The organism is Stenotrophomonas sp. RS-48, from assembly GCF_030053245.1.
GTDB classification, from domain to species: Bacteria; Pseudomonadota; Gammaproteobacteria; order Xanthomonadales; family Xanthomonadaceae; genus Stenotrophomonas; species Stenotrophomonas maltophilia_P.
Genome location: NZ_JASGBV010000029.1, coordinates 1 through 57,671 on the forward strand (window position 1 = coordinate 1; position 57,671 = coordinate 57,671).

At 66.7% G+C, this 57,671-nt stretch carries 42 protein-coding genes (1 of these 42 running past the window's edge); 20 read left to right on the forward strand and 22 right to left on the reverse strand.

Going from position 1 to position 57,671, the window contains the following annotated elements; translation table 11 throughout:
• Nucleotides 1-63 precede the first annotated feature (63 nt).
• Nucleotides 64-915, reverse strand: a complete 852-nt coding sequence (locus QMZ25_RS06450) for a helix-turn-helix transcriptional regulator (protein WP_283219287.1) — start codon at nt 913-915, stop codon at nt 64-66.
• Nucleotides 916-1,113: 198 nt separating this feature from the next.
• On the opposite strand from QMZ25_RS06450, the gene QMZ25_RS06455 reads away from it, so the two are divergent.
• From QMZ25_RS06455 to QMZ25_RS06490, 8 genes are all read left to right on the forward strand, one after another.
• Nucleotides 1,114-2,310 (forward strand): GAF domain-containing sensor histidine kinase, encoded by a 1,197-nt coding sequence (locus tag QMZ25_RS06455; protein ID WP_193395782.1) that lies wholly within the window; start codon nt 1,114-1,116, stop codon nt 2,308-2,310.
• Nucleotides 2,311-2,768: 458 nt separating this feature from the next.
• Nucleotides 2,769-3,416, forward strand: coding sequence for an aldehyde dehydrogenase iron-sulfur subunit PaoA (paoA, locus tag QMZ25_RS06460; RefSeq protein ID WP_283219319.1), 648 nt, complete (start codon nt 2,769-2,771; stop codon nt 3,414-3,416).
• Nucleotides 3,413-4,363, forward strand: coding sequence for a xanthine dehydrogenase family protein subunit M (locus QMZ25_RS06465; protein ID WP_053515781.1), 951 nt, complete (start codon nt 3,413-3,415; stop codon nt 4,361-4,363). Before paoA ends, QMZ25_RS06465 begins: the two co-directional genes overlap by 4 nt.
• Complete coding sequence (paoC, locus tag QMZ25_RS06470; RefSeq protein ID WP_283219288.1) at nt 4,363-6,567, forward strand: aldehyde oxidoreductase molybdenum-binding subunit PaoC; 2,205 nt, start codon at nt 4,363-4,365, stop codon at nt 6,565-6,567. The genes QMZ25_RS06465 and paoC overlap by 1 nt, the downstream gene beginning before the upstream one ends.
• A gap of 8 nt (nt 6,568-6,575) precedes the next feature.
• Nucleotides 6,576-7,637 (forward strand): XdhC/CoxI family protein, encoded by a 1,062-nt coding sequence (locus tag QMZ25_RS06475; protein ID WP_283219289.1) that lies wholly within the window; start codon nt 6,576-6,578, stop codon nt 7,635-7,637.
• Nucleotides 7,613-8,236: a nucleotidyltransferase family protein gene (locus tag QMZ25_RS06480; protein ID WP_283219290.1), complete on the forward strand. Its 624-nt coding sequence runs from the start codon at nt 7,613-7,615 to the stop codon at nt 8,234-8,236. Before QMZ25_RS06475 ends, QMZ25_RS06480 begins: the two co-directional genes overlap by 25 nt.
• Nucleotides 8,237-8,412: 176 nt before the next feature.
• Nucleotides 8,413-8,544, forward strand: a complete 132-nt coding sequence (locus QMZ25_RS06485) for a hypothetical protein (protein ID WP_258012743.1) — start codon at nt 8,413-8,415, stop codon at nt 8,542-8,544.
• Between the two features lie 61 nt (nt 8,545-8,605).
• Nucleotides 8,606-9,337 (forward strand): hypothetical protein, encoded by a 732-nt coding sequence (locus tag QMZ25_RS06490; protein ID WP_283219291.1) that lies wholly within the window; start codon nt 8,606-8,608, stop codon nt 9,335-9,337.
• Between the two features lie 418 nt (nt 9,338-9,755).
• On the opposite strand, the gene QMZ25_RS06495 is transcribed toward QMZ25_RS06490, so the two are convergent.
• Nucleotides 9,756-10,160 carry a hypothetical protein gene (locus QMZ25_RS06495; protein ID WP_283219292.1) on the reverse strand — a complete coding sequence of 135 codons (405 nt, stop codon included), beginning with the start codon at nt 10,158-10,160 and terminating at the stop codon, nt 9,756-9,758.
• Between the two features lie 111 nt (nt 10,161-10,271).
• Nucleotides 10,272-11,255 carry a LacI family DNA-binding transcriptional regulator gene (locus QMZ25_RS06500; RefSeq protein ID WP_111186961.1) on the reverse strand — a complete coding sequence of 328 codons (984 nt, stop codon included), beginning with the start codon at nt 11,253-11,255 and terminating at the stop codon, nt 10,272-10,274.
• Nucleotides 11,256-11,414: 159 nt separating this feature from the next.
• Between QMZ25_RS06500 and ptsP the strand changes: the two genes are divergently transcribed.
• The 4 genes from ptsP (at nt 11,415) to QMZ25_RS06520 (ending at nt 17,994) form a co-directional block, all read left to right on the forward strand.
• The gene (gene ptsP / locus QMZ25_RS06505; protein WP_283219293.1) at nt 11,415-13,925 is read left to right on the forward strand and encodes a phosphoenolpyruvate--protein phosphotransferase; all 2,511 of its coding nucleotides are present in this window, start codon (nt 11,415-11,417) and stop codon (nt 13,923-13,925) included.
• Nucleotides 13,922-14,878 (forward strand): 1-phosphofructokinase family hexose kinase, encoded by a 957-nt coding sequence (locus QMZ25_RS06510; protein ID WP_262218107.1) that lies wholly within the window; start codon nt 13,922-13,924, stop codon nt 14,876-14,878. Before ptsP ends, QMZ25_RS06510 begins: the two co-directional genes overlap by 4 nt.
• Nucleotides 14,879-14,961: 83 nt before the next feature.
• Nucleotides 14,962-16,662: a fructose-specific PTS transporter subunit EIIC gene (locus QMZ25_RS06515; protein WP_262100660.1), complete on the forward strand. Its 1,701-nt coding sequence runs from the start codon at nt 14,962-14,964 to the stop codon at nt 16,660-16,662.
• 78 nt (nt 16,663-16,740) lie between these two features.
• Nucleotides 16,741-17,994 (forward strand): carbohydrate porin, encoded by a 1,254-nt coding sequence (locus QMZ25_RS06520; RefSeq protein ID WP_283219294.1) that lies wholly within the window; start codon nt 16,741-16,743, stop codon nt 17,992-17,994.
• A 48-nt stretch (nt 17,995-18,042) separates the two neighbouring features.
• Here the strand turns inward: QMZ25_RS06520 and QMZ25_RS06525 are convergent, their stop codons facing one another.
• The 7 genes from QMZ25_RS06525 to QMZ25_RS06555 all read right to left on the reverse strand — a co-directional run bounded on the left by QMZ25_RS06525 (nt 18,043) and on the right by QMZ25_RS06555 (nt 30,009).
• Nucleotides 18,043-18,894, reverse strand: a complete 852-nt coding sequence (locus tag QMZ25_RS06525; protein ID WP_283219295.1) for an aldose epimerase — start codon at nt 18,892-18,894, stop codon at nt 18,043-18,045.
• A complete protein-coding gene (locus QMZ25_RS06530; RefSeq protein ID WP_283219296.1) occupies nt 18,884-19,921 on the reverse strand; it encodes a glycoside hydrolase family 43 protein in 1,038 nt (345 codons plus the stop codon). The genes QMZ25_RS06525 and QMZ25_RS06530 overlap by 11 nt, the downstream gene beginning before the upstream one ends.
• 16 nt (nt 19,922-19,937) lie before the next feature.
• Complete coding sequence (locus QMZ25_RS06535; RefSeq protein WP_283219297.1) at nt 19,938-21,422, reverse strand: MFS transporter; 1,485 nt, start codon at nt 21,420-21,422, stop codon at nt 19,938-19,940.
• Nucleotides 21,409-24,114, reverse strand: coding sequence for a glycoside hydrolase family 3 protein (locus QMZ25_RS06540; protein WP_231108701.1), 2,706 nt, complete (start codon nt 24,112-24,114; stop codon nt 21,409-21,411). Before QMZ25_RS06540 ends, QMZ25_RS06535 begins: the two co-directional genes overlap by 14 nt.
• Nucleotides 24,114-25,784: a glycoside hydrolase family 43 protein gene (locus QMZ25_RS06545; protein ID WP_283219320.1), complete on the reverse strand. Its 1,671-nt coding sequence runs from the start codon at nt 25,782-25,784 to the stop codon at nt 24,114-24,116. The genes QMZ25_RS06540 and QMZ25_RS06545 overlap by 1 nt, the downstream gene beginning before the upstream one ends.
• Nucleotides 25,785-25,855: 71 nt before the next feature.
• Complete coding sequence (locus QMZ25_RS06550) at nt 25,856-27,838, reverse strand: sialate O-acetylesterase (RefSeq protein ID WP_283219298.1); 1,983 nt, start codon at nt 27,836-27,838, stop codon at nt 25,856-25,858.
• Nucleotides 27,835-30,009: an alpha-glucuronidase family glycosyl hydrolase gene (locus QMZ25_RS06555; RefSeq protein ID WP_283219299.1), complete on the reverse strand. Its 2,175-nt coding sequence runs from the start codon at nt 30,007-30,009 to the stop codon at nt 27,835-27,837. Before QMZ25_RS06555 ends, QMZ25_RS06550 begins: the two co-directional genes overlap by 4 nt.
• Nucleotides 30,010-30,101: 92 nt before the next feature.
• Here QMZ25_RS06555 and QMZ25_RS06560 point away from each other — a divergent pair, with 92 nt between their 5' ends.
• Nucleotides 30,102-31,160 carry a LacI family DNA-binding transcriptional regulator gene (locus QMZ25_RS06560; RefSeq protein WP_053516379.1) on the forward strand — a complete coding sequence of 353 codons (1,059 nt, stop codon included), beginning with the start codon at nt 30,102-30,104 and terminating at the stop codon, nt 31,158-31,160.
• A gap of 73 nt (nt 31,161-31,233) precedes the next feature.
• Here the strand turns inward: QMZ25_RS06560 and QMZ25_RS06565 are convergent, their stop codons facing one another.
• From QMZ25_RS06565 to QMZ25_RS06600, 8 genes are all read right to left on the reverse strand, one after another.
• Entirely contained in the window at nt 31,234-33,783 is a 2,550-nt protein-coding gene (locus tag QMZ25_RS06565; protein ID WP_283219321.1) for an exo 1,3/1,4-beta-D-glucan glucohydrolase, read from the reverse strand.
• 5 nt (nt 33,784-33,788) lie between these two features.
• Entirely contained in the window at nt 33,789-35,213 is a 1,425-nt protein-coding gene (locus tag QMZ25_RS06570; RefSeq protein ID WP_180875208.1) for a sugar porter family MFS transporter, read from the reverse strand.
• A gap of 30 nt (nt 35,214-35,243) precedes the next feature.
• Nucleotides 35,244-36,578 (reverse strand): xylose isomerase, encoded by a 1,335-nt coding sequence (xylA, locus tag QMZ25_RS06575; protein ID WP_283219300.1) that lies wholly within the window; start codon nt 36,576-36,578, stop codon nt 35,244-35,246.
• Nucleotides 36,579-36,624: 46 nt separating this feature from the next.
• Entirely contained in the window at nt 36,625-38,118 is a 1,494-nt protein-coding gene (gene xylB / locus QMZ25_RS06580; RefSeq protein WP_283219301.1) for a xylulokinase, read from the reverse strand.
• A gap of 197 nt (nt 38,119-38,315) precedes the next feature.
• Entirely contained in the window at nt 38,316-39,848 is a 1,533-nt protein-coding gene (locus QMZ25_RS06585) for a tryptophan halogenase family protein (RefSeq protein ID WP_283219302.1), read from the reverse strand.
• An 8-nt stretch (nt 39,849-39,856) separates the two neighbouring features.
• Nucleotides 39,857-40,873 carry a cupin-like domain-containing protein gene (locus tag QMZ25_RS06590; protein ID WP_283219303.1) on the reverse strand — a complete coding sequence of 339 codons (1,017 nt, stop codon included), beginning with the start codon at nt 40,871-40,873 and terminating at the stop codon, nt 39,857-39,859.
• Nucleotides 40,874-40,882: 9 nt separating this feature from the next.
• Nucleotides 40,883-41,641 (reverse strand): SapC family protein, encoded by a 759-nt coding sequence (locus QMZ25_RS06595; protein ID WP_283219304.1) that lies wholly within the window; start codon nt 41,639-41,641, stop codon nt 40,883-40,885.
• A gap of 137 nt (nt 41,642-41,778) precedes the next feature.
• A complete protein-coding gene (locus QMZ25_RS06600; protein ID WP_053518517.1) occupies nt 41,779-44,916 on the reverse strand; it encodes a TonB-dependent receptor in 3,138 nt (1,045 codons plus the stop codon).
• A 401-nt stretch (nt 44,917-45,317) separates the two neighbouring features.
• Between QMZ25_RS06600 and QMZ25_RS06605 the strand changes: the two genes are divergently transcribed.
• The 3 genes from QMZ25_RS06605 to QMZ25_RS06615 all read left to right on the forward strand — a co-directional run bounded on the left by QMZ25_RS06605 (nt 45,318) and on the right by QMZ25_RS06615 (nt 49,486).
• Nucleotides 45,318-46,565: an arsenic transporter gene (locus QMZ25_RS06605; protein ID WP_111186975.1), complete on the forward strand. Its 1,248-nt coding sequence runs from the start codon at nt 45,318-45,320 to the stop codon at nt 46,563-46,565.
• A 173-nt stretch (nt 46,566-46,738) separates the two neighbouring features.
• Nucleotides 46,739-48,934, forward strand: coding sequence for a hypothetical protein (locus QMZ25_RS06610; RefSeq protein ID WP_283219305.1), 2,196 nt, complete (start codon nt 46,739-46,741; stop codon nt 48,932-48,934).
• 66 nt (nt 48,935-49,000) lie between these two features.
• Entirely contained in the window at nt 49,001-49,486 is a 486-nt protein-coding gene (locus QMZ25_RS06615) for a TspO/MBR family protein (protein ID WP_111186977.1), read from the forward strand.
• 13 nt (nt 49,487-49,499) lie between these two features.
• Here the strand turns inward: QMZ25_RS06615 and QMZ25_RS06620 are convergent, their stop codons facing one another.
• On the reverse strand, nt 49,500-49,754 hold the full coding sequence (locus QMZ25_RS06620; RefSeq protein WP_181452142.1) for a hypothetical protein: 255 nt from the start codon (nt 49,752-49,754) through the stop codon (nt 49,500-49,502).
• A gap of 171 nt (nt 49,755-49,925) precedes the next feature.
• Between QMZ25_RS06620 and QMZ25_RS06625 the strand changes: the two genes are divergently transcribed.
• The 4 genes from QMZ25_RS06625 to QMZ25_RS06640 all read left to right on the forward strand — a co-directional run bounded on the left by QMZ25_RS06625 (nt 49,926) and on the right by QMZ25_RS06640 (nt 55,725).
• On the forward strand, nt 49,926-50,537 hold the full coding sequence (locus QMZ25_RS06625; protein ID WP_155761037.1) for a biliverdin-producing heme oxygenase: 612 nt from the start codon (nt 49,926-49,928) through the stop codon (nt 50,535-50,537).
• A gap of 97 nt (nt 50,538-50,634) precedes the next feature.
• Nucleotides 50,635-52,872 carry an ATP-binding protein gene (locus tag QMZ25_RS06630; protein WP_283219306.1) on the forward strand — a complete coding sequence of 746 codons (2,238 nt, stop codon included), beginning with the start codon at nt 50,635-50,637 and terminating at the stop codon, nt 52,870-52,872.
• Nucleotides 52,869-53,336 (forward strand): response regulator, encoded by a 468-nt coding sequence (locus QMZ25_RS06635; protein WP_053518529.1) that lies wholly within the window; start codon nt 52,869-52,871, stop codon nt 53,334-53,336. The genes QMZ25_RS06630 and QMZ25_RS06635 overlap by 4 nt, the downstream gene beginning before the upstream one ends.
• Nucleotides 53,329-55,725 (forward strand): hybrid sensor histidine kinase/response regulator, encoded by a 2,397-nt coding sequence (locus QMZ25_RS06640; RefSeq protein ID WP_283219307.1) that lies wholly within the window; start codon nt 53,329-53,331, stop codon nt 55,723-55,725. The genes QMZ25_RS06635 and QMZ25_RS06640 overlap by 8 nt, the downstream gene beginning before the upstream one ends.
• A gap of 21 nt (nt 55,726-55,746) precedes the next feature.
• On the opposite strand, the gene QMZ25_RS06645 is transcribed toward QMZ25_RS06640, so the two are convergent.
• The 3 genes in view from QMZ25_RS06645 to QMZ25_RS06655 are tightly spaced (at most 32 nt apart) and all read right to left on the reverse strand, a layout consistent with a single transcriptional unit that may run on beyond the window.
• Nucleotides 55,747-56,415 (reverse strand): NAD(P)H-binding protein, encoded by a 669-nt coding sequence (locus tag QMZ25_RS06645; RefSeq protein ID WP_283219308.1) that lies wholly within the window; start codon nt 56,413-56,415, stop codon nt 55,747-55,749.
• A 32-nt stretch (nt 56,416-56,447) separates the two neighbouring features.
• Entirely contained in the window at nt 56,448-57,128 is a 681-nt protein-coding gene (locus tag QMZ25_RS06650; RefSeq protein WP_277381768.1) for a ChrR family anti-sigma-E factor, read from the reverse strand.
• On the reverse strand, nt 57,125-57,671 hold the 3' portion of the coding sequence (locus tag QMZ25_RS06655) for a sigma-70 family RNA polymerase sigma factor (protein ID WP_283219309.1). Its footprint extends 77 nt past the window's final position; only the last 547 of its 624 coding nucleotides appear in the window; its start codon lies beyond the right edge, outside the window — the gene reads right to left on this strand; it ends in the stop codon at nt 57,125-57,127. Before QMZ25_RS06655 ends, QMZ25_RS06650 begins: the two co-directional genes overlap by 4 nt.

The following is a 57,671-nucleotide window of genomic DNA, read 5'->3' on the forward strand; positions in this document are numbered from 1 at the left end:
CGGGGTCGAACCGGGCCAGAGGTGGAGCAGGTCAGGGGGGGGGGCGGGAGTTGGCCAGTCCGTTCAGCCCAGTAGATGGCCGGGCAAGGTGATTGTGGGCGGCGCGATCTGCGGCGCCAGCATGGAACGTTCTGAAAGGTAGCGCCCAGGCGGCTTTCCCATCGCCTTGCGAAACATGGTTACAAAGCCGCTTGCACTGCCGTACCCCAGATCCAGTGCGATCGTTTGAACGCTTTCACCTTGGGCCAGACGTTGGAGCGCGAGGATGACGTGCAGCTGCCGGCGCCAACGACCAAAGCCCATACCGATCTCGTCCTGCAGGAGGCGGCTCATGCTGCGCTCGCTCATGCCGACGCGGCTCGCCCATACGCCCTTCGGGGTCTTGTCGGTCGGGTCGACCAGCAGGCACTCGGCCAGGCGACGGAGTCTTGCATCGCGCGGCATCGGCAGATGCAGATCTTCAACCGGGGCCTCTGCCAGCTGGTCGAGCAATGTGGCAATGAGGCGCTCCTCCTTGCCTCCAGCTGCATACTGCTCAGGAAAATCAGCCGCCTTCAACAGCAGTTCGCGCAGCAATGGCGAAACCGCAACGGTACAGCAGAACGTTGGGAGGTCCGGTGCGGCCTCCGGCTCGACAAACAGGCAGTAGCATTCCGTGTGTCCCGCTCCCCTTGCCGAGTGGGGAAGGTCGCCCGGTATCCAGACTGCGCACTGCGGAGGAACGATCCAGACGCCATCTTCCACCTCACAGGTCAAGACGCCGCGAACCGAATAGATCAGCTGTGCCTTGCGGTGCTGGTGGCGCTCATTTTCCCAGTCCCGCGCCACCGAAGCGGCAGTAACGGCTACAACTGCCTGGTGAAGGCTGTCGACGCTCGCGTGCGCTGCGAAATCAGTGGTGGATACTCTGGACATGATGAAGGGGTCGATAGGCGGACGGCGATCTGCCGCCCGATTAGGGATTGCGGCCATTCACTTGTCAATGAAGCAGGCGCATCCTCGCGGCTGCGCGCTCATCGCTCGATTGCCCGCTTTGGACGCCCCCTTCTGAACGGAGCCGGCTTGCGATGGCGGTTTCATGGGATGATGCATCACTGTGCCCGCCTGCCACATATGCATACGCTGACTGATCCCCACCTGCTCAATGACGTCGCTGAGATCGGTCGTATCGAGGCAGTGCCGCGCATCCTTGAAACCGTAGCCCATATCACGGGCTCGAGATTCACGGCGATTGCCAGGGTTACAGAGACGACCTGGACCGCCTGCGCCACCCTGGACACGCTCGGGTTCGGGCTTGTTCCAGGCGGGCAGCTGGTCCTGGAAACCACCATCTGTGACGAGATCAGGCAGTCATCAACCTCCGTGGTTTTCGCACGCGCCAGTACCCACCCGCTGTACTCCAAGCACCACACGCCTCGGATCTACGGGCTTGAGAGTTACGCGTCGGTTCCGATTCATCGGCCGGACGGCAGTTTCTTCGGCACCCTGTGCGCCATTGATTCTTCGCCGGGCAACTTCGATGAAGCCCATGTCCGACGGTCCATGGAGCTGCTTGCCGAGCTCGTCGGCAACTATCTGGACAAGGAGGACCGCCTACAGGAAGCGGAGACGGCGCTTTCGGACGCGCAGCGGGATTCCGACTTGCGCGATCAGTTCATCGCGGTACTGGGCCATGATCTTCGCAGCCCCCTCCAGGCAATCAGCGTAGCAGCAGATGCACTTGAGGATGAGGCGACGTCCGCGCGTCAGCAGCAGATGCTTGCGCACATCGCATCTGGCGTGACCCGGATGGATGGGCTCATAAACGATGTACTTGATTTTGCCAGGGGCCGATTGGGTGGAGGCATCCCGATCTCGCTCCGGGAAAGCGATACGCTGCAAGCTGACCTTGAACGAGTTGCAGCGGAAGTGGCGATCGCCACCGGTCGCGAGGACATCGATGTGCAGATGCGGATCGAGGGCAGCGTGGTCTGCGATCCCGGCAGGCTGTCGCAGCTGCTGGCCAACCTGCTGACGAACGCAGTGCAGCATGGCGAGCGGTCGCTTCCTGTCACGCTGAGGGTGCACGCTGCATCCAATCGCCTCACGCTGGATGTGCACAACGCAGGCTGCATTGCGCCCGACAGGCTCAGCACCATTTTCAACCCGTTCTCGCGTGAGAAGGGCGAGCTTCCCAGGCCAGGTCTTGGTCTGGGCATCTACATCGCATCGGAGATTGCCAAGTCTCATGGCGGGATACTCGATGTGGTGTCAAGTGAAAGTGCCGGAACAGTGTTCACGTTCCGGATGCCAAGCGCGGATGTTGCCTGAGCGCCGGGGCTGGCCCTGCTTGACGCCGCGGCATGCACTATCCAGGAGGTAGGCCGCGGTGGACTTTCGCTCAAGCAAGCTGTGGTAGCTCACGTCGAAGCACTTCGTGCGCTGCGCGAGGGCGAAGGCGGACCGTCAGGCCCCGTTGGCCGGACAATGCGCTGCCAACGGAAGCTCTCGCGCATTCAGCGTGGATCGTGCCTCCTTGCTGGGGTTGGTAGGAAAGTTCCTTCTCTCAGTGCCGCAGATCAGTGTCTGTGGCGCACGCTTGCCAGACACGGCATTGAAGATGACCGGCCAGTACGCTCGGCCGATGATGCCGGCATGCCTCCGACCGGCTTCACAAATCTGTACCCCGAAGACGGGCATAGTGCCCTCTGAGTAGTGTGAGCGCGTCCATCCAGCCACGGGGTTTCCCCGAACGCCAGGAGGTCACTGTGCCAAGTTGGGATGAAGGAATGAAGTTGACGCGTCGCCAGGTGATCGCCGGCGGCGCCACGACCGTGGCGATGTCCGCCGCACCAGGGGCGTCATCGCTCGCCTCCGAACTGGCGGCATCCCCGCCGCCCAGGCCGCCGGTCATCAGCACGGTGGCCTTGACCGTCAACGGCGCGCGCCGGGAGCTTGAGCTCGACACGCGAACCACGCTGCTCGATGCCCTACGCGAACATCTGGAGCTGACCGGGACCAAAAAGGGCTGCGACCACGGTCAATGCGGTGCCTGTACCGTGCTGGTCAACGGTGAGCGCATCAATGCCTGCCTCAGCCTGGCGGTGCAGCACCAGGGCGATGCCATCACCACCATCGAAGGCCTCGGAACCCCCGATGACCTGCATCCGATGCAGGCCGCCTTCATCAAGCATGACGGTTACCAGTGCGGGTATTGCACGCCGGGGCAGATCTGTTCGGCGGTAGCGGTACTGGACGAGATCAAGCGGGGTGTCCCCAGCCATGTGCAGGCGGACGTCAGCGCACTGCCCCAGGCCACCAGCATGGAAATGCGCGAACGCATGAGTGGCAACCTCTGCCGATGCGGCGCCTATTCCAACATTGCCGAGGCAATGCAAGAGGTCGTTGGCGTGACCTCTGCAGGGAGGCGCTCATGAGGGCCTTCAGTTACGAACGCGCGAAATCCCCAGCCGAGGCCGCCAAAGCCGTGGCCGGTACCGAGGGCGCGAAGTTCCTGGCCGGAGGGACCAACCTGCTCGACCTGATGAAGCTGGAGGTCGAGACGCCAACGCACCTGGTCGACGTGCAGGACATCGGCCTGGACAGGATCGAACCCACCGACGAGGGCGGCCTGCGCATCGGCACGCTGGTCACCAATACTGCACTGGCCTCGCATGAGCGCGTGCGCCGCGACTACGCGGTGTTGACCCGCGCGATCGTGGCAGGCGCCTCCGGGCAGCTGCGCAACAAAGCCACCACCGGCGGAAATCTGCTGCAGCGCACGCGCTGCCCGTATTTCTACGACCCCCATCTGCCCTGCAACAAGCGCCTGCCCGGATCAGGCTGCGGCGCGCTCGAAGGGTTCTCCCGGCAGATGGGCGTGATCGGCACCTCGGACAGCTGCATCGCGACCTATCCAGGCGACATGGCGGTGGCCCTGCGGGTGCTGGACGCCTCGATCCAGACCGTCAGGGGTGACGGTAGTACGCGCAGCATCCCGATCGCCGATTTCCATCGTTCCCCCGGCGACAGGCCGCAGCAGGACAACGTGCTGCAGCGCGGTGAGCTGATCACGCACGTCACGCTGCCGGAACCCCTGGGCGGTCGGCACGTTTACCACAAGGTACGTGACCGCGCGTCCTATGCGTTCGCACTGGTGTCGGTCGCCGCGGTCGTGCAGCAAGACGGCTCGGCGCGGTTCGCCTTCGGTGGAGTTGCGCCGAAGCCGTGGCGCATCGAGGCAGCCGAACCCCTGCTGCGCGACGGCGTAAAGGCCGCGGCCCGGCAGGTGTTCGCCGGCGCCCGTCCGACGCGGGAGAACGCGTTCAAGATCGCTCTCGCCGAGCGCACCCTCGCAGCCGTGCTGGTGGAAGGAGAGCACTGATGCCCCTTGAATTCAACACCCCCGCCGGTGACAACCTGTTCGACAAGGCTAAGGTCGTCGGCAAGTCGACGCCGCGCATCGACGGCCCACGCAAGACCACCGGCACCGCCCCCTATGCGTATGAGCGCCATGACGTGGCACCGAACCAGGCCTACGGCTATATCGTCGGCGCGGGCATCGGCAAGGGGCGCATCATTTCGATGGATGCCTCCCGCGCACGCGCCGCCCCGGGCGTGCTGGCGGTCATCACCGCACCGGAGACCAAGCCGGTCGGCAAATCGAACTGGAACAATGCACCGCTGTTCGGCGGCCCCGACGTGGCCCACTATCACCAGGCCATCGCCTGCGTGGTGGCAGAGACCTTCGAGCAGGCCCGCGCCGCAGCGGCATTGATCCGCACCCGCTATGAGCGCGGCAAGGGCCGCTTCGATTTTCCCGCACTGGCGCCGTCCGCGCCGCTGGCAAAGGGGCGCGATGGCAAGCCCGACCGGCAGGCGCTGGGCGATTTCGACACCGCCTACGCGAGCGCCGCGGTCAAACTCGATGAGACCTACCACACCTCCGACGAAAGTCATTCGATGATGGAGCCGCACGCCACCATCGCCGCCTGGGAGGGCGACACGCTCACGCTGTGGACGGCGAACCAGATGATCGACTGGGCCAGGCAGGGCATGGCGGCGATCCTCGGCATCGATCCTGCCAAGGTGCGCGTGGACTCGCCCTATATCGGCGGCGGCTTCGGCGGCAAGCTGTTCATCCGTGCCGACGCGGTGCTGGCCGCGTTGGCGGCCAAGCAGGTCGGGCGACCGGTGAAGATCGCGCTGCAACGGCCTTTGATGGCCAACAACACCACCCACCGGCACGCAACCATTCAACGCGTCCGGATCGGTTGCGCGAAAGACGGCAGGATCTCCGCCATCGCCCATGAGAACTGGTCGGGCAACATCAACGGCGAGGACGGCGAGAACGGCACCCTGCAGACGCCCAAGCTCTATGCGGGCGCCAACCGCTTGGTGGCCAACTACATCGCCACGCTCGACATGCCCGAAGGCAATGCAATGCGCGCGCCGGGCGAAGCACCAGGCCACATGGCGCTGGAAGTGGCGATGGACGAGATGGCCGAGAAGCTGGGCCTCGACCCGATTGCGTTCCGCATCCTCAACGAGCCGGAGGTCGTACCCGGCGACCCGTCCAAGAAGTTCTCCGACCGCAACCTGGTGCGCTGCCTGCGCGAAGGCGCCAAGCGCTTCAACTGGAACAAGCGCAATGCCAGGCCGGCGCAGGTAAGGGAAGGGCACTGGCTGGTCGGCATGGGCGTGTCCGCGGGGTATCGCGGCGCACCGACGATGAAGTCGGCGGCGCGGGTGCGGCTCGACGGCCAAGGCGGCGTGATCGTGGAAACCGACATGACCGACATCGGCACGGGCTCCTACACGATCATCGCGCAGACGGCAGCCGAGACCATGGGCGTGCCGCTGGACCGGGTCCAGGTGACCCTCGGCGACTCTCGTCATCCCGCCTCCGCCGGTTCCGGCGGCCAGTGGGGCGCGGCAAGCTCCACCGCAGGCGTGTACGCGGCGTGCGTCAGCCTGCGCCGCAAGGTGGGCGAGAAAATGGGCTTCGACGGCGACACCGCAAACTTCGCCGATGGCCGCATCCAGGCGGATGGGCGGACCATCAAGCTGGCGGAGGCGGGGACACTGTCAGCGGAGGATGGCATTGCCTTTGGCGACTTCAAACAAGGCTACGACGTCGGCACCTATGCAGGGCATTTCTGCGAGGTCGCCGTGCATGCCTACACTGGAGAGACGCGCATTCGCCGCATGCTTGCCGTATGCGATGGCGGCCGGATCCTCAATCCGCTGTCCGCACGCAGCCAGGTCATCGGCGGGATGGTGATGGGCGCGGGTGCGACCCTCATGGAGGAACTGGTGGTCGACAAGCGGCTTGGCTTGTTCATCAACCACGACCTGGCCGGCTACGAGGTTCCCGTGCACGCCGATATTCCGTACCAGGAAGTGGTCTTCCTCGATACGCTGGACCCGGTGATCTCGCCGATGAAGGCCAAGGGCGTGGGTGAACTGGGCATCTGTGGGGTCGGCGCCGCGATCGCCAATGCGGTCTACAACGCAACCGGTGTGCGCGTACGCAGCTATCCCATCACCCTGGACAAGCTGTTGCCCGGCTTGCCCGACGTAGGCTGAGGTTGCGCATGGACCGACCCGTAGCCTCACCCGCGCTGGAGGCTTCAGCGGTAGGCGGAGGGGAGCCCGGCGATCTTGCCGGGGACCTGTCCCCAGCGCCGGGCTTCCTCACCGAAGGAAACCCGCGGAGCGTGCTCGAGACGGCCTTGACGCGCGTGCGCGCGGGGCAGCACGCCGTGCTCGCGCTGGTGCTGGAAACCGATGGCTCCACCTACGCTGGTGCCGGCGACATGGTGCTGTTCTGCAACGGCAGCCAGGTCGGCTGGCTGAGCGGCGGATGCCTGGAGCCCGGGCTCGCGCGACGCGCAGAGCAGGTGAGCGCGGCAGGGCAGGTCGATTGGATCGAGATCGACACGCGCAGTGACGAGGACCTGCTGAGTGGGTCTGCGCTTGGGTGCCGTGGTCGGCTGCGGATTGCGCTTCTGCCATTGCGTGTCATGGCCGGCATCGACGTTGTCATCGAGGCATGGCTGCGCGAGGGTGTGCCACTACAGCGCGAGCTTCGCGCATCGGGGCAGATCCTTTTCCGCGCGGGCCATCGCGAGCGGACGTGGCAGCTGCACCCGATGGACGGTCCGCAGCCTTTTGGTGAGGGTGCGTGGCGTTTGACGCTGCCCCGGCTTCCGCGAGCCCTGATCCTGGGGGGCGGTCCCGAAACGCCCTTCCTGGTTCCGTTGCTGCGTGGCCTGGGGTGGCAGATCAGCGTGGCCGAACGGCGAGCGCGCTGGGCCTCAGCGGGGCAGGGCGCGGATGCACAGTTGCAGACCAGCCCGGCCGAGGCCCTCCAGGGCGACCCGTGCGACGCGGTACTGGTGATGCATCACGATTTCGAACTTGACCGGGAGGCGCTGGTGGCCCTGGCTGATACCAAAGTCGCGTTCATTGGACTGCTGGGTCCGCAGCGAAGGCGCGAGGACCTATTCAAACTGCTGACACCGGATCAGCGCCACCGCCTGTCCCCGCGACTTCGATCACCGGTCGGCCTGAAAATCGGCGGCCGAGGGCCAGAGGCGATTTCGCTCAGTATCGCCGCGCAGCTGCAGCAATGGCGAAGCGCGCACGGCAGGTGACCGACCCGCATGCGGTCGTCGTGCTTGCTGCCGGCGGGAGCACCCGACTTGGCCAGCCCAAGCAGCTTCTAACCCGGCAGGGCGAGACCCTGGTACATCGCGTGGTCCGATTGGCGCTGGAGCTCGCGCCAGTGCAGGTGCTGGTCGTAGTAGGCGCGAATGCACAGGCAGTGACATCCAGTATTGCCGGGCTGGATGCCACCCCGGTAACCAACCACCACTGGGAACGCGGCCTGGCGAGCAGTCTGCAGGTCGCCGGCGCACACTTGCTGCCGACGGTGAGCGCGGTGATGGTCGTGGCATGCGACCAGCCCGCAATCGAGCACGCCCATCTGCAGGCGCTGCTTTCGGGTGCCCGCGCCACGACGTCAGGGTGCGCTGGCACCCGTCACGGGAGTGCGCTTGGCGTTCCCGCGGTAGTGCCGCGCGCCTGGTTCACCCCTGTGGGTGCAGCCGGTGACCGCGGCTTCGGAGCGCGCCTGCGGCAACTTCCTGCCGATATGGTGCATGTCCTACAGGCACCGGAACTGGCCCTGGACATCGACACGCCAGAAGATCTTGCGCGTGCGCGCGATGCGGGCTGGATCGATACTGAGTGAGTCGCACGCGGGTTCGGCCCCGTTTGAAATCGCGGCCGATTGCTTTGGCCCGCGCGCCTGGCTGAACGACCTGACCTGCTACAACACCCTCGGCATGACCTTCCCGGTGGGGCACAGCAGCGGGGTGCGCGACTCCTGGCAGAACGTCACCGGCTGCAGCCTGCAGAAGGGGCGGGATGCTCACCCACGTCGCCTGCATTGCCGGCCGCAACATGTGGTTTGCCGGAGGTGATGGCATCGGCATCAACAATGGCGGCCCGTCGCGCTGGCATTCGCGGCTGAACCCCAACATCGGGTTCTATTTCTGAAAGGTGCTACGCGTCGGCTACGATGCTACGGTCGGCATCGTAGCCGGTGGCAGGGGACGCAATGGATATGCAGGCAGCGGGCGAACTCGATTTGCCGGCAAAGACCGATTCGCAGGAACTGACCTTCCACTGGCTCTACCAGCGGGTCCAGGGGCTGGCTGAGCACAGCATCTATCCGAAGGCGGGCAGGGTGGAAACGTGGGCGTTTCGCATTGGCTTGGCCGCCGCAATCGTTGGCATTCTCTGTGGCCAGCTGCCTGATCGGTGGCTACCTGTGAGTGTAGTGCTGCAAGTGGTTGTTGCGTGCCTGGCCATCGAGATCGGCGGCTTCATCGTTGGAGTTGCTCTGGCCGCCTGCAGAGGAATTCAACAGTTCAGCCAGCCACGGCTCTCGCACGCCAAGGAGATGGACGGCGACTTCGCGCACTGGCAAACGGTGGTTACCGAGCTTCGCAGCTTCCCCCGCATCGAGCGTGAGCGACGCCTTCGCTATGTCAGCACGCTGCGCACCAACATGATCGAGCGCATGGGCATGATGTATGGCGGCCTGCAGCGGCTCGGGCCGTTTCCACTGCTGATCGCGCTCTATCTGCAATTCCGCGAATGGAAATGGGGTGACTGGGCGAGCGCGTTCGACGTCAGCTTGGTCGGCGCATTGTTGATCTTCGCCATGGTGCTGCTGTACCTCCTGGGCTGGATGCTGATCAGCCTCCGCACCCGCCTGGATACTTACGTCGCCCTGCTCGAGGGCTCCACCCACGAGCCCGAGCCCCCGCAACCAGCGCCACAGTAGAGCCGAGCCATGCTCGGCTACGGCATGCCCGGCCGAAGGCCGGTCAGGTCAATACGGTGGTGCGGGTCGAACACGATCATGCCGGGATCTCATGCAAGGCTGGGCGGTCTCAGGGCGGAGGCAGGGGCCGAGCCAGAGGCCCAGCCATTGCCATGCGGAGCCAACAAAGGCCCAGATTCGACGGATACGACATTTCGCATAATGTATATTATGTTCATTCCGCTCCAGCAAGGGTGTCCCAGCACACCTCTTACCGCGTCCCGGCTTCTACTCTTACATCGAGCCAGATTGATGCGTGATCGGAATCTCACCGGTGCTTGGGCCGGCTTCTCGTTCAAGGGCGGCCGACTGGTCGCGCCTGAGGGTCGTCAACTGCTCCCTGAGGACTTGGCATGTGTCCGTGCAGGTTCAGCATCTGCTACTCACGACAGCGCAGCCACTCGCCCTTGGCGTTGCGCAGCTGCTCCCAGCCGTTGCTCAATCGCCGCATTGCGGTCCCGCCCATGCAGGCAGCGCCCAACTGCTTTGCCTCCGCGCTGCCGTAAGCCAGCATGCGCACAATCTCGCTCGACGGTGTTGGTATGCCTTGGCGACGCGCCTCACCTTGGATCAACGCCCGCTCGATGTCCGTGCAGTAGCGGCGCACGCGCGGATCGATGTGCTGCTGGCATCTGAGTGGTTCAGCGCCGAGATTGTTCGGCTTTGCCGGCGACGGCGTATGCCTGGGCAGCGGCTGCGGACCCGTCGCGGAGCGAATAGCCTGCGCGTGCGACGCCGTTGCCAGCAGCAAAAGCGCCACAACCAGGCCTGATCGAATGTCCATTTCGCCCTCCATGTCCGTCAGCAAGGCATCCCATTACACATTGTGCGTGACGCGTCACGATAATTGGGGGCGGACTGCAAGGCAGTTCCGCAGGCCCCGGGCGTCCGGAAACTATCGCGAGGCGGTTGATCCCCGTACCACGCAGCGACCAGTCATCACCAGCCGGCGCACCGGCATGTCAGGTGCACGCAGGCGCTCCAGCAGCAGCGACATCGCGGCTCGCCCCATCTCCTCCACCGGTTGCTCGACGACAGTGATGCCCGGTTCAACCAGTTCGGTCCAGCGCTCGTTGTCGAACCCCGCCAGCGCCAGCGCGCCTGGAATCGCCAGTCCTGCGCTGCGTGCCGCTTTCAGTGCTCCCATCAGCAGCAGGCTGTTGCTGGTAACCAGCGCCTCGGGCCTCGAAGGCCCAGCCAGCCACTGTCCGGCGGTGCTGATGGCGGCCTCGGCCGTGGGTTCGACTTCCCGGTAGTCCGGTTCCAGCCCATGCCTGCGCATGGCCGCAAGATAGCCATCACGACGTTCGGCCGCAGTGGTACTGGTACTGCCGAACAGGCCGCCGATGCGCCGATAGCCGCGTTCAACCAGATGCTCGACCAGGCCGGCCATGGCCGCCGGATTGTCCAGCACCACGCTGTCGATCGCCCCGCCCGGCGCGGCGCGGTCGACCAGTACCGTCGGATAGTCCAGCGCGAGCCGTTCCAGCCGCCCCACCGTGGTCCGGGTCGGCGCGAAGATCAGCCCGCTGATGCGCTCCTCGTGCATCAACTGCAGGTACAGTGCCTCGCGCTCGGGGTCCTCGTCGGTGTTGCACAGGGTGACGCGCAGGCCCTCGCGATAGGCGACCTCCTCCACCGCGCGGATCAGCGCGGTAAAGAAGGGGTTGCGGATATCCGCCACGACCAGCCCGATGATGCCGGTATGCCGGGAGCGCAGGCGCCTGGCCTGCAGGTTCGGGCGATAGCCGGTCTGGCGGATGGCGGCCTCGACCCGGCTGCGCACCTCTCCACTGACCGGGCCGCCACCCAGCACGCGCGACACCGTGGATTTGGAGACGCCCGCCACGCGCGCCACGTCGTTGATGCTGATGCTCATTGGATTGGAAACGTTCCCGGTCAACTGTGCTGGCCGCAGCGCGACGGCCGTTCAGGACAATGCTAACGCCAAAGTACTATTGGATTTTTGTGCAGTGCACATTGAAATGCGGACTGGGAACGTTCCCAATACGCCAGCACACCCTTCCCGGAGCCCGCCTTGTCTTCCCTCCCCGCCCCTGCTCCCGTCAGCCACGAACTGATCCGCCTCGGCGCACGGGCCCGTGACAAGGCAGATGCCATCGCCCAGGCCGCACAGATGCTGCTGGCCGCCGGCTGCGTTGCGCCGGGCTACGAAACCAGCATGGGCCGCCGCGAGCAGCTGGCGAACACCTTCCTCGGCCACGGTGTGGCGATCCCGCATGGGCTCGGCGAGGACCGCCATCTGGTGCGCCGCGATGGCATTGCCGTGCTGCAGTTGCCGGACGGTGTCGAATGGAATCCGGGCCAGGTGACGCGGCTGGTGGTCGGCATCGCCGCCCAGTCCGATACCCACATCACCCTGCTGCGCCGGCTCACCCGGCTCATCCAGGATGACGCCACGCTGCAGCGTCTGTTCACGACCGCCGAAGCGAGCGAGATCGTGACGGCGCTGGCCGGCGACGTCACCACCTTGGCCAACGACGCCCCAGCGCAGGATCTGGCCGAGCATTTCGGCTGGACCATCGCCTACCCCAATGGCCTGCATGCACGGCCTGCCACGCGCTGGGCCGAGACGGCCCGCAGTTTCAGCGCCCGTGCCCAGGTGCGCGCAGGCGACCAGGCGGCCGATGCCAAGAGCCTGGTCGCGCTGCTGCAGCTGGGTCTGCGTCATGGCGACCCGGTGAGTGTGTCTGCCGAAGGCGCGGATGCGCCCGCACTGCTGGCCGCACTGCGCAGGGTCATGGAGGGGTTGGTGGCTCAGGAAAAGGCCGATGCCGAACGCGCAGCACAGCGCAAGGCGGCGCCGGTCGCGGGCTGGAATCCACCGGAGGCACAGGCAGCGATCGTCGGCATTGGTGCCAGCCCCGGGTTGGCGATCGGCCGGATCCATGTGCTCGCCAGCAGGCAGACCAACGTCGCCGACCACCCCGCCCCGCTCGGGGAAGGCGGTGCACGCCTGCAGGACGCGCTCGGCCGCACCCGCCAGCAGCTGGCGGCGCTGCAGGACGACACCCAGCGCCGGCTCGGCGCATCCGACGCGGCGATCTTCGGGGCCCAGGCCGCGCTGCTCGACGACACAGACCTGATCACCCGTACCTGTCAGCTGATGGTGGAAGGTCATGGCGTCGCGTGGTCATGGCACCAGGCCATCGAACAGATTGCCTCCGGGCTGGCGGCGCTGGGCAATCCGGTGCTCGCCGGGCGCGCAGCCGACCTGCGTGATGTGGGTCGGCGTGTGCTGGCACAGCTTGATCCGTCTGCGGCCGGCGGTGGTCTCGCCGACCTGCCCGCCTACCCCTGCATCCTGCTCGCGGCCGACCTGTCACCGTCAGACACCGCCAACCTCGACACCCGTCGCGTGCTCGGTCTGGCCACCGCACAGGGCGGGCCAACCTCACATACCGCGATCCTCTCGCGCACGCTCGGGTTGCCGGCGCTGGTTGCCGGTGGCGCGGATCTGCTGACGATTGAAGCGGGTGTGGAGGCTATCATCGACGGCAGCAGCGGGCGGCTCTATCTGTCTCCGTCCGATGCCGATCTCGCTTCGGCCCGCGCCTGGATCGCCGAGCAGCAGCACATCCGCGAACGCGAGGCCGCGCAACGCGCGCAGCCGGCGCAGACGACCGACGGCCACCGCATCGACATCGGTGCCAACGTCAACCTGCCCGAACAGGTGCCGTTGGCACTGGAACAGGGCGCCGAAGGCGTTGGCCTGATGCGGACCGAGTTCCTGTTCCTCGAACGCGGCAGCACGCCCAGCGAGGATGAGCAGTACGCCACGTATCGGGCGATGGCCAGCGCCCTGGATGGCCGCCCGCTGATCGTGCGCGCGCTCGACATCGGCGGCGACAAGCAGGTTGCGCACCTGGAGCTGCCGCATGAGGACAACCCGTTCCTCGGCGTGCGCGGCGCGCGCCTGCTGCTGCGCCGTCCCGATCTTCTGGAGCCGCAGCTGCGGGCGCTGTATCGCGCGGCGAGGGACGGTGCGCGCCTGTCGATCATGTTCCCGATGATCACGTCCGTACCGGAACTGATCGCGCTGCGTGCCATCTGCGAACCGTTGCGCATCGGGCTGGAGGCGCCCGAAGTGCCGATCGGCATCATGATCGAAGTGCCCGCAGCCGCAGCCCAGAGCGATGTGCTGGCGCGCCATGCCGATTTCTTCTCGATCGGCACCAATGACCTGACCCAGTACGTGCTGGCGATCGATCGCCAGAATCCGGAACTTGCCGTCGAGGCCGACAGCCTGCATCCCGCCGTGCTGCGCGCGATCCGCGCCACGGTCGACGGTGCACGCACGCATGGGCGCTGGGTCGGCGTCTGCGGTGGCCTGGCGGGCGACCCGTTCGGCGCCATGCTGCTGGCCGGTCTCGGCGTGGACGAGCTGTCGATGACCCCGAACGATATTCCGGCGGTGAAGGCCCGCCTGCGCGGTACCCGGTTGGCCGATCTGCAGGCGCTGGCCGGCAAGGCACTGGACTGCGAAACCACCGAACAGGTGCGTGCCCTTGAGGGAGCGCGCGCATGAACCCCCGCGCCGTCACCGTCACCCTGAACCCGGCGATCGACCAGACCGTGCGCCTGGCGGGCCTGCAGCCGGGGCATGTGCATCGTGCCTTCAGCAGCCGCGACGACGCGGGGGGCAAGGGCATCAATGTTGCCGCCTGCCTGGCCGACTGGGGCGTGCCAACAGCCGCACTGGGTGTGATCGGCGAGGACAACCCGGGCGTGTTCAGTGCGCTGTTCTCGGCGCGCGGCATCACCGACGGCTGCCTGCGCGTGCCGGGCCGGACCCGCACCAACATCAAGCTTGTGGATGAGACCCACGGCGAGACCACTGATATCAACCTGCCCGGCCTGCCCTTGAACGGCGCCGATCTGGATGCGGTGTGCCGACGACTCGCCGCCGTGCTCCAGCCACAGCTGCCGGTGGTGTTGTCCGGCAGCCTGCCCTCCGGCCTGCCGGCCGATTCATGGACGCGACTGCAGGCGCAGGCGGGCGGCGCGGGCGCGCGGGTACTGCTCGACACCAGCGGCGATGCGCTCGCCGCCGCCCTGAGCAGCGCACACGCGTCAGTGCCCTATGCGGTCAAGCCCAACCGCCACGAACTGGAGTCGTGGGCCGGAACACCGCTGCCGGATCGGAGCGCCCTGCGCGCTGCCGGCCTGCGCCTGCTTGAACGCGGGGTTGCGCTGGTGGTGATTTCGATGGGCGTCGACGGCGCGCTGTTCATGGATCGCAACGGCGCCCTGATCGCGCGTCCCCCGCGTCTGTCGCAGGGCAGCACGGTCGGTGCGGGCGACGCCATGGTGGCCGGTATCGCCGCCGCACTGCTTGAGCCGGCCTTCGACCTGGCCAGCTGCGCGCGCCTGGCAACGGCCTTTTCGATGAGTCGCCTGCACAGCGGCGACGCGCGACGGCTGGATCCGGCGCAGGTCCGCGGGTGGACGGACGATGTACTGATCGAACGATTGGATTGAAACCCTGCAGGCGGCGCTGCAGGCCCCACGGCCCGCTCCAGCGCCTCACGCAGAACAGAACCCGAAGAATTCCAGGAGTTCCCATGCACCCTTTCCCCGTCATCATCGCCGCTGGCGCGCGCAGCATCGAGGCCGTTCTCGCTGCCGAAGCGCTGCGCCGCGCCGCCCGCCAGCGTGGCCTCGAACTGGTGATCGAGATCCGCAGCGAACAGGGCGTGACCGGCGCACTTGATGCCGCACACGCCACCGCGACGACGCTCCTGCTGGTGGGCGACGGCGAGGCCGATCTGACCCGCTTCGACACTGCGACGGTGGTGCGCGCCGGCCTCGGCGAAGTGCTGGACGATCCACTCGCTGCATTGGCATCACTGGAAACTGCTGTGCCCAAGGCCGATGCGGCGGACCCTCGCAAGCGCATCGTCGCTGTCACCTCCTGCCCGACCGGCATCGCCCACACGTTCATGGCGGCCGAAGGCCTGCAGCAGGCCGGCAAGGCGCTTGGTCACGCAATCCGGGTCGAAACGCAGGGCTCGGTCGGTGCGCAGGATGCGTTGAGCGACGAGGAAATCGCTGCCGCCGACCTGGTGCTGATCGCCGCAGACCGTGAAGTGGATCTGTCACGCTTCGCCGGCAAGCGCCTGTTCAAGAGTGGCACCAAGCCCGCGATCAACGATGGCCAGAACCTGCTCCGCAAGGCGCTGGCCGAGGCCAATGTCCACGCCGGCGCGTCTGCCCCGGGCCGCGCACCCGAGAAGAGCAAGGGCACCGGCCCCTACAAGCACCTGATGACCGGCGTATCGTTCATGCTGCCGTTCGTGACCGCAGGTGGCCTGCTGATCGCGTTGGCATTCGCCCTCGGCGGCATCTATGCCTTCGACGATGCACACAAGGGCACGCTGGCCTGGTCCCTGTTCCAGATCGGCGCCAAGGCCGGCTTCACTTTGATGGTGCCGGCACTTGCCGGCTACATCGCCTATTCCATCGCCGACCGCCCCGGCATCGCGCCCGGCATGATCGGCGGGCTGGTCGCGGTCAACATGGACGCGGGCTTCATCGGCGGCATCCTGGCCGGCTTCATTGCCGGCTATGGCGTGCACTGGATCAACCGAGCGCTGCGCCTGCCGCGCAGCCTGGAGGGCCTCAAGCCGGTATTGATCCTGCCGGTGCTGGGCACCCTGCTGGTGGGCCTGTTGATGATGTACGTGATCGGCACGCCGGTCGCAGGGCTGCTGGCCTGGCTGACCGAATGGCTGCGGGGCATGCAGGGCAGCAGCGCGATCCTGCTCGGTCTGCTGCTGGGCGGAATGATGGCGGTGGACATGGGCGGCCCGGTCAACAAGGCTTCCTACGCGTTCTCCACTGCATTGATCTCCAGCCAGGTCTACACGCCGATGGCAGCGACGATGATCGGCGGCATGACGCCGCCATTGGGCATCGCATTGGCGACGTGGTTGTTCAGCAACCGCTTCACGGCCGAGGAACGCGGCACTGCCAGCGCCGCCGGCGTGCTCGGTCTCAGTTTCGTCACTGAAGGTGCGATCCCCTACGCCGCGCGCGATCCGCTGCGCACCATTCCGGCGCTGATCCTTGGCTCGGCCGTGGCCGGCGCGATCTCGATGGCCGCGGGCGTCGAACTGAAGGTCCCCCATGGCGGCGTGTTCGTGCTGCCGATCCCGAACGCGGTCACCCATCTGGGCGTCTACCTGCTGGCGCTACTGGCCGGCGTCACCGTGACGGCGCTCGCGCTGCGTCTCCTCAAGAAGCCGGTCACCGCCGCGGCCTGACCGTTCTCCCTGCCTCGATCACTCGGCTGTCCCGGCTTTCCGGGGCCGCGTCGTTGCCCATCTACAGGACTTCCGCCCATGCCCCGCTCCTCCCGCCGCCTGCTGCTGGCCGCACTCCTGCTGACGCTGCCCTCGCTGGCCGCGGCCGCCGACCGGGGCGAGGTCGTTTCACCCAAGCTTTCCTACACCGGCGAAGCCGCGGCCACGCTCGACGGCGGCAAGAACAGCGGCACCGCCTACGCCGGCCAGTTGATGTTCGGCGCTGATGTGAACCTGGAAGCCGCGTTCGGGTGGCAGGGGGCAACGATCAAGGCCTACGGCATCAACCGCCATGGCACCAATCTGGCTGCCAGCAGCACCGGCAACAGCACCTCGGTGCAGGAAATCTACGGCGGCCAGGGGACGCGTCTGGCCAATCTGACCCTCGAACAGAAACTGCTCGACGACCGCTTGGTGCTCGAAGCCGGACGCAGCGTCGCCAACATCCACTTCCTCGGCTCCGAACTGTGCCAGTACTTCCAGGGCAATTCGGCCTGCGGCAACCCGACCTACGTGTTCCGCACCAGCAACTTCACCTGGTGGCCGGTGTCGAGCTGGATGGCCGATGCCACCACCTGGTTGACGCCGGATGTCTATCTGCGCGTCGGCGCCTACCAGGTCGATCCGAGTCAGGCCGAAGACGGCCAGCATGGCCTGAAATGGAGCACGCACCAGGCCACCGGCTGGATCGTGCCGTACACGATCGGCTGGCGCAGCCCGGCTTCGGCGCGGTTGCGGGCCCGGTATGAACTGGGTGGCTGGCAGGACAACTCGACCTACCGTGATCCGTTGCGCGACATCAACGGAATGCCCGCCGTGCTCAGTGGCCAGGACTACGCGAACCGCCACGGTCGCTCCGGTGCATTTGCCCGTTTCGAGCAGCAGCTGACCGGTGATGGCAGCGGTCGCGGCCTGACGGTCTTCGGCGCCATGCTCAAGGGCACCTCCGGCCAGTTGATCGAGGATCACTTTCTGCAGGCCGGCCTGGTGCAGAAAGGCACCTTCGCCCGCCGTCCACAGGACAGCATCGCCTTCGTCGTGACCCAGCAGAAGTACAGCGGCATTGCCCTGGAGAACCTGCGCCTGGCGCGTGCCGCAGCCGGTGGCAGCGGCACCCCGCATGGGAGCCAGGTGATGATGGAGCTGAGCTACGGCATCCAGCTCACCCCACAGCTGCGGATTGCGCCGAACCTGCACTACATCGTCCATCCCGACCAGTTCAACGAACCTGCGCGCCAGCGTGAACTGCCGGATGCGCTGATTGCAGGCCTGCGCATCGATTGGAGCCTGTGATGGCCCGTTCCTTCGCAGTTCCCGCCCTGCGCTGAACCGCGCCGCAGTTCAGGGGGCGTCCTGCTCCCAGACCAGCTCGAACGTCTGCGCCAGCTGCTGACCGGGCTGCAGCCGGCGCGGCGCAAGCGTGAAGCCATCAGGTGGCCCGCTCTGCGGTTCGACGCAGGTGGCGTGGGGGGCACCGTCGTAGACAACCCAGTGGTCGCCGTCCGATCGCAGCCGCAGGCGCTGCCCCCCGCGCACCAGCGCGATGTCACGATCACGGTCGGTGATGAAACAGTCATCCCATGGACCTCGCGTGGGCGGCACGCACGGCAGAACGGCAATACCCTCCTCGTCACGCGGGTACATCGCGCCAGGGTTGAACAGCAGCCGGTCCGGCTTGCGGAACCACGGGTGCCAGCCCAGTACTGCCGGCATGGCCTGCTGCGCAGCCTGCACCGAGAGGTGCAGCTGCAGGCAGTGTGCCTGCAGGCGTATGACCTGTCGGGCAACGCCACCGAAGGGCCAGTACCTGTCACGCGGCAGATCAAGCGTCAGCGTGGCACTCGTCGCGTCGAGGCTGTCGATCTGCCAGGGCCTGGAGAAGCCGACCCCGTGAATGGCGTGCCCGCCGAAGTTGACCGGCAATTCATGGGGTGCACCGTCGAAGCTGAAGTGTCCACGACGAATGCGCCCAGCCCACGGCACCATCGGATAGCAGCCCCAGGCGATCGTCGCCGCTCCGCCCTCCTCTGCGTCCACCAGCCAGTCCACGCCCCGGTAACGCATCTGTGCCAGGCGCCCCCCTGCCCCGGCCGCCAGCGCCACTTCGAGATCGCCTGCCTGAAGCCAGTGCAGCTCACCGGCCGGCAGCGGGGCGAGCGCGTCGTCCACCGGCAGCCTGCGCTCATGCACCATAGGGATCGATGGTCCGGATGCGGCCATCGGCCTCCATGTGCAGCGGCGTGCACTTGGCCGAGCGCAGATGTGTCACGCCGCCGGACATCAGCGCATCGTGGTAGAACAGATACCACTGTCCCTTGAAGCTGCAGATGGAGTGGTGCGTGGTCCAGCCCACCACGGGCGTCAGCAGTACGCCGGCATAGGTGAACGGGCCATAGGGGCTGTCGCCGATCGCGTAGCACAGCAGGTGCGTGTTGCCCGTGGAATAGGACAGGTAGTACCGGCCCTGATACTTGTGCACCCACGGCCCTTCAAAGAAGCGGCGCGCATGATCGTCCGCGCGCAGCGGCTGGCCGTGCTCGTCCAGGATCTGCACCTCGCGCGTGGGTTCGGCCAGTTCGGTCATGCCGGCATCGAGCCAGCCCACCCTCGGCCCCAGCGCCGGCGCACTGCCTGTCGGCTCTTCGTGCGCGGCGTCGTACCGATTGTCACGATAGTGCTGCAGCTGCCCGCCCCAGATCCCACCGAAGTACAGATAGTGGCTGCCGTCCTCGTCCTCGAATACGGCCGGGTCGATCGAGTACGCGCCCTGCATCGGTTCGGGCCGGGGAATGAATGGTCCCTCTGGCCGTTCGCCGACCGCCACGCCGATGCGGAACAGGCCCTGCGCATCCTTGGCCGGGAAATAGAAGTAGTAGCGCCCGTCGCGGCAGGCGGCGTCGGGCGCCCACATCTGCTTGTGCGCCCACGGCACGTCGTCAAGGTGCAGCGCCTGGCCGCAATCGATGGCGTCGCCGTCGGGCGTGTCCATCCGCAGTACGTGGTAGTCCTGCATGCCGAAGTGCCCACCCTCGTCGTCGAACGGCTGGCCGCCGTCGATGTCGTGCGAGGGATAGATGTAGAGCCGTCCCTCGAAGACATGGGCCGACGGATCGGCGGTGTAGATATGGGTCACCAGCGGCTGCGAGATGGCGTGCCGGGTGAGCTGCGCGAGGCGGGCGTCGTCGGCCCGGCCGTCGTCGCCTGGAGAGAGGTCGATCATGGTCGTCATCGTTGGGTTACGCGGACGCGTCGGCCGTGCGGCGACGCAGTTGGAGGTCCTGTTCGATGCGGGCTTCCGCGCGCTTGTCGATTTCGTACGCGAACAGCAGCGCCACGGCGAGCAGGAAAGGAAGGGAGCAGTAGACGCTCACGGTCAGGCGGATGCCCTCGACCACGCCCTCGGGCTGTGTCGCCACGCCCGCCTGGTAGCCGTAGTGGGCAAGAATGCCGGCGACCAGGGCGCCTCCCACGCTGAGGCCGATCTTCAGGCCGCACAGCATCGCCGAGAAGATGATCGCGGTGGCCCGGCGATGGTTCTTCCATTCCGAGTAGTCGGCAACGTCGGCGATCATCGCCCACAGCAGCGGGATGGTGATCCCGTAGCAGAATCCATGCAGCATGAAGGCAGCAAAGGCCACGCCGACCGCCGTCGGCGGAAACAGGTAGAAGGCCAGCAGGAACAGGGTTGAGATGAACAGTGCGCCGCCGAAGACGTCACGCTTGCCGAAGCGGTCTGCCAGCCGTCGCGATACGCCGATGCCCAGGATCATGCAGATGATTCCGCAGGCATTGAACAGGCTGAAGGCCGAGGTTGCCGCGTCCCTGGGCCAGCTGAAGCCGGCGAATCCGGCACTACCCAGACCTGCATTCAGGGCCCTGATCAGGCCGTTGAATCCTGAGTTTTCCAGAAAGTCGACCAGCGCAGCGTCGCTCATGTAGTACTGGAAGTAGTAGATGTACGTGCCACCCTTCAGCGCCAGGTTGATGAACACCAGGACGGTCAGGGCCAGCATCACCTGCCACGGCCGGTTGTGCAGCAGGTCAGACAGATCCTGCAGCACGCCTCCGGTCTGCTCGCGGGTGGGAACGATGCGCTCGCGCGTGGTGGCGAAGGTGATCAGGAAGAACACCGTCCCGACGATGGCGAACACGGTCATCACCTGTTCGAAGCCCCGCACGCGGTCACCGTCACCCAGGATCAGCACCAGCGGCATCAGCAGGACCTGGATGATGAACTGCGCGATCATCACGGCCACGAAACGGTAGGCCGACAGGCTGTTGCGCTGTGCCATGCTGCCGGTCAGCACACCACTCAGTGCGGAGTACGGCAGATTGTTCGCTGCATAGACGAAGACCAGCAGAGCGTAGGTGCCCAGCGCATAGATGACCTTGCCCCGCGCGCCCAGTTCTGGCGTGCTGAACGCCAGCAGCGACAGCACGCCGAACGGGATCGCCGTCCACAGGATCCACGGACGGAACCGCCCCCACCGCGTCGAGGTGCGGTCTGCGGCGATGCCGATCAGCGGGGTGAAAACGAACGCGCCGAGCATGCCGACCACGAAGATGATCGTAGCCGCCGTTGCCGGCGGCAGCCGGTAGACATCGGTGTAGAAGAACGCCAGATAGGTGATCAGGGTCTGGAAGATCAGGTTCGCCGCGAGATCGCCCAGGCTGTAGCCCAGCTTCTCGCGCACCGTGAGGGTGTGTTCAGTGCTTGCCATGCACGGCCTCCACCGAGAACCCGGCCCGCGCGCGGATATCGGCACTCGAGGCGCCGACCCGCACCTCGTAGGCCCCGGGTGGCACCGCATAGGCACCGCCCGCTTGGTCATAACGGCGCAGGTCCCGCGGTGCCTCAAGCGAGAACGTCACGGTGCGCCGTTCGCCGGCGGCGAGATGGACACGCTGGAAGCCACGCAGTTCCTGCACGGCCTCGTCGCTGCCGGCCTGCTGGCGTCGCACATAGAGCTGCACGACCTCGTCACCGCTGCGTGTGCCGGTGTTGGTCACGTCCACGTGCACACCCAGCCGGCCATCGGCATTGATCCTGTCCGCATCAATGCGCAGTGCTGCGTAATCGAAGCGGGTGTACGAGAGCCCGTGGCCAAACGGATACAGGGGGGTGCCGCGGAAGTACCGGTAGGTACGGCCCTCCATGCTGTAGTCGTCGAACGCTGGCAGCGCTTCACCGGCCTTGTAGAAGGTCACCGGCAGACGACCTGCGGGGTTGACGTCGCCGAACAGCGCCTGGCCCACGGCAGTGCCGCCGCGCTGCCCCGGGTACCAGCTCATCAGGATCGCCGGCAGATGGTCCTGGGCCCAGTCAACGGCCATTGCCGATCCGCCGGTCAGAACCATCACCACCGGCTTGCCGGTGGCATGCAGTGCCTCCAGCAGGGTGCGCTGGGGTGCCGGCAGCCGCAGATCGGTCCGGTCCCCGCCCGCGAAGCCCGGATAGTTGACGGTCATCTCCTCGCCCTCGACGTCGCCGGTCAGGCCGCCGACAAACACCACGACATCGGCGTCGCGGGCCGCATCAAGGGCTTCGTCGAAGGGTGCCTTGGCGCCCGGCATGCGCCAGCCCAGCCGCACGCCCGCATCGCGCTCGTCGTCGTAGTACTCCAGTTTCAGCTCATAGGCGCGGCCCGCCTGCAGATCGACGTCGATACCTTCGGCGTGCAGACGATCCGTGTTCACCCAGTGGTCCAGCACGCGCTTGCCGTCCAGATACAGGCGGAAGCCGTCGTCGCCGGCCACCTCCAGCCGATAGCGCCCGGATACCGGCGGGAGCAGCTGTCCGGTCCAGCGGATGCTGAAACCATCGCTCGGAATGCCCTGCCCCGGCGCCGCCTCGCCACGGGCAAGCAGATTGTCGGTTGGCGAGCCGCGGTCCCAGCGGAAGCCGATCTGCGCGTCGGTGCGGACCAGTGCCGGCGTGCCCGACAGGTCGGCCGTGCGGAAGTACTCGCCACGCAGGCCACGCTCGGTCGACGCCGCCGACGGCCGCAGGAAGGTCGGCTCGATCAGGGGCGTCGCGCTAGGATCATCACGCCCCTCGACCAGGTCCACGCCACGGGCGTAGCGCACGTCGATACCCTTCGCCGCATCGCGGATGCCCTGCAGTATCGTGACCGGCGCGGCCGGTGTGCCGAAGTAGTTGCCGAGCAGCGCCATGGTGTCGTCAGCCGTGGGACCGACCACGGCAATGCGCTTGAGGTCACGCGACAAGGGCAGTACCCCCTCGTTCTTCAGCAGGACCAGCGATTCCTGGGCGGCCTTCAGCGCCAGGGTGTCGTGCGCGGGCGCCTGGTTGACCGAGGCGGGAATCCGCGCCCAACGCACCCGCTCCGGTGGATCGAACATGCCCAGGCGCATCCGTGCGGCGAACAGGCGTGTCACCGCGTCGTCGATCTCCGCTTCGGTGATCAGGCCCTGGCGCACGGCTGCGGGCAGCGTGGCGTACTCCTGTCCGCACTCCAGCTCGGTGCCATTCCTGACCGCCAGCGCTGCGGCGGCTTCGCGGGTGGCAACGATCCGGTGATGTTTCCAGATATCGACGATCGCCCAGCAGTCCGAGACGACGTAGCCCTTGAAGCCCCAGTCACGCCGCAGCACGTCGCGCAGCAGGAACCGGCTGGCACTGGCTGACTCGCCGTACACCCGGTTGTATGCGCCCATCACCGCATCGACATCGCCCTCCTTCACCAGCGCCTCGAACGCCGGCAGGTAGGTGTCGTACAGGTCGCGCCGGCTGGGCCGCGCGTCGAAGTGGTGACGGTCGGCCTCCGGCCCGCTGTGCACGGCCAGATGCTTGGCCGTGGCATCGAGCTTGCGGTACACCGGGTCATCGCCCTGCAGGCCACGTACGAAGGCGACGCCCATGCGGGCAGTCAGGTAGGGATCCTCGCCGTAGGTTTCCTGGCCACGGCCCCAGCGCGGGTCACGGAAGATGTTGACGTTCGGGGACCAGAACGTGAGCCCCTGGTAACGCCCGTGCGATCCCTCGCGGAGAAACTGGTGATGCTTCGCACGGGCCTCGTCGCTGATGGTCGTCGCCACCTCGCCCATCAGCGGCACGTCGAACGTTGCCGCCAGTCCGATGGCCTGTGGAAAGACAGTGGCCTGACCTGCCCGCGCCACGCCATGCAGCCCCTCGTTCCACCAGTCGTAGGCCGGCACACCGAGGCGCTCGATCGCCGGCGCGGCATTCTGCATCTGCGCGGCTTTCTCCTCCAGCGTCATCTGGGCGACCAGCGATGCGGCCCGCTGCTCGAAGCTGGCCGAAGCATCCAGCCACGGCCGCGGCGCAGCGGCCGACGCGGCGGTCGCCACGCACAGCAGCGCAGCATAAAGCGCCCGCCGGCCATGCCGCGTGCCGCGGTGTACAGCGCCGTTGGACGAAGTCGATATCATCATTTGCTCCTCCCGGCGCGCTCATCGCGCGCGAATGGTCCCAGCAGTGCGCCTACGAAGCCGCCTGCGCGATCAGTACTCAGAACCGTGCCATCCACACCGCGTGCCAGCGTTTGCCAGCCCTGCCCGTCACCGGTATCGAACGAGAACGCGTAGTCGGCCTCATCCCCGGCGATCTTCAGGCGCAGGACCGCGGATGCGGGGACCTCGCGGCTGGCCAGCGTTCGCGTAGCGCCGCTGCCGTCACGGCCCTCGAGGAAGACCGACAGACGATCACCGCGCACGCTGCGGACCCCAAGGAAGTACCAGTAGGCCTCGCTCTGGAATGCAGCCAGGCCCGCCGCGACACCGATGGCCGGACGGGACATCTCGGTACTCGCCTCGAAGCGCAGATGCTGCTGGCGGCGACCGAGGAACGCCGGATTGCGCAGCGTGTCCAGATTCTCCGCAAGCGGGTGCACGGCCAGCATGCCCGGCCGGTCACCCAGGTCGGCCCAGGCCTGCTTGGGCACCCGAACGCGCAGCCAGTGGGCGGCAAGCGTCGGCCCATCAAAGGTGTCGCGGTCGACGAAGTTGCCGGTCAGCGGCGCCTGGGACGCCTGCCCCTGCATCCAGGACGGTGCCTTGACCACATAGGGAATGGCCTGGTCGGTCGGCAGGATCTGCGGCCAGCCATCCTGCCAACGGACCGGCAGCAGATAGGTTTCGCGCCCGGTGTTGTAGTGCCGCTTCTGGTAGTTGCGGCTGGCAAGGAACACTGCCCACCACGAGCCGTCCGGGCCCTCGATCAGATCGGCGTGCCCTGCATTGGTGATCGGCAGCGGCCGGTCGTCCGGCAGCTCGCGCTGGGTCAGGATGGGATTGCCCGGATAGGGGATGTACGGCCCCCACACATCACGGCTGCGCAGCACCACCTGCGAATGCTGCGGCCCTGTGCCGCCTTCGGCGTCGGACAGGTAGTACCACCCCTCACGCTTGTAGATGTGCGGCCCTTCGATCCAGATGGGGTTCTTCGAAGGCTCCACGCCACCATCGACCAGCACCCTGCGCGGGCCGACCGGCTTGAAGGCCGACAGATCGATCTGCTGCATCCAGATGGCGCGGTGGCCGTCGTAGCGCGCCGGACCAGGCGGCACATCGTTGTTGATCAGATAGACCTTGCCATCGTCGTCGAAGAACAGTGACGGATCGATGCCATCGATGCTGGGCAACCAGTGCGGATCGGACCACGGTCCCGCCGGATCCCGCGCGGTGGCGATGAAATTGCCACCACTGTCGGTCGCGGTGGTGACGACGTAGAAGGTTCCCTCGTGGAACTCGATGGTGGGCGCGAAGATGCCGCGGGAGACGCTCAGACCGTCGAAATCCAGCTGTGTCGGACGGTCGATCACGTTGCCGATCTGCTTCCAGTGGACCAGGTCGACGCTCTCGAACACCGGAATGCCCGGGTAGTAGGTGAAGCTGGAGTTGACCAGATAGAACTTCCCGTTCGCGCCCACGATGCTCGGATCGGCGTGGAAGCCGGCCAGGATCGGGTTGCGGTAGTGGCCCGCCGGCAGCGGCGCCTCAAACGCGGTGTCATGACCGCGGTACTCGAACCAGTCGAAGTACACCGGCGGCGTGGCGTCTGGCGAGGCGGCATGGGCGGTCGCCGCCGACAGCGCGAACATCGCTGCCAGCATCCGGCGCGCCAGTGACACCCGGGCGCGCCGGGCAGAAGGGTGCTGCAGGGACAACATCTTCATCGTCGGGCCTCGGCGTCGGCAATGGGAAGTTCGAACGGACCGGCCGGCGCCCCGCTGCTGTCACGCAGCGTGCACACCGGGCCATCGGCCCAGCAGTAGCGGACATGCGTCGGGCGCAGGGAAGGCAGGCTGCGCAACACCACCCGGCGTCCATCCAGTTCGGCGTCGCTGTACTCACAGCGCGGGGCAGCGGCATCGCAGAGTTCAAAGCCGACGGGGTGCTTCGAACCGATTGCTGCCAGGGCGCCGTCGACATCCTCGAATTCGACGGCCACGCCTGCCGGCACGCGCAGGGCCCTGGCCGCATCCGGCCCTGACGGGGCCACTGCGTGCTCGCCGTAGATGACGTGGCGCGCGACCCGGGCCAGACGGCGACCCAGTTCCTGCTTGTTCGGTGGGTGGATGTCGTAGGCATCGCCGATGTCGATGGCCACGGCGAGGCCACTGCGGGGATCTTCGGCCGCGACCCGGCGCTGTGCGTCGCGCACCTGCGCCCATCCGCTGTCCGCAGGGGCGACGGGCGGTTGGCCATAGCCAGCCAGTTGCACCAGCAGCAACGGCGTATCCGTACCGAACTGGCGTCGCCAGTCGTCCCGCAGCGAGCGCAGCAGTGCCGCATATCCGGCGCCGTCGCCGGTGTTCGACTCCCCCTGGTACCACAGCATGCCGCGCAGTCCGAAAGCGCCCAGCGGCGCGATCATGCCGTTGTACAACGTCGACAGACCCGTCGCCGCCTGCCAGGGAGCGAACGGGGGCGCTTGTCCGCCAGGTGCCATCCGGTACTGCCAGGACGCATCCAGCACCACCCGCTGACCGTCCTCCAGGATCACCGCATGTGCGGTGGCGGGGCCGGCCAGGCCACCTTCACCGTAGGTGTCCAGCACGTTGATCACGACACTGTTGGACCCGGCCTTCAACAGCCCCTTCGGCAGCGGATAGCGCCGCTCACCGGCGCCATACTGGCTGCCCACGGCGACACCGTTCACCCAGGTCATGTCCGTCTCGTCAACGGATGCCAGTTCGAGCGTCGCGCCCTGCGCCGCCTGTTCCGCACTCAGCGTGACCTGCGTGCGATACCACACCATGCCGTTGTAATCGGCAAGCGCCGGGACGTTCCAATGCTCCCATGCGCCCAGCGCTGCCGGCGCCGGTTGCCATCCGCTGTCGCTGGCCTCCGCGCGCCACGGCGCTTCACCGGGAACAGCGTCATTGCGCGTCGCCCACCACTGCTGCCAGTACCGCCCCCAGCGTGCGCGTGCCGCCAGGGGGTCACCGGCATACAGCGCGAGGATATCCAGGGGCTCTGCCATGCCCCGCTGCGCGCGCAGCGCCTCGACGCTGGTCCATGCCTCGATCCGCGAGCCGCCCCAGGCGGCCTGGATCAATCCCATCGGCACGGCGACCGTGCGCTGCAGCTCGCGTGCGAAGTAGAGGCAGGTCGCGGAGAAGTCGCGCACCGTGGCGGGCGATGCCGGCGTCCAGGCAACCGCGCTCTGGAATGTCGTCTGCGCCTGCACCGCCGCGCCCTGCGGCACGGTGAACAGGCGGATCGTCGGCAGCGTGGCGGAGGCGATCTCGCTGCCTGCATTGAGCGCGCGCCACACGGGCAGCTCCATGTTCGACTGTCCGGAGCACAGCCAGACATCGCCGACCAGGATGTCGCGGGCGATCTGGATGTCCTTGCCGGACGTTGCCTGCAGCATGTGGGGGCCACCTGCCGGAGTCGGCTGCAGCGTGGCGTGCCATCGGCCCGTGGCATCCGCCTGCGTGGTCACCGCCTGCCCGGCGAAGGTCACGGAAACCTCCTGCCCCGCAGGCGCCTGGCCCCAGACCGCGATCGGCCGATCACGCTGCAGGACGGCATGATCCTGGAACAGCGGATGCAGCAACGCCGCCGGCTCCCGTGCCGCGACGGACCCGGCCATTGCAGCCAGGGCCAGCAGCAAGGCCGCCCGCCCGGCCCGTCCGATCATGCTCATCGTCCATCCCCCGGTGCGAAAGGAAACTGCAATGCCTGGTAATACGACAGCGGGTGCGGCGGTGGCGGTTCGCCGGGCGGCAACGGCCGGCCGCTGAGCGACTGGAAGTACGCCACGCTGGCATCGCGCCACCATTGCGCCTCCTCCTGCTGGATCTGCAGGAACGCGGACACGTGCTGATAGCGTTGTGGATCGATCCGGCCCTGCAGGGTTGCCCAGGCAGCCTGCAGGGACAGCACCTGGCGCACGCCACGCGAGTAGCGTCCCACCAGTTCGTCCCACAGCACCTGCCCCGAACGCATGCGGTGATCCCACGGCACATGATGGAACCACAGCAGCAGCGACTCCGGCACCCGCGCCAGGTCGCCGTACTCCGCGGCGACCGCCGGGGCGTACTGGGACACCGCGTTGCTTCCGGCCGATGTGCGGTCGAAGCCCACGCCGTGCCGGTCCGCGCGGTGGTAGTACACGGACGTCCAGTCGGCGCGTGGCCCTCCATCCACCCAGGGACCGGGGCCGTAGTGATGCCCACGGGCCATGAGGTGATGCAGGCCCAGCGGGGTCATGTAGTCCACCGCCGCTTCGCGCGAGGCCATCATCATCCGCACGATCGGGCCGGTCACCTGCGGGTCCGGCGAGAACGTCAGCGCGGCCCAGTCTTCAGCGATGGCGCGGGCAGACTGCTGCGGATTCCAGGCCAGCCGCCCGAAGGCATACCAGTTGGCCTGATCGAAGTGCGAGCCGCTCCAGGTCCGGTCCACGCCGATGTTGGCGACGCCGGCGATGCCGGTCAGCGCGTGGCCGTGCAGCGAACCGTCGACCACGCGCGCGACCGTGGAGCCCGGTCCGCGTACCCGGGTGTCGGCCCGCAGCACTTCCTCGTACAGCGTGCCCAGGTACACCAGGTGCGTCGCAAAGCCCAGATACTCCTTGGTGATCTGGAACTCCATCATCAACGGCGTGCGTGGCATTGCGCCGAACAGCGGATGGAACGGCTCGCGGGGCTGGAAATCGATCGGCCCGTTCTTCACCTGCACGATCACGTTGCGGCGGAAGGCACCGTCCAGGCCGATGAACTCACCGTAGGCCTGCTTGGCGCGATCTTCCGGCACCTCGTGCGAGTAGACGAAGGCACGCCACATCACCACGCCGTTGTGCGGCGCCAGGGCATCGCCCAGCAGGTTGGCACCGTCGGCATGGGAGCGGCCGTAATCCTGCGGGCCCGGTTGGCCCTCCGAGTTCGCCTTGACCAGGAAGCCGCCGAAATCCGGGATGAGGGCGTAGATCTCTTCGACCTTTTTCCGCCACCAGCGCTGCACCTCCGGATCCAGCGGATCGGCCGTGGCCAGGCCGCCGAGCTCGATGGGCGCGCTGAAGCGTGCGCTCAGGTACACACGGATGCCGTAGGGGCGGAACAGGTCCGCCAGCGCGGCGGCCTTGGCGAGATAGGCCGGCGACAGGCTCAGGGCGCTGGCATTGACGTTGTTCAGTACGGTGCCATTGATGCCCAGCGACGCGTTGGCGCGGGCGTAGTCGGTATAGCGCGGGTCACGCCACTGCGGCAGGGTCTGCCAGTCCCACAGGGAGCCGCCCGCGTAGCCGCGTTCGACGTAGCGATCCAGGTTGTCCCAGTGATCGAGCACCCGCAGCGCAACCCGGGGCGATTCCCGCACGTCCAGCGACTCCAGCGATGCGCCACGCTGCAGCAGCCGCAGCAGGTGGAACACGCCGTACAGCACACCGATGTCCTGCCGTGCCGCCACCAGCAGAAGATCGCGTCCTCCGCTGCGGACCTTCCTGATCAGGTAGCCATCCTCGCCCAAGGTGGCAATGTCTTCGCGGAACGGCGCGACCAGCATCGAGGACTGCGGCGTGCCCAGCACCAGGGCGTGATCACCGGCGAGGTCCGTGCGGATGGGCGGTGCCGTTCCCAGTACCCCGGGAAGGCCGCGCGCCAGTTCATCACGCGCGGCGCGCTGGGTAGGCGTCTGGTCAGGGGCGACCACCTCGCCCAGCTGCAGCCGATAGCCGGCAGCGACCTCCACGGCCGCCGGCACGTAGCGCATCCACAATGCGTAGCCATCCTCCGCATGTGCGCCACCGGCGCATGCCAGCAAGGCAAGGGCGGCGCACAGCCGTCCGCCGACAGCACGGAACAACGGCGTTAACATTCGACTTTGTAGACTACGACCGGCGCCGGAACGGTTCATCATCTGCCCTCGCACCTGCGCGGCAACGCCACCAAGAACAAAGGGATCGTGCATTGGACAAGCCGAAGAAATCGGTTCGCCGCAGAACCGCGGGCGTGACGATCGACGAGGTTGCGGCCCTTGCCGGCGTTTCGCCGATGACCGTGTCGCGGGTGATCAACCAGGGCAAGGTGCGGGACGTCACCCGCGAGCGGGTGATGCGTGCCGTGCGTGAGCTGGGCTATACGCCCAATCTGGCGGCCAGTTCGCTGGCCGCTGCGCAGCACACGCGCATTGCGTTGATCTATACCAATCCCAGCGGTGCCTACCTGCGCGAACTGCTGGTCGGGCTGCTGCGCGTCGCGTCCAGCTCTGCCATCCAACTGGTCATCGACTACTGGGACAACCTTGACGATGAGTCCGAGCGCACGGCAGCGCGTGCCCTGGCCAGCCGCGTCGACGGGGTGATCCTGCCGCCGCCGCTGTGCGAATCGCAGGCGGCCGTGAGTGAACTGGTGAAGGCCGGCATCCCGGTGGTGGCCATCGCATCGGGGCGCCTGAGCGAGGCCCTGTCCTGCGTCCGCATCGACGACTTCAACGCAGGCAAGGAAATGACCGAGCACCTGATCCGGCAGGGCCACAGCCGCATCGGCTTCATCCGCGGGCGCCGGGATCTGAGCGCGAGTGCGCGTCGCTACGATGGTTTCGTCACCGCGTTGCAGGAAGCCGGACTGTCGGTGGAACCCGGCCTGGTCCAGCACGGCGACTACACCTACCGGTCCGGACTGGCCGCCGCCGAGAAGCTGCTGTCCCAGCGTCGGCCACCGACGGCCATCTTCGCCAGCAACGATGACATGGCGGCAGCCGCCATCTCCGTGGCGCACCGACGCGGCCTGGAGGTTCCCCGCGACCTGTCGGTGGTGGGCTTCGATGACACATCGGCCGCGACCACCGTGTGGCCGGAACTGACGACGATCCATCAGCCGATCGCCTCGATGGCCAATGCTGCCATCGATATCCTGCTGCGCACCATCCGTCGCCCGGCCGGAAACGCCCCCGTACTGCGGGATCATGTCGTGCCGCATCGCCTGATCGCACGCGATTCGGTGGCGGCCCCGCCTACGCACCGGTAGCGCACAGGCCCGTATCATGCCGGCACCCGCACGGTGCCTGTGTCCAGCGCGCTGGCCTTCAGGCAGGATGCCATCACGCACCGCATCCGAGGGTGGTCTCGGCTTCGTTCAGCGCGCCCAGCGCCACGCGGGACACGGAGATCGTCATTGCATCAGCCGTCCCCACCGACCACGGCCGATCCAGCGCACCCACCTTCGCTCCGGCCGCAGCCAGGCATTTCAGGGGAATGCCCACGCGCGTCCACTGGCCGACCGGAAGCGCCGCCAGCGTGGGCCCGATGGCGATGCGCGCCGAGCACCCGGCACCACAGCCCACCGACAACCACGCCTCGCCACGTGGTGCCACGTCGACACGCAGCGTGGTCAACAGCATCAGATCACCATTGGCTTCCCGCTGCAGGTCCAGCGGCGTGTGCGACTGCAGTGCGACCACGGCTTCCCCCTGACCCGACCAGGCAAGACGCCGGCCGTCCTCCTGGGCCAGATGGTCCACACCGGTGATCTTCAGACGGTCATCTGCCAGTGCATCCGGCACGCTGATCACGGTCATGCCCTGCCCGGCACCATCCTCCAGCCGCAGCGCCATGCCGGCACCTGCATCGCCGCGGGCAAAGAAGACACCGGTCGCCCCCTCGTTGCCGGTGACGCCCGAAACTTCCGGCAGTGCCGCCAGATCGCCCTTGTCGGCATAGCTCAGACCGAAGCCGAACGGGAACAGCGGGGCGTAGTCCTTCTGGCCGACGTTGTTGGCGTACTGCGTGGCCGTACGTGGCCAGCTGAAGCTGAGTCTGCCCTTGAAGTCGTGCTGCATGCGGCCATCCGGACCACGCAGCAGTACGTCGGCAACGCCACCGCCTTCCGATCCCGGCAGCCACGCCGCCACGAAGGCGTCCGCGGCATTGATTTCCCGGTTCACCCAGAGAGGTCGCCCGCTCAGGAAGACCGCCACCACTGGAATGCCGTCTTCCTTGAGCCGGCGAATCAATCCCAGATCCGTTTCATCGCCGGGCTTGTAGGCCAACGTGGGCAGGTCGCCCTGGAACTCGGCATACGGATCTTCACCGAACACCACCACCGCCACATCCGGCTTCACTGTGTATCTGCCATCGATGGCAAGCGTGGCCTCGCCACCCGCGGCCCTGGCCTGCTGCGCAATGCCCTCGAAGATCGTATCCGCATTGGGGAAGTCCTTGCGGGTGGTGCCGGTGCCCTGCCAGTTCAGCGTCCAGCCGCCGGCCTGCTTGCCGACATCATCGGCACCGTCGCCGGCCACGAGGATCCGCTGCTTTGGCGACAGCGGCAGGATGCCGTTCTGGTTCTTCAGCAGCACCAGCGACTCGCGCACCGCCTGCCGCGCCACCGCGCGATGCTCAGGGGCGCCGATCAGCGCGAACTGGCCACCCACCGCCCGGGTGGAAGGCCTGCCCGCCTCGAACAGGCCCAGGCGGAACTTCACCCGCAGGATCCTGCGCACCGCATCATCCAGCCGCTCAGCAGTGATCCTGCCGTCCTTCACGGCCGCCAGGGTGGTTTCGTAGAAGCCCTTCCAGCTGTCCGACGCCATGGCCATGTCCAGGCCCGCATTGATGGTGGCGGGACAGTCGGTGGTCGTGCAGCCCTTGATCTGTCCATGGCCATTCCAGTCGCCGACCACGAAGCCGCCGAAGTTCATCCGCCCTTTCAGCACGTCGGTGAGGTAGTGCCGGTGGCCGTGCATCTTCTCGCCGTTGACGCTGTTGAACGACGCCATGGCGGTCTGTGCTCCGGCAGCGATCGCCGGCGGATAGCCGGCCGCATGGATGCGCACGAGCTCGGCCTCGCTGATGCGGGTATCGCCCTGGTCCTTCCCGCCGGTCGTGCCACCATCGCCCAGGAAGTGCTTCACCGACGCGATCACATGGCGGCCATCAAGAAAGTCAGGCGACCCTATCCTGCCCTGCAGGCCCTCCACCATGGCACCCGCATAACTGGCCACTACGGTGGGAGACTCCGAATAGCCCTCGTAGGTGCGCCCCCAGCGGTCATCCTGCGGAACCGCGACCGTGGGCGCGAACGTCCATTCCATGCCGGTGACGCGTGTCTCCAGCGCGGTGATCTCGCCGATCCTGCGCAGCAGCTCGGGATTGCGAGCAGCGCCGAGCCCGATGTTGTGTGGGAACAGCGTGGCGCCGATGATGTTGCTCTGCCCGTGCACCGCGTCGATGCCGAACAGCAGCGGAATTGCCTTTCCACCCTGCGAGGTGTCCATGGAGGCGTCGTAGAACGCGTCCGCCAGCGCCAGCCACTCGGCGGGCGATGCATCGTAGCGACCGCCAGGATCGGAGTTGCCTCCGGCCAGGATCGAGCCGAGCCGGTATCTGCGCACGTCGTCGGGGGTGATGCTGGCGATGTCTCCCTGCACCAGCTGGCCGACCTTTTCCTCCACGGTCATGCCGGCCATCAGGTCGGTGATGCGTTTCTCCAGTGCGGCATCCTCGGCCAGGGGCCAGGCCACCTGTGGCCATGGATCAGCCTCGGTAGCGGTGGCCTGCGCTGGCCGGTCTCCCCCCTTGCAACCGGCCAGCGCCAGCATCAGTCCGGCGATCAGCGCGCCGGCACGGCGCATGGAATCCTGCGATGTCATGGCGCTCATCCTTCCATCTGCTCCAGTTCCTTGCCCTTGGTCTCGTGCACATGGCGCAGCACGAACACGACCGAGACCACCGCGGCCACCAGGTAGATGCTGTAGGTTGCCGCCAGCCCGGCCGCGGCCAGCAGCATCGGAAACGTCACCGTGACCGCGAAGTTCGACGTCCACTGCGCTGCACCGGCGACGGCCAGTGCCGAGCCCCGGATCTGGTTGGGGAACATCTCGCCCAGCATCACCCACATCACCGGTCCCCAGGACAGATTGAAGAACACGACGTAGGCATTGGCGGCGACCAGCGCCAGGGTGCCCATGCGGCCCGGCAGCTGCAGGTGCCCGTCGGCCAGCGAGCCGCTGGCGAAGGCCACCACCACCAGCGCCAGGGATACGGACATGCCCACCGAGCCGATCCACAGCAGCGGCTTGCGACCGATACGGTCGATCAGCAGCACGGTGACGAGGCATGCGCCGATGCTCAGTGCGCCGGACAGCACATTGATCAGCAGCGCGTCGTTCTCCGAGAACCCGACCGCCTGCCACAGCACGGCGCCGTAGTAGAAGACCACGTTGATGCCGACCAGCTGCTGGAAACAGGCCAGGCCGACACCCACCCAGACGATGGGACGGATCCGCCCGGTCGCTCTGCTCCTCAGGTCGGACAGCCGCGGACGATGATGGTCGGTGGACAGGGAGGCCTCGATCTCGTCGAGCGTGAGCTGTGCCTTGTCGCGGCCCAGCAGCCGGGTGAGAACCCGCAGTGCGTCCTCCTTGCGCCGCTTCACCACCAGGTAGCGGGGGCTCTCGGGGATGGTCAGCAACAGCAGCAGGAACACCAGCGAGGGCACCGCCTGCATCCAGAACATCCAGCGCCAGGCGGCCTGCCCTGCCCACAGAGGTTCCGTCGATGCCCCGGCGGCGGCGGCCAGCAGGTAGTTGGACAGGAACGCTGCGGTCAGCCCGCTGATGATCGCGATCTGCTGCACCGTAGCCAGTCGGCCACGGTAACGGGCGGGTGCCACCTCGGCGATGTAGGCCGGTGAAATCACGCTCGCCGCGCCAACTGCAAATCCCCCTATCACCCGCGCGACGATGAACCACGCGGAAGAACCCGCAGCGCCGGCCCCCAGCGCCGACAGCAGGAACATCACCGCCGACAGGATCAGCACATTGCGCCGCCCCAGCCGGTCGGCCAACCTGCCGGCGCTGAAGGCGCCCACGGCGCAGCCCAGCAACATCGAGGCGATCTCGAAGCCCTGCATCCATTCCCCGGAGCGGAACGCCTGGTGCAGGCCGTCCTGGGTGCCGTTGATGACGCCACTGTCAAACCCGAACAGGAACCCGCCAATCGTTGCCACCACGCTGATCAGAACGATCAGCCGTGTGTTCTCTCCGCCATCTGCTGCCTGGTTCATCGACATCCCCTCGATCGCTCCATTGCCGCCTTGACGCTGCCGTGCTCAGCGCAGCAGATACTGGTTGAGCAGGTTCTCGTAGCGTTCCTGCTTGCCGCTGGTCTGGCGCGGCTCGCCGATATCGGCGGCCAGCGTGGCCAGGTCGGCAAGGCTCAGCGTGCCGCGCTCGAAATCCTTGCCGGCCCCCGTGTCGAAGCTGGCGTAGCGCTCCCTGCGCCACTGCTCCCACGGCGACTCGGTGAGCAGTGCGTGTGCCACTTCCAGACCTCGTGCGAACGCATCCATGCCGCCGATGTGGGCAATGAACAGGTCTTCCAGGTCAGTCGACTCCCGGCGCACCTTGGCGTCGAAATTCAGCCCGCCCTCCAGGCCACCCTGCCGCAGCACGACCAGCATCGCGCCTACGGTGTCGTACAGATCGCTCGGGAACTGATCGGTGTCCCACCCGTTCTGCGCATTGCCACGGTTGGCATCGATGCTGCCAAGCAGGCCATGGTCGGAGGCCACCTGCAGGTCATGCTCGAAGGTGTGCCCCGAGAGCGTGGCGTGGTTCGCTTCGATGTTGAGCTTGAAGTCCTTGTCCAGCCCGTGCTCCTTCAGGAAGCCCACCACGGTCGCGCTGTCGAAATCGTACTGGTGCTTCATCGGCTCCATCGGCTTGGGCTCGATGAGGAAGTTGCCTTTCAGGCCGATGCTGCGGCCGTAGTCGCGGGCCATCGTCAGGAACCGCGCGAAATGCTCGATCTCGCGCTTCATCTGCGTATTGGCCAGCGACGCGTAGCCTTCGCGCCCACCCCAGAACACGTAGTGCTCGCCCCCCAGCTCGACGGTGGCATCCAGCGCGGCCTTCACCTGCGCCGCGGCACGGGCAACCACGGCGAAATCAGGATTGGTCGATGCGCCGTTCATGTAGCGCGGGTGCGAGAACAGATTGGCCGTACCCCACAGCAGCTTGACCCCGGTGGCGTCCTGGCGGGCCTTGGCCAGGCGCACCATGTGCGTGAGATTCTTCTGGTACTGGCCAATGTCGTCTGCATCCGGCGCCAGGTCGATGTCATGGAAGCACCAGTACGGCACGCCCAGCTTGGTGAAGAACTCGAAGGCTGCATCGACCTTCGCCTCTGCAGTGGCCAGCGGCGAACCGGCCTCCCACGGAAACTGCCGGGTTCCCGGTCCGAACGGATCGTGGCCGGCGTTGCAGAAGGTGTGCCAGTAGCACACGGCGAAGCGCAGGTGCTCCTGCATGGTCTTGCCGCCGATGACCCGGTTCGCGTCGTAGACCTTGAAGGCGAGCGGATTGTCCGAGTCCCTGCCCTCGAACGGAATGCGGCCGACGCCCGGGAAGTACTCTTTGGCGCCGATGAAGGGCTGCGTGGTCATGGTACGTGCTCCTGTCGTTGTGCGGGATGTTGGAGGGAGGCGGACCTCAGCCGCGCTGCAGCGGCGTGACGGCCTCGAGATGGCGGAGAAAACGCGAATAGGCGGAGGCATAGGCCGCACTGCGGCCGGAATCCGGACGCGCGGACAGTGCTGGGTCCACGCGGACATGCTGCGCGGTGACCTCGCTGATCGGCGCGGCATCACCCTGCGACCGCCCGATGGCCCACAGGGCCTGCAGCGCCGCACCGAATGCCGCGCCTTCGGCCTGCACCGGCACGTCGACCGGCAGTCCGAACACATCGGCCACCAGCTGCCGCCACGCGGCACTGTTGCTGCCACCCCCGGTAAGCACGATGCGGTCGAACTGCATGCCGGCGCGTCTGAACGCGTCGTAGCCGAACTTCAGGCTGTAGGTCGCCCCTTCCATGGCAGCGCGGTAGATGTGCGCCGGCGTGAAGTTGTGGGTGTCCAGGCCGGCCAGCACGCCCTTGCCCAGCGGCAGGTCGGGGGTGCGCTCGCCATTGAGGAACGGCAGCATGACCAATCCGCCAGCGCCGGGCGACGTCGCGTTGAGGTGGGCATCGCCGTCACGCGTACTGAAACCGAAGGTACTCGCTACCTGCTCGGTCACGACGGTGCAGTTCATCGTGCAGATCAGCGGCAGCCAGCCGCCGGTGGAAGAGCAGAAGGCGGCCCAGGCCCCGTCCGGATCGATCACCGGTGAATCGGAGTAGGCAAACAACGTGCCCGACGTTCCCAGGCTCATCGCCAGGCGGCCTTCCGTGACGCAGCCGGTGCCGATGGCCGCCATCATGTTGTCGCCACCGCCGACCGCCACCTTCACCGTCACCGGCAGTCCGAGCATGCTGGCCGCCGCAGGGTCGATATCGAACAGCGCGTCGGGTGGGGCGATGGGCGGAAGGCAGGCAGCAAGATCGCGGTCCGGATCCGTGGCGCGCAGCAGCGCCTGCGACCACGTGCGCGTGCGCACATCGAGCCAGCCCGTGCCGGAGGCATCTCCGTGCTCGCAGAACCGCTGCCCGGTCAACACGAAATTGAGATAGTCGTGCGGCAGCAGGATGGTCGCCAGCCGCGCATAGGCTGCCGGGCGATGCGCTTTCGTCCACGGCAGCTTGGAGGCCGTATAGCCGGCAAGGATCGGATTGCCGGCCAGCGCGATGGTCCGGTCAATTCCGCCGGCGGCGTCCATGATGCGGGTGCATTCGGCCGACGTGCTGGTATCGCACCAGAGCTTGGCCGGCGCCAGCACGTCGCCCGCCGCATCCAGCGGCACGAAGCCGTGCTGCTGGCCCGATACGGCCAGACCTGCAATGCGTGACCGGAGCGATGGATCAATCCCGTCGAAGCAGGTGCGCAGCGCTGCCACCCAGTCGGCCGGCACTTGTTCCCGGCTGCCATCGGCGGCGCTGCTCATCTCCAGCGCCGCGCTGGTGCGGGCGACAACGGCACGCGCCTCCGGGTCGTAGACCAGCACCTTCAAACTCTGCGTTCCTGCGTCGACACCGGCAACCAGACCCATCGAAACCGCCTCCGAACTCCGAAAAGTTAGCGCTACCATTTCTGACATTCAAAAAAGGAGGCCTTGTTGCACTGCCTCCTCGTTTGCACGGCGTGCGTGCCGCCCGCCGTGATTCCGCACTGTAACCAGCCGCGGCGGAAAAAGCGTGCTGCAATGCAAAACCCTGCTCGCCGTCGCGGCATCTGCAGGCAGACCTGTTACGACGCCGCCCTGTTCGCGTGCCATACCTCGGGGCCCGACCGGCAATAGCGGTCGATGAATTCCGCCTGCGATGGCATCTGCGTGGCCGCCTGCCGCACCGGCTGCTGGATGCGCTTCAGCAGCGTGCGCAGGTCGGCGTCACTCAGTGCCCGCGCAAGCGGGTGCGGGCGGCCCGGTTGGATGCCCTGGCCAAGCAGCACACTGGTCCACGACTCGACCCGGAACAGCTCGCCGGGGTCCTGCCACGCGTGCGCGCGCTCACGCCACGCGCGCAGCCGCTGCTGCAACGACTCGGGCACCGCCATCTCGCGGCACGCCTTCCACAACGGCTCTTCGCGCTGGGTGGCGTGGTAATGAAGGATGATGAAATCGCGCACGTGTTCCATCTCCTGGCAACTGACCTCGTTGTATAGCTGCACCAGTGAGGCCGCGATCCCATCGAACGGAAACAACTGGATCAGCCGCACCACGGCGCTGATCGTCAGATGGATGCTGGTGGATTCCAACGGTTCGATGAAGCCACTGGCCAGCCCCAGCGCAACCACGTTCCTGTTCCAGGCCTGCAGACGGCGTCCACTGCGGAAGGGCACCTGCCAGGGTTCGCGCAGCGGCGGTGCGCCCACGTCGCGCAGCAGCTTCGCCCTCGCCTCATCATCGGACATGTGCCGGCTGGAGTAGACCAGCCCGCATCCGACGCGGTGCTGCAGCGCGATATGCCAACGCCATCCGGCTTCATGGGCGATGGCCCGGGTGTACGGCACCGGCGGCGCGATTGATTCGGTCTGTACCGCGACGGCACGATCGCACGGCAGCCATTCGTGCCAGTCCTCATAGCCGGTCTTCAATGTCTGCTCGATCAGAAGGCCACGGAAGCCGGTGCAGTCGATGAACAGATCGCCCTCGATGACCTGCCCGTCGTCCAGCACCAGCGACTGCACCGAACCATCATGCGCATGCTGTCTGACCTCGGCGATCCTGCCCTCCACCCGTCGCAGGCCGTGCGCCTCGGCTCTGCGGCGCAGGAACCGGGCGTAGAGACCGGCGTCGAAGTGATAGGCGTAGCTGGGCTGCGGCTGGGTCTGCAGCGAGAAGCGGTCGTCGCGCGAGGCGACGCTCTCCAGGCAGAAATCGCCCAGGTCCGATGGCATCCCGCGGCGGAGGCTGTCCAGCCAGAAATGGTGGAACGGCGTGGCCCAGGTGCCATGTCCGATGGTGCCGAACGGATGGAAGAAGCGCTCGCCCGGCAGGCGCCAGTTCTCGAACGAGATCGACAGCTTGAACGTGCCGGCCACCGCGCGCAGGAACTCCTGCTCGTCGATCTGCAGAAAGTGATGGAAAGTGCGGATGGGCGGTACGGTGGACTCGCCGACACCGACCGTACCGATCTGCTCGGACTCGACCAGGGTGATGTCCAGCTGGTCGCGGAATTGATGGGACAGCGCACATCCGGCCAGCCAACCGGCGGTGCCACCGCCGGCAATGACCACCTTGCGGATGCGCCCTTCTGCTGTGCTCGCGGTATCGATCACGGTGCCCCTCAGCGGTTGAGTCTGCCCAGCAGCATCGCGCGCATGCGGCGCGCGCGCTGCTCGTCGAACGGTGCAAGATCCCCCCGCGCATCGTCGGGCAGGTGCTGCCCCGCGCGCGCGCCGGGGCCGAATACGTAGTACTGGAAGAGCGCTTCCCACGCCTTCTTTTCACGCGCGGGCAGATCGCGCAGGGCCCACATCGCATGGTGCAGCGCCGGCAGGGGCGAGCCGAGGAAGGCCGGCGAGCTACGCCACCAGTAGTTCACCAGCACATTGAACGGCGCCAGGCTGCGCACATGGTGCCACCACATGCTGGGAATGAAGATGGCATCCCCTGGCTCCAGCACTGCGCTGCGCGCATTCGCCAGGGCCTCCCTGAAGCGGGGATACCGGTCGAAGTCGGGACGTTCGAAGTCCACCACGCTCACCACCTGGCCGCCTGGCGTGGGATCCAGCGGGCCTGGGTAGAGATTGTCGATCTGTTCGGGCGGGAACAGCGTGAACTCGCGCCGGCCCACCGCGCAGCACGCAAGGTTGTCGGGGGTATCGAAATGGCACGATGCGGTGACGCGGTTGCCGATCCAGATGCTGGCCAACGCGTCGATGCCCTGCCCTGCCAACCCTGCCTGGTTGGCCTGTGCGAATGCCGGCAGCAATGCCCGCTCCACCGGCAGCGACGCCACGTAGTAGGTGGGCGGCCTCGGCTCATGCAGTGTCGAGGCGATGCCTTCCAGCACCTCGCTGAGCGATGCCCGACGGACCTCGAAGTTCAGACGGCTGAAGTCGGCGGTGTAGAACGGGCGCCCGTCGATGTCTGGCCCGCCGAACGAGTACTGGATGGGCACGCCCGCGTCGACGCTGCCCAGGTAGGCCAGCGCGTCCAGCGTGGAGCGCTGTCCAGCCTCGACCAACGCCCAGTGTGACGCAATGCCTCGCAGCACCACCGGCTCTCCGGCCTCGACCAGCGAGGCCAGGGGCAGCGCAGCAGGATCGATGCCCTCCAGTATCCGCATCGCCGCCCCCATCGCCCGCCCTCAGTTCCTGGCCGTGGACGCTGCTGCATCCTGCGCGCGCAGGCGCCGCTGCTTCTCGGCGATCAGGCGGCGCATGTTGTGCAGCGACGCCAGCATCAGGTAGGCGCCCTCAAGGCAGCCAGCGCGATTCAGCGCGGCCAGCGTCGAGTCGTCCAGCAGCGCCAGGCGCTCACGGTCGATGCCGTGCAATCCGTTCACGCTCACCCGGTGATGCTGCGTGATCTGCACGTCGAGCGTGATCGGCTGGATCAGTCCGCTTTCCTCGAGCATTGCAAACATCGCGGCGCCGAACGCGCTGCCATCATGGATGCCACGCAGCACGCCGGCGATGTGGTCCAGGTAGGGGGTGTTGCCACCCTGCGGCAGGAACAACGGCTCGCCGGCCTCGGTGCTGACCCGGGGATGGTCCAGATCGACATGCATCACCGCCTCACGGGTGAGCACACCGTCGACGTAATGCTCCTGGAATCCGATCAGGAACGGCCCCTTCGCTGCGGCTCCAGGAAGATAGGAGGCGTTCCAGCGGCCGTCCTGCAGGAAGAGGTTCTCGTGCTGTTCAAACCCGAGCAGGGCGACGGCCTGCCATTCGCCCGATCCGGCCTGTTTGCGCAGGAAGATGGGATATTCCCGCTGCAGTTCGGCGAACTCGCTGGGATAGGCCGGCACCATGCCCACGGCGTCGCCGAACTCGGGGCCGAAGCCGGTGGCGACCCTCAGGTCCCGATGGGCGATGTTGTTGAGCATTTCATAGCGGGCCATCAGGGTGTCCAGTCCGGTGCGGGGCCAGTGGCCGGCAGGGTACCGCCGGCACGTGCGACAGGTGCTGCGTCAGGACAGGCCCGTGCGGTACCGTTGCCGGGACAACGGTACCGCGCCGGACGGGTCCGTCGCCAGACTCAGAACTTGTAACGGACACCCAGCATGTAGCGTGGGCTCTGGTCAGCCAGCTTCACGATCATCTGCGACGTGCGCGAGCGCCAGCGTACGTCCTCGCCGGTCAGGTTGATCGCTTCCAGTCCGAACGACCAGTGGTCGTCCAGCGTGTAGTTCACGCTCAGATCCCACTGCTCGTAAGCCTCCACATAGTAGGGATTGCGGCTGGCGCCCTGGTTGGCCAGGATCAGGTACTGGTCGCGCCAGTTCCACGCCAGGCGGACCGACCAGCCGTACTTCTCGTACATGAGCATGGCGTTGGCGGTATCACTCAGACCGGTGAGCGAGAACTGGTCGATGCCCGGATCGCCGCCATTGTTGTAGCCGACGTCGCCGCTGACGATCGTGTAGTTGGCCAGCACGCCGAAACCGGTGTCGCCGAAGAAGTACTGCCCGCCGAGCTCCCAGCCGTGCAGCTTGGACTTGTTCTGGTTGATCGGGCGGTTGACATTGAACTGGTAAAGCGGATCGTCCGCCTGGCCATACAGATCGTAGGCCGCTTCGGTGGCCAGCACCTGCGCGTCGGTTCCGTTGTAGGCCGCCAGCCCGGCGGGGTTGTTGCGCAGCAACGCCAGCGCGGTGAACAGCGAGGTGTCGTTGGCCGAGCAGGCGGCCGCATTGGCGGCACCGACCTGGGAGACGCAGGCTGCACTGGTGAGGAAGTCCAGCGCCGCACGCGCATCCGGGCCGGACGTGGGATCGGTCAGCCCGTACAGGCTTTCCTGGACAACGGTATTGCCGATGAAGTTGTCGACCGACTTGTTCCAGTAGGTCAACGACACATAGCTGGCGTCGGCGAAATACCACTCCAGCCCCAGGTCGAGGTTGTCCGATTCCAGCGGCTTCAGGCTGGGATTCTGCGCATTGCCGCTGGCGCGCGACGACGGATCGATCAGCACCGACCCGAACGGTTGCTGTGCACCCGGGCCCGCATACAGATTGCCGTAGGGCGCGCGGGCGATGCTCTTGCCGAACGAGGCACGGCCCTTCAGCTCATCGGTGAAATCAATGCTGAAATCGAGATTGGGCAGGATGTAGCTGTACCTTGCCTTCTCGGTGAAGGGCTGCTGCTCATCGGACAGCACGATGCGGAAATCGTTGTTGGCCTGCCACTCGATGGACTCGGGAACGGCGATGACCGAGGTCGAGACCACGTCGGTGGTTTCGTAGCGCACGCCCAGCCGGGTATTGGTGCGCATGCTGCCCAGCTGACCATCCAGTTCCACCTGGAAGTAGGCCGCCTTGGTCTTCTCTTCCACGAAGTTGTCGGCCGCGCGTTGCGGGCTGACTCCCAGCCCCACGCCATATTCGTCCGCCGCCCACTGCGCGAGCTGGCCGGCGTTGCCGCGCCATGCGGGCCAGCTGCTGGCGCTGTAGTCATCGAACAGGCCGACGATGTTGACCGGACGCAGCAGATCCATGAGCCCGGCATCGGTATCCCGGTTCACGTTGGCCACGCCCCAGTCACCCAGGGTCGAGTAGGCCTCGGCTGCCTGGATGCGGTGCGTGGTCGACTTGTTGGTATCCACGCCGAACTGGAACCGCCCCTGGTCGAAATTCCATTCGCCGTCCACGCGGGCCTGCTTGATCTCGCTCACCTGCGACTGTGCGTTGACACGCAGCACCTGGGTGCCGATCTCGCCCTCCTGGAAGCCCGGGTTGACCACGCCGTTGGTGCCGGCGATCGCATCTGCCGTGCTGGGATACCAGGTCTGGGTGCCGACCGGCAGACCATTGTTGAACTCCAGTTCCTGCACCCAGGAGCCACCGCAATGGGGGCCACGGGTACAGTTGTTGGTGCCGGCAATGCTCATGAAGATCGAGCCGCCGCCGGTGAGCGGATCATTCGGACGACTCTCGTTCTTCGAATTGTGTGCGTCGAAGCTCAGCTTGAAGCGGTCGGTGACATTCCACACGGCATTGAAGCCAAGCGATCCCAGCTTGTACTCCTGCATGCTGCGCTGCTGTTCCAACCCGAAATCCTTGGTGCCGGCGATTTCGCGGATGTAGACCGGGGTGGCCACTGCACCACTGGTATCGAACTGGACGTTGGTGTAGTTGCTGTTCTGCAGCCACATGCCCTGCTCGCCACGGTTCTCGGTGATCTCGTTGGTCGAGTAGGTGTAGTCCACGGTCAGGGTCAGGCTGTCCGTGGGCGCGAACTGCAGAACGGCCTGGCCGTTCACGCGTTCCCGCTCGAACTCCGAAAATGCATAGCGCAGGTCGTTCGGGCGTGCATAGAGCTGGCCGATCTCCGGCGCGTTGACCACCGTCGGGTTGCCGGGCATCGAGCCCGTCCACGGCTGCACGTTCCAGTAGTTCTCCGTGGCCTGCACCGAGCCGCCCTTGCGCTTCTGCTGGCTCGCGCTCAGGCTCACACCGAAGGTCTTTTCCGGGTTGCTGTAACTGAAGATGCCCGACAGCTCCGGCGTCAGATCATTGTCGAACGGCTGGCTGCGGTCGGAGACGAGCTTCGCGCCGGCATTGGCGATGATCCCTTCGTGATCCAGCGGCCGCGCGGTCAGGATGTTGATCGTCGCGCCGATGCCGCCGCTGGGTACCTGCGCCTGGCTGGTCTTGTAGACCTCGATGCCGTTGATGGCCTCGGCGGCCAGCTGCGCGAAGTTGAAGGCGCGGGTGCCACCGTCGACGCCACCGATGGCGACCTGCCCGGACGCACCGAATGCATCGGCACCGGGCATCTGGCGTCCGTTGAGGGTCACCATGTTGAACTGCGGACCGAAGCCACGTGCAGTGACCTGTGCACCTTCGCCGTCACGACGCTCGATGGAGATGCCGGTGATGCGCTGCAGCGACTCCGCCAGGTTGGTATCGGGGAACTTGCCGATATCCTCGGCACTGATCGCGTCCACCACGCCAGCCGAATCACGCTTGATGTCCATGGCCTGGCTGAGGCTGTTGCGGATACCGGTCACCTGCACCGCGTCCAGCTGAGTAGGCTGCGTGGGCTGCGTCTGCGCCGTAGGCGGTTGTGCGGTGGTCGTGGAGGCCTCCTGTGCGAAGGCGGGATTGATCACCAGGACGCCGCCGACGAACGTGAACATGGCCCTGGAGCGGAACTTCGCCAAGGTCCGGCTCATGGACGGTTCCTCGGGTCTGGAGTAGCACGGAAACTGCGAGCGCTCATGAAAGTCCCCTATGACATACGATCGAATGGATGTACCGCCCCCTCCCAGGGGCACGCACGGGCGAGGCCCGTATTCCAAACCGAACATCGCGGGCGCCGGACGCGCCGCGACTCAAACTCGCTTTCAAGCCTGCCAGGACGAACACGCGGTAAAGAAGGCAGCCCCTGGACCCAAACCCCGAATCTATTGGTAGCGCTACCATCGCGTTGAGGCGCAGACTAATCACCCTGGTTCCCGCTTGTCACCGTGCAGCGCAGCAAATCATTCCCGCGGCAGTCCCCTTGTGCGCATCGCACACGCGGCCGCGGCGCGACCCACACGGTATGATGCCGCGTTTCCTGCTCCCCCTCCCCATGCTCGCTTCCTACTCCTCCGCCATCATCTGGTCGGCGGTGGCGCTCGCCACCGTGGGTCTGCTGTTCCGTCCTTTCCGCCTGCCCGAGTATGTCTGGGCCGTCGTGGCGGCGGCGCTGCTGCCGCTGACCGGTGTGATGCAGGTCGGCACGGTCCTCGGCGCGGTCGCCGAAGGCGGTGATGTCTATCTGTTCCTGGTTGGGATGATGGTTCTGGCAGAGCTCGCGCGGCGGGAAGGCCTGTTCGACTGGCTGGCGCTGTACGCGGTGCGGCACGCGGGGGGCTCCGGGCGGCGGCTGTTCGACCTGGTGTTCCTGGTGGGCACGCTGGTGACGGTATTCCTCTCCAACGACGCGACCGCGGTCGTGCTGACCCCTGCGGTCTATGCCGCGTGCAGGGCGGCCCGCGCCAATCCTCTGCCCTACCTGTTCGTCTGTGCGTTCATCGCCAATGCGGCAAGCTTCGTGCTGCCCATCTCCAATCCGGCCAATCTGGTGGTGTATGGCAGGCACATGCCACCGCTGCAGCAGTGGCTGGCGCAGTTCGCGTTGCCGTCGCTGGCGGCGATCGGTGCGACCTACCTGGTCCTGCGCTGGGTGCACCGCCGCGAGATCGCGCAGCCACTGGCCCCGGCGCCGGAACATCGCCCCCTGTCTGCTGGCGGTCGCCTGAGTGCTTACGGCGTGCTGTTCACCGGCTCAGCGCTGCTGGTGACGTCGGCGTTGAACGGCCCGCTGGGTCTGGTGACCTTCTGCGCAGGCAGCGCGAGCGTCGTCGCCGTCGCCCTTCGCCAGCGCCAGAGTCCGCTGCCGCTGCTGCGCAACGTGTCCTGGGGCGTGCTGCCGCTGGTGGCAGGTCTGTTCGTTCTGGTCGAAGGCGTGGCACAGACCGGCGTGATACAGATGGCGGCCAGTGCGCTGGAGTCCCTTGCCCGCACCTCACCCCACCAGGCCGGGTGGCTGGCCGGCTCGGCCGCAGCCCTGCTCAGCAATCTCGCCAACAATCTGCCGGTGGGCCTGGCCGCAGGCTCACTGGGGCAGATGGCCGACCTGCCAGCGCAGACGCGCGCGGCACTGCTGATTGGTGTGGACCTCGGCCCGAATCTGTCGGTGGCCGGTTCGCTGGCGACCCTGCTGTGGTTGGTGGCCCTGCGTCGCGAAGGCGAACATGTCAGCGGGCTCGACTTCCTGCGCATCGGCGTACTGGTGATGCCGCCCGCGCTGCTTGGGGCATTGCTGCTGCTCTGAGCCATCGCTGGCCCGGCACAGGGTTCAGTGCGGCTGCCTGCGCGAGCGGAACGCCGCCACCTTCATGCGGTTTCCGCACTGGGCCATGCTGCACCAGCGCCGCCAGTCACTTCACATGGTGAACCACGGTACTCGGCCATAGTGGCCGTAGTTCGTCATCATGTTGAGCGTTCATGGCAGCAGTCCGCGCGCACCTCAAGCATTTGCCTCGCCGGTGGCGCACAGCGCTCTACATCCTGCTCGGCCTCTACGCAGCCTATCTGTTGGCGGGCAACGTCTTCCTCAACACGCCGCTGTTCGACAACGTCACCAACCGCAAGCCGCAGAAGTTCGTGATGACCACGGGCCCGGCGATCACACTGGTGCCGGGCCACGTGATCGCCTGGAACGTGCACATGCGCGGCCACGTCAACCACACGGTCTATGTGCTGCATGCGGAACGTGCCAGTGCGCGCCTTGCCCTCCTCCCCCTGTTCCGGCGCGAAGTCCGGGTGCCGCGGCTGCAGGCGACCGGTGTTTCGGCCGACGTCAGTCGCGTCGATCAGGTCGTCCCCTCGCCCCCCCGCGGCACCCGCGGGTGGACGCTGCGCTTCAACGCCATCCATAGCGACAGCATCCGCAGTGCCCGGCTGGGCAAGCTGCTGATCATCGGCAAGGGAGCCGGAACGGTCGGTTTCCTCAAGCAACTGCGCGGCGGTCCGTCGGAACTGTTCGATTCCCAGGTCCGCTTCGATGCCGCCGACGTCAGCTATGACGGCGTCCAGCTGCTGGGGGACACAGAACTCACGTCCCGCTTCAGCTATCCCCGCCATTTCCGCGACCAGGCGCCCGGCCTGGCCAAACTGGGCCTGTTGCGGGCTGCGCTCAAGGTCAACGCACGAAGCCAGGGGCTGCGCCTGGATACCGGCCTGGCGCAGCCGCGGATCGCCAGTGCCCCGGTGCCGGGGCGACTGCAGATGGACATCCGCATGGACCATGGACGCCTGCAGCCCGGCAGCCACGCGCTGTGGCACGTGCCCCTGCTGCTCGGTGACGGCGCTCCCGGCCGTGGCGTTCTGGCCCTGCAGCTCAACACCGCCGACGACATTGGGCTGCAGGCCCGGCTGCCTCCCAAGGAAGGAACGGGCGCAGCGCTGGACGCCGATCTGCGGATTGCTGGCCGTGAGATTCCTTTCCGCCAGATCGACCAGTTGATCGAACGGACCTCGGGAACGGTGCGCGGCGAGTGGACCTTCACCTCACTCAACTGGATCCCCGCGCTGTTCGTTCGCAAACCCTGGCTGCAGCTCGATGGCGGCGGCGTCCTGCAGGCGGATCTGAAGCTCCGCAACGGTGAACTGGTGGCGGGCAGCACGGTCGACATTCCCTCCGCCAAAGCGGTTGCCGGTATTGCCGGCGTGACGATGGCGGGCACGGCCAGCGCGCATGGTGAGCTCAAGGACGGATCGCCCACCCGCGCCGAGCTGTCGGTACGCCTGCCCCGCTTCACTGCCAACCCGACGGACGCGCCGCGCACACGGCTGTTCGATGGCCGCGATCTGCAGGTGACGCTGAGCGGTGACGGCCGTATCCGCGAGCTGCGCAACGGTGTGCGCGCGCACCTGCGTTTCAGTGACGCCACCATTCCGGACCTGGCGGCCTACAACCGCTATCTGGGCACGGACCAGGTACGGCTGCTCGGCGGCACCGGCCAGGTGAGCGGCGAGATGCGGCTGGACACCAATGGTCGCATCGGCCAGGGCAGCGCCCGCCTGCTGGGCCGGCAGGCACGTGCGCAGGTCGCCGGGCTGTCACTGGCCGGCGACGTGCAGCTGGATGCAGCCCTGCGCCGCGGCAACTTCACTGACCGCCATTTCGACGTCTCCGGCAGCACCGTCGAGCTGCGCAACATCCAGATCGCCGGTGTCGCACGCAAGACGCCGTGGCGCGGACGTATCGACATCCAGTCCGGGCGCATCGATGCACAGTCGCCGTTCCAGGTGGACGCACGTGGCGCCGTGGCAATGAGCGATGCCTCGCCCCTGCTGGCGGTGTTTGCCGAGCGCGGCGACTATCCGCGCTGGGTGCTGTCGCTGCTCGACGCTGGCCAGGTCGATGCGCAGACCGCACTGCGCTGGCGGCCGGGGCATCTCACCCTGGACGAGCTGACTGCGGAGAATGACCGGTGGTCCGTCCGCGCCCGCCTCGATCTTCCCGGTCAGCACAAGCGCGGCGATCTCTATCTGCGCTGGGGCGTGCTCGGGGCCGGCCTCGAGCTCGACGGCGAGCAGCGCCGCTGGCACCTGGCAAAGGCCCGCGAGTGGTTTGATGAGCGCCCCTCCCTGCTGCCCGCCTCGGCGGCACCTGCGCAACAAGCGCCTGGGGACTGACGGCCGGCGCTGCATCCAAACGTGCCACTCGTTCGTATTGGTTCGAGACCCACGCGAGGATGCCCGATGAAACGAACAACGCAGGCCCTTGGACTGGCCGGCTGGCTTACGCTGACCTTCGTGGCAGCGGCGCTTGGCGCACGGGCCTCGATCTCGGCATCGGACTTCTACTCCACCCTGTCGCTGCCCGCGTGGGCGCCTCCCGCCGGGCTGTTCGGACCGGTCTGGACGGTGTTGTACGCGCTGATGGCAGTGGCCGCGTGGCTGGTCTGGCGCGAGAAGGAACGGCGCCCCAACACGGTGGCATTGGCGCTCTACGTCGTGCAGCTGGCAGCCAACACCGCATGGAGCTGGCTGTTCTTTGGATGGAAACAGGGTGCGCTCGCCTTCGTGGATATCCTGGCCCTGCTGGCGCTCATCATCGCCACCGTGATTGCCTTCGCGCGCGTCCGGACGCTGGCGGCGATCCTGCTACTGCCCTATCTGCTGTGGGTAGGGTTCGCCGCCGTACTCAACTACGCGGTGTGGCAGGCCAACCCCGGGGCCCTGTAAGGCGGTGCGCGCTTCAGGCGGTTGCTTCAGGCGCAGGCTGCCAGCTGCGCAGGGTCGCGCCCTTCAGCGACTGCTGCCCGCAGCCGGTCGGGCAGCGCAGCACGCGGATGGCCGACATACTGACCAGGCCCTGCCCCTCCACCGCCTTGAACACCGTCTCGCAGCGCAGGCAGCGTGCCACCATGGAATACAGGTGAACGATGCGGCGGGTGCCGGGGTCCTGCAGAAGATCCACATCCAGCAGCTGGAACTGGCAGCTGTCCGGCATCGCGCGCATGGAGTGGGACGTGTTCGGGGGTGTGTGCAGGTTCACGACGGAGCGCCAGTGGAAGTGTCCTGCGTACGTTATGGAAACCGGCGTGCAGCGGGTGTGCAGTGCACATGCAGTGACCGCGAAATCTTGTGCGGGCCGCGGACCGATTCTGCTAGGGTGCCGCAGATGCACAGTCCATTGCCGTCCTCCGATCCACCCGCCCGCTGCCAGCAGTCTGCCGGTAGTCCGTTGAGCGTGTACCTGAGGGACGCCACGCGGTCGGTGCACGGCAGCCTCGATGCGTTCCTGATCGGGCAGCGCCTGTTCGAATCCACATTGCGCTACGGGCGCTTTCTCCAGGTCCAATGGCATTTCCACCACGCCGCCGCGCCGCTGTACATGGACGGGCTGATGCTTCCGGCAACGGCACGACTGCAGCTGGTTGAACAGGATCTGCTGGATATGGGCGCCCCGCTGCCACGCGCGCATGCCTGGCGTCCCAGGCTGCAGCACGCATCCCGTGCGTCGGCATTGGGTTGGCTGTATACCGTCGAGGGTTCTGCCCTGGGTTCGGCCGTCCTGCTCAAGTACGCCGCCGCGCTGGGGCTGGGTGCCGGCCATGGCGCCCGTCACCTTGCACCTTCGCCTGCAGGCGTGGCCGAGCAATGGCGGATCACCCGCGCGCATCTGGATGCGGAACCCCTCACGCAGCAGCAACGCCAGCAGGCCTGCAGCGCGGCTCAACAGGCGTTTGCATTCGTGCGGCGTTGCGCAGCTGAAGTGTTCAGCAATGCGTGAACAGGCATTCACATCGTCCGGACGGTATGCGGCAGCAGCATTTTCCGTCACCATTCCAGTCCGCCCGGCCCGTCACGAATCATGAGTACCGCCCTTGATGCCTTCCGCTGATCGCACCTGGAACGATGCACTGTCGGACTGTGCGCGGGAACCCATCCACACACCGGGCGCCATCCAGCCCTACGGCGTGCTGCTGGTGCTGGATCCGCTGACGCTGCTGGTGCGGGAATGTGCCGTTAGCCAGCCCATCGCGCTGCGCCAGTACGGTGATCCGTTGATGCAGCATGTCGAGAACGCACTGGGCGGTGTGATCGGCCCCTTCGTACATCGCCTGCGGCACATCGCACCCGGCGGCACGCTGCACCTGGGCGCGGTCCACCTGGATGGGCTGGGGCGCCACCAGTTGCTCGCGCATCGTTCAGATGACGATCTTCTGATCGAACTGGAAGCCCCCGTTGCCGGTCAACCCGCCTCGCTGGAGGAGCTGTACCCCGCGATCCGCGAACTGATGCTCGCCATCGAGGGGGCCGCGACGGTCGAGGATCTCTGCCAGCTGGCGGCTGCGCACATACGCAGGATCGCCGGATTCGACCGTACGCTCGTCTACCAGTTCGACGCCGGCTGGAATGGAACCGTCGTGGCCGAAGATGGCAACGGCATCCTGCCTTCGTATCTTGATCTGCGCTTCCCGGAATCGGATATTCCGGCGCAGGCGCGCGCCCTGTATCTGCATAACCGGGTGCGGCTGATCGCCGATTGCGATTACACGCCCGTGCCCCTGGTGCGGGCCGGGCATCATCGCCAGGCCCCGCCCACCGACCTGAGCCTTTCCACGCTCCGCAGCGTCTCGCCGGTGCACCTGCAGTACATGCGCAACATGGGCACGGCGGCATCGATGTCGGTCTCGCTGATCCACGAGGGACAGCTGTGGGGGCTGGTGTCGTGCCACAGCGCACAGCCGCGCCGGCTGCCCTATCACGTGCGCACGGCCTGCGAGTTCATGGGGCAGATCCTGTCGCTGCAGATCGCACTGAAGCAGCGCGCACGCGCCGTGGAGGAACGGGTCGGGCGCCGGTCCTTGCTGGTCAAGCTGCTGGGCCGCATGGCCGGCGACGAGGACTTCATGGCCGCGCTCCGCCGCGACCCCGACAGCCTGCTTTCACTGACCGGCGCGCAGGGCGCGGCCATCGTGCACAGGAACGACTGCGTGCGCCTGGGCCAATGCCCCGGGAATCCGGAGGTACTTGCGCTGGCACAGTGGCTCGCGACCGCGCACGTGGGCGAGGAAATGTACGTCACCGATCATCTGACCGCGGCCTGGCCGCCTGCGGAGCAGTTCAGCGATGTTGCCAGCGGCGTGATCGCCGTATCCATCTCCCAGCTGCATGACAGCTACCTGATGTGGTTCCGCCCAGAGGTGGTACGCACGGTCAGATGGGGTGGCGATCCACGCAAGAGCGCAGGCGGCAGCGACGCCCTGTCGCCACGGCATTCATTCGAGGCATGGAAAGAGACCGTGCAGCAGCGCAGCCTGCCGTGGAACGAGGCCGACTGCGATGCGGCGCTCGAGATGCGCAACGCCATCGTCGACATCGTGCTGCGCAAGGCGGAAGAGATGGCCGAACTGAACGAGCAGCTGATGCGCAGCAACAAGGAGCTGGAAGCGTTCTCGTATTCCATCAGCCATGATCTGCGCGCCCCGTTCCGGCATATCGTGGGCTATTCCGAACTGCTGGGCAGCTCGGCAGCCGAGCGCTTGAACGAGACCGAGCGGCGTTTCCTCGACACCATCGTCGATTCGGCCAAATCGGCCGGCACGCTGGTGGATGATCTTCTGAGCTTCTCCCAGATGGGCCGCTCGACGCTGGGTCGCGCACGCATCGACATGGCAGCCATGGTGGAGGATGTGCGGAAGATGCTGGAGTTCGAATACCACGGACGGGACGTCCACTGGCAGATCGGGGACCTGCCCCCGGTTGAGGCCGACCCCACCATGATGCGCCTGGTCTGGCAGAACCTGCTGTCCAATGCAGTGAAGTTCACCCGCGAGCGCACGCACGCGGTGATCGCAGTGGCGCACGAGCGCTCGGAAAGCGAGGATGTCTTCACTGTGCGCGACAACGGCTGCGGCTTCGACATGCGCTATGTGGACAAGCTGTTCGGCGTGTTCCAGCGGCTGCACCATGTCGAGGAATTCGAAGGTACCGGCATCGGCCTGGCCAACGTGCGCCGCATCATCGGCCGCCATGGCGGCCGCACCTGGGCCGAGGGCGAGCCGGGCAAAGGCGCCACCCTCCATTTCACCCTGCCCCTGCATTCTGGAGATGTTCAATGAGGGACCTGCGGCCGATCCTGCTTGTCGAGGACAGCCCCAAGGATGCTGAGTTGACCCTGGCCGCGCTGTCGCGTTGCCAGCTGCTCAATGATGTCATCCATGTGCGTGACGGCGCCGAGGCGCTGGACTATCTGCGATGCGAGGGCGCCTTTTCCGGTGCCCGCCATGGCGGCCCCGTGGTCGTGCTGCTCGATCTCAAGCTGCCGAAGGTCAATGGACTGGAGGTGCTCGAGCAGGTTCGTGGCGATCCCGTTCTCAGCAGCACCCCGATCGTGATGCTGACCTCGTCGCGGGAGGAGCAGGATCTGATCCGCAGCTATGAACTAGGGGTCAACGCGTTCGTGGTCAAGCCCGTGGATTTCAAGGAATTCTTCGACGCGATCCAGGGTCTTGGCATGTTCTGGGGAATCACCAATCAACCACCGCCGCATCGCCCGAACGGCTCGGGACACCACCATGGGTGATATCACCGACCGCGGCGAGCGCCTGCGCATCCTCATGCTGGAGGACAGCGCACTCGATGCGGAGCTGATCTCCGCCCAGCTGCTGCGGGCCGGCCTGGATTTCGAGGCGGAGCGCGTATGGACGCGTCGGGGTTTCCTCGATGCCATCGACAGCGGCACGCATGACGTCATCCTCGCCGATCATGTATTGCCCGGCTTCGATGGCGATGCGGCCCTGGCCCTGGCGCGCGAACGCGCCCCCCATACGCCGTTCATTTTTGTTTCCGGCACGCTTACCGAAGAACTGGCGGTGCAGGCCCTGACCCGTGGCGCGCGCGACTACGTGGTGAAGCAGCGGCTGCAACGACTTCCGGACGCGATAAGGCGTGCACGGCAGGAGGCGCACGAGCGTGGCAAGCTGGCCCAGGCCCAGGCGGCGCTGAATGACAGCCAGGCGCAGTTGCAGCAGATCACCGACGTGGTTCCGGCGCTGATCGCGCAGTTCGATCACGAACACCGCTTCCGCTTCGCCAACCGTGCGTTTCTCGACTGGCACGGGGTAAGCCTGGCCGAACTGCAGGGACGGACTGCGCGCGAGATCAGTGGGATTTCAGCCTTCGAGGAGGCGCTGCCCAGCCTGCAGCAGGTCCTCCAGGGAGAGCGCGCCAACTTCCAGACACGTCTTGCCCATCGCAGCGGTGAGACGCGCTTCGTACAGATGGACTGCGTACCGGAGCGCGCAGCCGATGGCCGCGTGGTCGGCTACATCTGCGTGGGCAGCGACGTTTCCCAGCTCAAGCGCGCCGAACTGGCCCTGCGCGAGGACAACCAGTCGCTGGAGCGGCAGGTTCAGGCGCGCACCGCCGAGCTCCGGGCCAGCAAGCGACGTCTGCAGTCCATCTTCGAGTCCAGCTTCCAGCATCAGGTGCTGCTTGACCTGTCCGGGCGTGTCGTCGACGCCAACGTCGCCTCGCTGGCCGCGGTGCTGGCCGAGAAGGCGCAGGTTGTGGATACCCCCTACTGGCAGACGCCCTGGTTCACCACCACGCCCGGAATGAGCGAGGTGATCGACAAGGCGGTTGCCGATGCCGTAAGTGGGCGCAGCTCCCTGCACTCGCTCGAACTGGAGCTGCCCACCGGCCGGCGAAGTTTCGACGTTTCTTTCCGTCCGTTGCAGGACGGCGCCGGCGAGGTCACCGCGGTGGTGTCCGAAGCCGTGGAGACCACCGCACGACTACAGGCAGAGCATGCACTCCGGCAGGCGCAGAAGATCGAGGCCGTCGGGCAGCTGACCGGCGGCATCGCCCATGACTTCAACAACATCCTGACGGTCATCTCCGGCAACGTCGAGCACGCGATGCTGTTGAGCGGCCATCCTGGAGCGTCGGCCGAGGCGACCACACGCGCACTGGACAACGCCCTGAAGGGCGTCTCGCGCGCGGCAAGCCTGACCCAGCGGCTGCTGGCCTTCGCGCGCCGCCAGCCCCTGCGCAGCCAGGCCGTCAATCTCAACGACTGCATGCTCGGAATGCAGGACATGCTGCAGCGGGCGCTGGGCGAGCTGGTGCGACTGGAGATCAGCACGGCTGCCGGCATCTGGTGCGTGGAACTGGACGTCGCGCAGCTGGAGGCATCCGTGCTCAACCTCGCGGTGAATGCACGCGATGCGATGCCCAGCGGCGGCCGGCTGAAGGTCGAGATCGACAACAGCCATCTCGACGGCGACTACGCCGCCCTGTTCCCCGATGCGGCTCCGGGCGAGTACGTGATGCTGCGTGTCCGCGACAACGGCCACGGCATGCCGGCCGATACGCTGGCGCGGGTGTTCGAGCCGTTCTTCACCACGAAACAGGTGGGGCGTGGCACGGGCCTGGGGCTCTCCATGGTGCATGGTTTCGTCAAGCAGTCCGGCGGCCACGTCCTGATCGACTCCGTGGAGGGCGGAGGAACCAGCATCACCATGATGTTCCCGCGCTCGCCGCTGCCACTGCCCCGTGAATCCCCCGCGCCAGCAGCGGGACTGGCCGGCTATGAACAGCGCGGCGAGACCATCCTGGTCGCTGAAGACAATGACGATGTCCGCGCGTACACCGTTGACGCCCTGCGCCAGCTGGGTTACCGCGTGCTGGAGGCACATGACGGGCCGTCCGCGCTGCGCCTGCTGGAACGCCCGGACGCGCGCATCGATCTGCTGTTCTCCGATATCGTGATGCCCGGCATGTCCGGCTGGGAACTGGGTCGCGAAGTCCGGGAGCGCTGGCCTGAGGTGGCGATTCTGTTCACATCCGGCTATCCGCGCGATCATGACGCCCCGGGGGGCGCGGGCCGCTCTGCGGCGCTGCTGAGCAAGCCATTCACGCGCGCCGATCTGGCCGAATCGATCCGCGGCGTGCTGGCGTCCTCCAGCTGACGGACCGGGGCGCGCGCCGGCTCAGGGGCCTTGTCTGGTTCCGAGCCGGTTGATCTGCGCGCACTCAACGACGCCCGGCGGCTGTGGCATGTCGGCCAATGCAACCATCGCCCGCCCCAGGGCCAGATTGCTGGTCGCGATGGAAGGGGCCATGCGTGCAATCAGCCCCAGCACCGGGGCGCCGACACCATAGAGTGGCCTCATCCATGAATGCGCCGTGCCCGTACCTGCAACAGGCTGGACACCGCCTGGCCGCAGCATCACCGTACGGATAGGCAAGCGGGCCAGTGCCTGTTCGGTCTGCCCCTTCACCCGCAATGGCATGATGCGGCTCTGCGGATCGGCATGCGCCCCGGACACGTACAGGAAGCGCCCCTGCGAACATGCCTGGGCGAACGCCGAAGCCACGGCAAGCGTGGCATCGAAGGTCACCGCGCGGTACTCGGCTTCGCGGGTTCCCACCGGCGGCGCTCCGGCGCAGTAAAGGCAGGCGTCGAATCCCGAAAACAGGTCAACACTGCCGGCGGCCTGCCGGAAATCGGCGAGCAGCAGTTCGGCGACCTGCTGCCCCGGCCGGCTGCCCGGCCTGCGGACCAGTGCCGTGACACGCTGCACCCGGGGCGATTCCAGGCAGGCCAGGACAACGCCCTGCCCCACCAGCCCCGTTGCGCCGGCAACAAGCAGCTTCATGCGGCCAGGGGCGGCGTGGCTGTCCATAAGGCTCAGAGTTTCACGAAACGCTGGATGCGCCGCGCCAGCCAACCACTGAACACCAGCGGGGCATCCAGCGCGGATACACAGATGCATGGCACGCCCGGCGCCGTCACCGGCTGGTGCTCAACGTCCTCGTCAAGATCCGCGACATCGCCAGGCGCGAACAGGCCCAACGCATCGTTGTAGGAACCGCGCAGGATCTGCGTCAGTTCGCTCTGTCCGTGGCTGTGCATCGGCAGGCACTTTCCGGGGGCGATCTTCAGCATGATCAACGATGGCATCTGTTCGGCCCGGATGCAGTGCACGCCAGGCGCGATCCAGCGCCAACGCAGCGCTGCCAGTGACCTGCCGAAATACGGGTGCAGCGATGCCGGCAGGTAGTCCGGATCAGCCTCCGGCCGTTCATGCGGCACCTCCCGTGGCGATGATGGCTCGGCCGCTGCTGAGACCGCCTGCGAGGACAGATGGGCCAGCATGGCCTCGCGCAGGGCGTCCCGGCGGTCTTCGGCAAGCGCAGGCTGGGTGTGTTCCAGCAGCGCCGAACCGATCGCCTCAGCCTCCCGCAGGCGCTGCCGGCACACCGGGCAGCGCTCCAGATGCGTGCCGGCGACGATACTCAGTGGCACCGGCAGTGCGCCGGCCGCATAACTCATCAACGTCGATTCGTGCAGATGGTGGTGCGGGCTCATTGCGCACCTCCGATCCGCGACTGCAGGCGCAGGAATGCGCGGCGGAGATGCGACTTCACGGTCCCCAGCGGCATGCCCAGAATGGAGGCGATCTCACCGTGGCTCTTGGCCTCGAAGTACGACATCCGGACCATGCGCGCCTGCACGGCCGGCAGTTCGTTGATGCGCTGGCGCAGCCGTGCATGGTCGGCAAACTGCTCGGCGCTGCTGCGCTCGACCAGGTCCGCGGCAGCGGACTCTTCGACGGCCGCCTGGACCTGCATCCAGCTGCGCTCGCGCCGGACCCGGTCGATATGCAGGTTGCGGGCGATCCGGTAGAGCCATGTACTCAGTGCCGCCTGCGCCGGATCGTAGTCTCCAGCGCGCAGCCACACCTTCAACAGGCATTCCTGCGCAAGCTCTTCAGCCACGGCATCCGGCACGCCGAGTCCGCGCAGATAGACGCACAACCTGGGCATGAAGTGGTCATAGATGCGCATGAAGCAGTCGCGGTCGCGCAACCGCGCCACCGCGTCCATGTCACCGGTCCAGTTCAGTGCGTCA

Excerpts from the sequence above, each read along its gene's own strand:
- QMZ25_RS06450 (WP_283219287.1), bottom strand. The coding sequence starts at position 915 with ATGTCCAGAGTATCCACCACTGATTTCGCAGCGCACGCGAGCGTCGAC.
- QMZ25_RS06455 (WP_193395782.1), top strand. The coding sequence starts at position 1,114 with ATGCATACGCTGACTGATCCCCACCTGCTCAATGACGTCGCTGAGATC.
- paoA (WP_283219319.1), top strand. The coding sequence starts at position 2,769 with ATGAAGTTGACGCGTCGCCAGGTGATCGCCGGCGGCGCCACGACCGTG.
- QMZ25_RS06465 (WP_053515781.1), top strand. The coding sequence starts at position 3,413 with ATGAGGGCCTTCAGTTACGAACGCGCGAAATCCCCAGCCGAGGCCGCC.
- paoC (WP_283219288.1), top strand. The coding sequence starts at position 4,363 with ATGCCCCTTGAATTCAACACCCCCGCCGGTGACAACCTGTTCGACAAG.
- QMZ25_RS06475 (WP_283219289.1), top strand. The coding sequence starts at position 6,576 with ATGGACCGACCCGTAGCCTCACCCGCGCTGGAGGCTTCAGCGGTAGGC.
- QMZ25_RS06480 (WP_283219290.1), top strand. The coding sequence starts at position 7,613 with ATGGCGAAGCGCGCACGGCAGGTGACCGACCCGCATGCGGTCGTCGTG.
- QMZ25_RS06485 (WP_258012743.1), top strand. The coding sequence starts at position 8,413 with ATGCTCACCCACGTCGCCTGCATTGCCGGCCGCAACATGTGGTTTGCC.
- QMZ25_RS06490 (WP_283219291.1), top strand. The coding sequence starts at position 8,606 with ATGGATATGCAGGCAGCGGGCGAACTCGATTTGCCGGCAAAGACCGAT.
- QMZ25_RS06495 (WP_283219292.1), bottom strand. The coding sequence starts at position 10,160 with ATGGACATTCGATCAGGCCTGGTTGTGGCGCTTTTGCTGCTGGCAACG.
- QMZ25_RS06500 (WP_111186961.1), bottom strand. The coding sequence starts at position 11,255 with ATGAGCATCAGCATCAACGACGTGGCGCGCGTGGCGGGCGTCTCCAAA.
- QMZ25_RS06510 (WP_262218107.1), top strand. The coding sequence starts at position 13,922 with ATGAACCCCCGCGCCGTCACCGTCACCCTGAACCCGGCGATCGACCAG.
- QMZ25_RS06515 (WP_262100660.1), top strand. The coding sequence starts at position 14,962 with ATGCACCCTTTCCCCGTCATCATCGCCGCTGGCGCGCGCAGCATCGAG.
- QMZ25_RS06520 (WP_283219294.1), top strand. The coding sequence starts at position 16,741 with ATGCCCCGCTCCTCCCGCCGCCTGCTGCTGGCCGCACTCCTGCTGACG.
- QMZ25_RS06525 (WP_283219295.1), bottom strand. The coding sequence starts at position 18,894 with ATGGTGCATGAGCGCAGGCTGCCGGTGGACGACGCGCTCGCCCCGCTG.
- QMZ25_RS06530 (WP_283219296.1), bottom strand. The coding sequence starts at position 19,921 with ATGATCGACCTCTCTCCAGGCGACGACGGCCGGGCCGACGACGCCCGC.
- QMZ25_RS06535 (WP_283219297.1), bottom strand. The coding sequence starts at position 21,422 with ATGGCAAGCACTGAACACACCCTCACGGTGCGCGAGAAGCTGGGCTAC.
- QMZ25_RS06540 (WP_231108701.1), bottom strand. The coding sequence starts at position 24,114 with ATGATATCGACTTCGTCCAACGGCGCTGTACACCGCGGCACGCGGCAT.
- QMZ25_RS06545 (WP_283219320.1), bottom strand. The coding sequence starts at position 25,784 with ATGTTCGCGCTGTCGGCGGCGACCGCCCATGCCGCCTCGCCAGACGCC.
- QMZ25_RS06550 (WP_283219298.1), bottom strand. The coding sequence starts at position 27,838 with ATGAGCATGATCGGACGGGCCGGGCGGGCGGCCTTGCTGCTGGCCCTG.
- QMZ25_RS06555 (WP_283219299.1), bottom strand. The coding sequence starts at position 30,009 with ATGTTAACGCCGTTGTTCCGTGCTGTCGGCGGACGGCTGTGCGCCGCC.
- QMZ25_RS06565 (WP_283219321.1), bottom strand. The coding sequence starts at position 33,783 with ATGACATCGCAGGATTCCATGCGCCGTGCCGGCGCGCTGATCGCCGGA.
- xylA (WP_283219300.1), bottom strand. The coding sequence starts at position 36,578 with ATGACCACGCAGCCCTTCATCGGCGCCAAAGAGTACTTCCCGGGCGTC.
- xylB (WP_283219301.1), bottom strand. The coding sequence starts at position 38,118 with ATGGGTCTGGTTGCCGGTGTCGACGCAGGAACGCAGAGTTTGAAGGTG.
- QMZ25_RS06590 (WP_283219303.1), bottom strand. The coding sequence starts at position 40,873 with ATGGGGGCGGCGATGCGGATACTGGAGGGCATCGATCCTGCTGCGCTG.
- QMZ25_RS06595 (WP_283219304.1), bottom strand. The coding sequence starts at position 41,641 with ATGGCCCGCTATGAAATGCTCAACAACATCGCCCATCGGGACCTGAGG.
- QMZ25_RS06600 (WP_053518517.1), bottom strand. The coding sequence starts at position 44,916 with ATGAGCCGGACCTTGGCGAAGTTCCGCTCCAGGGCCATGTTCACGTTC.
- QMZ25_RS06605 (WP_111186975.1), top strand. The coding sequence starts at position 45,318 with ATGCTCGCTTCCTACTCCTCCGCCATCATCTGGTCGGCGGTGGCGCTC.
- QMZ25_RS06610 (WP_283219305.1), top strand. The coding sequence starts at position 46,739 with ATGGCAGCAGTCCGCGCGCACCTCAAGCATTTGCCTCGCCGGTGGCGC.
- QMZ25_RS06615 (WP_111186977.1), top strand. The coding sequence starts at position 49,001 with ATGAAACGAACAACGCAGGCCCTTGGACTGGCCGGCTGGCTTACGCTG.
- QMZ25_RS06620 (WP_181452142.1), bottom strand. The coding sequence starts at position 49,754 with ATGCCGGACAGCTGCCAGTTCCAGCTGCTGGATGTGGATCTTCTGCAG.
- QMZ25_RS06625 (WP_155761037.1), top strand. The coding sequence starts at position 49,926 with ATGCACAGTCCATTGCCGTCCTCCGATCCACCCGCCCGCTGCCAGCAG.
- QMZ25_RS06630 (WP_283219306.1), top strand. The coding sequence starts at position 50,635 with ATGCCTTCCGCTGATCGCACCTGGAACGATGCACTGTCGGACTGTGCG.
- QMZ25_RS06635 (WP_053518529.1), top strand. The coding sequence starts at position 52,869 with ATGAGGGACCTGCGGCCGATCCTGCTTGTCGAGGACAGCCCCAAGGAT.
- QMZ25_RS06640 (WP_283219307.1), top strand. The coding sequence starts at position 53,329 with ATGGGTGATATCACCGACCGCGGCGAGCGCCTGCGCATCCTCATGCTG.
- QMZ25_RS06645 (WP_283219308.1), bottom strand. The coding sequence starts at position 56,415 with ATGAAGCTGCTTGTTGCCGGCGCAACGGGGCTGGTGGGGCAGGGCGTT.
- QMZ25_RS06650 (WP_277381768.1), bottom strand. The coding sequence starts at position 57,128 with ATGAGCCCGCACCACCATCTGCACGAATCGACGTTGATGAGTTATGCG.